Genomic DNA, 55484 nt, shown 5'->3' with positions numbered 1-55484 from the left:
TCTGGCGTGATGCCCGGTAGCGAACAGATAATCGGTGTCGCCGTCCTTGAGGATCGCAGGATCATGCACCCCGGCGACCGCGCCCTCCAGCACTAGTGGCACGGGGCGCGGCGCGCTGGCCGCCGCCCCGCCCGCCGCCGCGAGCAGGGCCAGCACGCGCGACACCGCGCGCTTCAACGCTGCCGCAACGGTCCGTTGGCGACCGGCGCGCCGAAATCGGGCGTGCCGTCGGCGCGGTAGCCGAAATACTGCATGCGCGTGTGGCGGTTGGGATCGAACAGCGGATCGCCCTGGATCTCGGCATAGTCGCGCGCGTGATAGACCAGCACGTCGCGGCCGCGCTCGTCGACGGTGAAGCTGTTGTGCCCCGGCCCGAAGATCCTGTGCGCGGCGGAGGTCTGGAACACCGGCACCGGCGACTTGGTCCAGCTGGCCGCGTCCATCAGGTCCGCATCGGCAGGCGCGGTGAGCATGCCCAGGCAGTAGCGCGCGTCGGTGGCGCTCGCCGAATAGGTCAGGAACAGCTTGCCGTTGCGGATCAGCACGGCGGGCGCCTCGTTGACCTTGAAGCCCTGCACTTCCCAGTCGAGCGTCGGCACCGACAGCCGCACCGGCTTGGCGGCGAGCGTCAGCGGCGAGGCGAGCGGCGCCAGATAGAGGTTCGAGTTGGTGTCGATCCCCGGCTCGCGCTGCGCCCAGGCGAGATAGCGGCGGCCCTTGTGGACGAAGCTGGTCGAATCGAGGTTGAAGCTGTCCCACGGCGTCTGCAGCTGGCCGAGCACCGACCAGGTGCCGGTCATCGGGTCCGGGCCGTCGCAGACCACCGCATAGGTGCGGATGCGGAACACGTCCTCGCCGCCGCCGCTGGGTCCGGCGGCGAAATACATCACCCATGTGCCGTCGATCCGATGCAGCTCGGGCGCCCAGAGGAAGCCGGACATGGGGCCGCTGGCCTGGTGCCGCCACAGCACGCGCTCGGGCGCGGTGGCGAGGCCCGCCAGCGTCTTCGAGCGGCGGAGTACGAGCCGGTCATATTCGGGCACCGACCCGGTCAGATAATAGCTGCCATCGGTGTGGCGGAAGACCTGCGCATCGGCCCGCTGGCGCACCACCGGGTTGACGATCCCCGTCGTTTCGCGCGCCCAAGCCGCCGGCGCGATCGAGAGCGCCGCCATGCCGCCGATGAGGCTGCGCCGGCCGAGGCGCAACGACGGCGCGTCGTCCACGTCCGCATCGCCGCGCCCGTGCGTGTCCCGGCCTTCGATCATGACATCCCCTCGTACCCGCAGCGGCTCGACCATCGGCACATTGTCCGCGGCTTTAGTCAGACAAATTCGATCGACCGTCAACCCGATGCGGCGGGAAGGGCACCCGGCAAGGCGGACGGCTGCCTCGCCGGCGGCTTCCGCCGCGAACCCGCAGGGGGCGGCGCGCGCGAGCGATCATCGCGTGGCGATCCGGCGCAGCACCTGCCCCTTTCCGCCAGCGTTCCGGTGGACGTGCGACAGAGGACCCGGGGGGCGTTGCTTCGGATCGTGACAGCGTTGCGCAAAGCGGGCACGATGGCATGCGATCGGGAAAGTCGGGGAGGCGGAGAAAATGGCGCGCAATCTTGTGCTGTGCTGCGACGGTACTTCGAACGAATTCTCGAAGGATCGCACCAGCGTGATCAAGCTCTTCCACGCGCTGGAAAAGGATCCGGCGCGGCAGGCGGTCTATTATCACCCCGGCATCGGCACGCGGGCGCCGACTGGAATCGGCACCCGGGTGGGCAGCACCGTGGGCAAGTGGCTGGGGCTCGCCTTCGGCTACCGGCTGCAGGACGACATCGTCGACGCCTATCGCTTCCTGATGAACGCCTATCAGCCGGGCGACCGCGTGTTCCTGTTCGGCTTCAGCCGCGGCGCCTATACCGCCCGGGTGGTGGCGGCGATGCTGTCCATGTACGGCCTCGCCGCGCCCGGCAACGACGCGCTGGTGCCGTTCGCGGTGGAGATGATGTGGGCGATCCGGCGCGCCGGGCGCAAATCCGACAAGCAAGACTATTTCCAGCTCGCCGCCGACTTCAAGAACACCATCTCCGGGCGCGACTGTCCCACCCATTTCCTCGGCGTGTGGGATACGGTCAATTCGGTCGGCTGGATCGGCGATCCGTTGGCACTGCCCTACACCCGCAAGGTCCCCGGTACCGCGATCATCCGCCACGCGATGGCGCTCGACGAACGCCGCGGCTTCTTCCGGGTCAACTGGTTCGAGGAGGAGCCCGGCCGGGACATCAGGCAGGTGTGGTTCCCCGGCTGGCACGGCGATGTCGGCGGCGGCTGGCCCGAGGCGGACAGCGGCCTGTCGAAATATCCGCTCGCCTGGATGGCGGAGGAGGCGCGGGCCGCGGGCCTGCTGCTCGACCAGGCACGGCTCGACGAAGTGCTCGGCAAGACCAGCCCGCGCTATGCCCCCGCGTCGCCCACCGCGACGCTGCATGACCGGACGATGACCTTCTTCTGGGCGCTGGCGGAATTCGTGCCCAAGAAGCGCTACAGCTTCGCCAAGCAGCGCTGGGAATGGCGGGCGAACCTGTTCCGCCGCCGCACGCTGCCGGATGCGCCGCTGGTCCACCACGTCGCCTGGGAGATACCGGGCTATGCCGGGCGGCTGCCGGCGGGCGCGATCCCGGTTTAGCAGCGGCGGAGGCGACCGAGGCGCAGCACCGCGAACCCGCCACCGGAATCTGGCCATCGTCCGCGTTGCGCAGGTCGCACCGCTCCAGGTCGCGCTGCAGTGTTACAACTCTGCGTCGTTGCTGATGGATGTCGACGCGGCCGCTGGTGTCGAAGAAATCGGGGCGCGGCGTTTGCCCCTCATCTTCTTCCTGCACGCGTTGTCGGCCGATTCCGCTACCACCGTGCGACAAGCTGTCTGAGAGAGAACTTGACACGCAAACCGGATGCTTCCACGGAGGCCCGGGCAAAGTCATCTTAGTTACTGGAATATCATGTCGGTCAAAGCAGTTATCCTAGCCGGGGGGCTGGGAACCCGCCTAGGCGAAGAGACGTCCGTGCGTCCCAAGCCGATGGTGGAAGTGGGCGGGATGCCGATTCTGTGGCATATCATGAAGATTTATTCCAGCCATGGAATCAATGATTTCGTGATCTGCCTCGGGTACAAGGGGTATATGATCAAGGAGTATTTCGCCAATTACTTCTTGCATACTGCCGACGTGACGCTGGACCTCTCCAAGAACAGCATGGAGGTTCACCAGAACTGGAGCGAGCCGTGGCGCATCACGCTCGTCGAGACCGGCATGGACGCGATGACCGGCGGTCGCCTGCGCGCCGTTCGCCAGTATCTGGAGCCGGGCACGCCCTTCTGCTTCACTTATGGCGACGGAGTCGCCGATATCGACGTGACGGCGCAGCTCGCCTTCCACCGTGCGCATGGCCGCAAGGCGACGATCACCGCGGTCGCACCTCCAGGGCGCTTCGGTGCGCTTGAGTTCGAGGGTGACAGCGTACGCAGCTTCGTCGAGAAGCCGGCCGGCGACGGCGGGCTGATCAACGGCGGCTTCTTCGTGCTCGATCCCTCGGTGGTCGACCTCATCGACGCGCCCGAGACGATCTGGGAGCGCGAGCCGCTGGAGCGCCTGGCATCGTCGGGCGAGCTGATGGGCTATCGCCATGACGGCTTCTGGCAGCCGATGGACACGCTGCGCGACAAGCAGCACCTCGAAGCGCTTTGGGCGCAGGGAGCTCCCTGGAAATCATGGTAAACGAAGATTTCTGGCGTGGCCGCAGGGTATTCCTGACCGGCCACACCGGGTTCAAGGGCAGCTGGCTGGCCTTGTGGTTGACCCGCATGGGCGCCGAGGTCACCGGCCTCTCGCTGCCGGCGGAGCCGGTCAGCCTGTTCCGCCAGGCCGGGATCGCCGACATGGTCACCCATGTCGAAGGCGATATCCGCGACATGGCGGCGGTGGAGGCGGCGATGGCCGCGGCGCAACCGGAGGTGGTGTTCCACCTTGCCGCGCAGCCGCTGGTGCGCCTCTCCTACGAGACGCCGGTCGAGACCTTCGCCACCAACGTGCAGGGCACCGCGCACGTGCTCGACGCCTGCCGCCGGGTCGACGGGCTGCAGGCGATCGTCTGCGTCACCAGCGACAAATGCTACGAAAACCGTGAATGGGTCTGGCCCTATCGCGAGAGCGACCCGATGGGCGGCTACGACCCGTACAGCGCCAGCAAGGGCGCGGCGGAGCTGATCATTGCGGCCTATCGCCGCAGCTTCTTCGCGAACGGGCCGCAACTCGCCTCGGTGCGCGCGGGCAACGTCATCGGCGGCGGGGACTGGGCGGCGGACCGGCTGATCCCGGACATCATCCGCGCGCTGATCGCGGGCGAGGCGCCGTTCATCCGCTCGCCGGGTTCGATCCGGCCGTGGCAGCACGTGCTCGAGGCGCTGGGCGGCTATCTGATGATCGCGCAGCACCTCGCCGCGGGCGAGGCCTGGGCGGCGACCGGCTGGAACTTCGGCCCGGCCGACGACGATACCCAGCCGGTGCGCTGGATCGCCGATCGCATGTGCGCCGCCTGGGGTGGCGCCAGCTGGCGCACGGAGGAGCAGGCGCAACTGCACGAGGCGAAGATCCTCAAGCTCGATTGCTCGAAGGCGCGCACCGAACTCGGCTGGCGCCCGGCGCTGCGGCTGGAAGAAGCGCTGCGCTACATCGTCGACTGGCACCGTGCCGTCGCCGATGGCGGAAATGCGTTTGAAACATCGAGTGCCCAATTGGACGCATATCGCCAGCAGCTGGACCGCGTGCTGGCGGGGAGAAAGTAGGATCATGACTGTTCAGGAACTGGCTGCCAACCCGGCTGCGCTGGCCGAAGATTGCGACGAGGGCCAGCTTCGCTCGCTGATCCTCAACCTGACCGAGGAATATGCCCGGCGCTTCCACGCGCCCAAGACCTTCATCCCCGGCGAGAGCCTGGTGCCGGTCTCGGGCAAGGTCTATGATTCGAGCGACATGCGGAATCTCGTCGATTCCTCGCTCGACTTCTGGCTGACCACCGGCCGCTTCAACGAGGAATTCGAGGCCAAGCTGGCCAAGCGTCTGGGCGTCGCGCACGCGCTGACCACCAACAGCGGTTCGTCGGCGAACCTGCTGGCGCTGTCGACGCTGACCTCGCATTATTTCCGCGGGGACGCGCTGAAGGCGGGCGACGAGGTCATCACCGTCGCCACCGGATTCCCGACCACGGTCAACCCGTCGCTGCAGTACGGCCTGACCCCGGTGTTCGTCGACGTCGACATCCCGACCTACAACATCAAGCCCGAGATGATCGAGGCGGCGGTCAGCGACAAGACCCGCGCGATCATGATCGCGCACACGCTGGGCAACCCGTTCGACCTCGCCGAGGTGATGCGCGTCGCCGAGAAGTATAATCTCTGGGTCGTCGAGGATTGCTGCGACGCGCTGGGCGCCACCTATAACGGCCAGGGCGTCGGCACCTTCGGCCATATCGGCACGCTCAGCTTCTACCCGGCGCACCACATCACCATGGGTGAAGGCGGCGCGGTGTTCACCGACAAGCCGCGCCTGAAGCGCGTGATCGAATCGATGCGCGACTGGGGCCGCGACTGCTGGTGCCAGCCGGGCCAGGACAATACCTGCGGCAAGCGCTTCGCCCGCAAGCTCGGCACGCTGCCGATGGGCTATGACCACAAGTACACCTATGGTCACGCCGGCTACAACCTGAAGATCACCGACATGCAGGCGGCCGTCGGCCTCTCGCAGCTCGGCCATCTCGACGGGTTCATCGCCGCGCGCGCCCGCAACTTCGCCGGTCTCACCGAGCGGCTGCGTGCGCACGAGGACGTGTTCATCCTGCCGGAGGCGACGCCCAACAGCGAGCCGTCCTGGTTCGGCTTCCCGATCACGATCCGTCCGGAAAGCGGCATCGATCGCGAGGCGCTGGTCCAGTATCTCAACGAGAAGAAGATCGGCACGCGCCTGCTGTTCGGCGGCAACCTGCTGCGCCAGCCCTATATGAAGGGCCGCAACTACCGCGTGGTCGGCGATCTCACCAATGCGGATCTGGTTACCACCAACACCTTCTGGATCGGCGTCTATCCGGGGCTGACCGCCGATCATCTCGACTATATCGTCGAGCAGATCGCGCTCTTCCTGCGTCAGGGCGCCTGACGCACGCGTGACAGGGCCGGGTGGCGCAGGCGGGCGCCCCCGGCAGACAGGTACCAGCAAAGGGCCGGTACGTTCGGTCAAATCCCGTAGACAAACATCAACGATATCGGGCCGGTTAAGGAACTCGCATCTACAATGATGAGGATCTTCACGGCAAAAAGTGAGCTGGTTCGAATAGCATGGCAAAAACGCGCGTAGCCGATCTCATCGCCCGGATGCTCGTGGAGCACGGGATCACCGACTGCTTCATGCTCACGGGCGGCGGTGCGATGCACCTGAACGATGCCTTCGGCCGAGAGAAGGGCCTGAAGAAGGTCTTCACCCATCACGAGCAAGCCGCCGCGATCGCGGCCGAGGCCTATTGTCGTCTTTCCGGTACGCCCGCAGTCGTTAACGTGACCACCGGTCCGGGCGGCGTCAATGCGCTCAATGGTGTATATGGCGCGTATGTCGATTCGATCGGCATGATCGTCGTGTCGGGGCAGGTGAAGCGCGAGACCTATGCCGGCAACTATCCGGCGATCCCGCTGCGCCAGCTGGGCGACCAGGAAGTCGACATCGTCTCCATGGTGCGCGGCATCACCAAATATGCCGTGGTGCTCAACGATCCGCTCGACACCCGCAAGGTCGTCGAAAAGGCGATCCACCTGGCGCGCCGGGGGCGGCCGGGTCCGGTATGGATCGACGTGCCGATCGACGTGCAGGCGGCCCCGGTCGATTTCGACGCGCTTGAGCCGTTCGATCCCGCCAGCCTGGACGAAGCGGGCGAAGTGCCGAACAACCGCGCCGAACTCGGCCTGCTCGAAGGTGCAGCGCTCGAGGCGGAAGTCGCAGCGACGCTGGCTGAGCTTTGCGCCGCCGAGCGGCCGGTCGTGCTGGTCGGTGCGGGCGTCCGGATCTCGGGCCAGCATGCCGAGTTCCTGCGCTTCGTCGAGCGCCTCGGCGTGCCGGTGGTGACCGGCTGGAACGCGCACGACACGCTGCCCAACGCCCACTCGCTCTATGTCGGCCGGCCCGGTACCGTGGGCGATCGCGGCGGCAATTTCGCGGTGCAGACCGCGGACTATGTCCTCGTGCTCGGCTCGCGCCTCAATATCCGCCAGATCAGCTACAACTGGCAGAGCTTCGCCCGCAACGCGCGCGTCGCGATGGTCGAGATCGACGGGGCCGAGCTGGCCAAGCCGACGCTCAATCTCCACCGTCCGATCCATGCCGATCTCCGCGCCTTCTTCGCGGTCGCCGCGGCGCTGCCGCTGCCGGAAGACGACAAGGCCGAGGCACGCGCCGCCTTTCTGGCGCGCAGCCGCGAGCGCGCGGCGCGCTATCCGGTGGTCCTCCCCGAATATTGGGAGACCGACGGGCTGATCAATCCGTATGTCTTCGGCGAGCTGCTGTTCCGCGAGCTGGAGGAAGGCGACATCATCGTCTCCGGCGACGGCACGGCGTGCGTCACCATGTTCCAGGCGGCGAACCTCAAGGAAGGCCAGCGCCTGTTCACCAACTCGGGCTGCGCGTCGATGGGCTATGACCTGCCGGCGGCGATCGGCGCCTATCAGGCGGGCGGCGGCCGGCGGATCATCTGCCTTGCCGGCGACGGCAGCATCATGATGAACCTGCAGGAGCTGCAGACCATCGTCGGCCAGCAGCTGCCGGTGAAGATCTTCGTGCTGAACAACGACGGCTATCACTCGATTCGCCAGTCGCAGCAGAACCACTTCCCCGACAACATCGTCGGCTGCGGCCCCGACAGCGGCCTGTCCTTCCCCAATTTCGCCAAGCTGGCGGCGGGCTTCGGCCTGCCTTCGTCCAACGTCGCGACGCATGCCGATCTTTCGGCGGCGATCCGCGCCACGCTGGACGGCGAGGGCGCGCAGCTGTGCGAAGTGATGATCGACAAGCGGCAGGAATTCGCGCCTAAGCTCAGTTCGCGGCGCCTGGAGGACGGCACGATGGTGTCGCCGACGCTCGAGGATCTTTCGCCCTTCCTCCCGCGGGAGGAACTGGCCGAGGCGATGCGCCCGTGATCCGGCACGTCATCTTCGACCTCGACGGCACGCTGGTCGACAGCTGTGAGGTCTGCGTCTCGATCCTCACCGGCATGATCGGTGATCGTGGCATCATGCACGTGATCGATCCCGTCGAGGCGCGGCTGCACATGAGCAGCGGCGGCGCGGAGATGGTTTCGGCGCTGCTGGGGCCCGCGCGTCGGCATTTTGCGGACGACCTTGCCGACTTCCGCGCGCGCTACGCCCGTCACGTCACCAAGCGCGAAAGCCTGTTCCCCGGGGTCGCCGCCGGGATCGAGCGACTTCACCGGGCCGGGCTGCGCCTGTCGATATGCTCGAACAAGCCGCAAAATCTGGTCGACAAGGTGCTCGAGGATACCGGGCTCGCGCCCTATTTCGACGTCGTGGTCGGTGGCCAGCCGGGCCTGCGCCCCAAGCCCGAGCCCGATCTGCTGCGCGCGGTGACCGATCGCCTCGGCTGCGCGCCGCAGGAAGCGGTGTTCGTGGGCGATAGCGAGCTCGACCATGCGGTCGCGCGGGACGCTGGCATGGGCTTCTACCTGATGACCTATGGCTATGCCGATCCCGAATGGGACCCCGGCGAGTCCGACTGTTTCGATTGCTTTTCCACCTTCACCAACGCGTTGTCGGAACGGATAGGCTCGGTCCATGCTTGAACCTGCCGTCGCCCGGCTTCTGGCGGAGGGCGAGCAGCACATCGTTCTCGCTGGCGCGGGGGGATGGTTGGGGCTGGCCACGCTGGATCTGCTGGAAAAGGCATTGGGCGACCGGCTCGATGCGCGCGTCTCCTGCTATGGCAGCGCGGCCCGTACGCTGACGCTGCAGAGCGGACGCCAGGTGGTGCAGGCGCCGCTGACGGAGCTGCCGAAGCTGCAGGCGCAGCGCATCTGGCTGTTCCACTTCGCCTTCCTCACCAAGGACCGCGCGGAGACGCTGAGCGAGGAGGCGTATCGCGCCGCCAACGACGCGATCAGCGCGACCGTGCTGACGGCAGCGCGAGCCTTGCCGGTGGAGGCGCTGTTCGTTGCCTCCTCGGGCGCGGTGACCAAGATCGACGATCCCCAGGCAAGCCCGGCGATGCGGCTGTATGGCGAAATGAAGCTGGCGGACGAACGCCGCTTCGCCGCCTGGGCCGAGGAGTCCGGCCGGCGTGCCGTGATCGGCCGAATCTTCAACATCACCGGGCCATACATCAACAAGCATGCTGCCTATGCGATCGCCAATTTCATCCTTGATGCGCTGGCGCAGCGGCCGATCGCGGTCCGGGCGCCGCGCGAGGTGTTCCGGGCGTATGTCGCCATCCGCGAACTTGTCTCCTTGATTTTGTCGCTGATGGGGGAGAGTACGTCGGGCGTCGTCCAATTTGATTCCGGGGGGGAAGTAATGGAATTGGGTGCCGTTGCCGCGAAGGTGTTGGAGACCTTGGGAGGCGCGGGGGTCGAACGAGCGTTGATCACCGAGCAATCGACAGATCGCTATGTCGGCGATGGCGCGACCTATGCCGCGCTGCTCGCGCAGCATCGCATCGCAGCCGTTCCGCTGGGTCGGCAAGTTCTTGAAACGGCAAGATTTTTGCGCGATGTGCAGGCCGTGGCGCCGGTGCTGGCATCCCCGCCAGTCGCATGATATTGGCGCGGGCGGCGGTTGCAGACGACGAATGAAGGAATTGAGATTTTCATGACGGTGACCATCAAGTCCAGCGCGAAGACGGCGGTGCTTCGCCTGTCTGGATCGGTATCGGTGGGTGCGTTGATGCTGGCGCCGGTTCCTGCCTTCGCGCAGCTTGTCGATCCCACGGCGCTGGCACAGGCTGCGCAGGCGCGGCAGGGCGACCAATCGCAGTCTTCGCCTCCGATGAGCGATTCCTCGATTTCGAGCGACCGCCGTTCGTCCGACGGCCAGGCCACTACCCGTCCCTACGAACCGGTGTCGGTCAGCGGTAACGACGCAAACAGCATTGACGCAGAAAACGGCTATCGCGCCGGTCCGCGCCGCGGCGAGAACGGCCTGCTCGATCTCACCAGCGTCAATCTCAAGAAGCCCGCTGCCCCGGGTGAATTCGAACAATGGGCGCAGAGCGTTACGGGGCGCACGCTGCGGAGATACGGCACCGACTTGCTGATCGCCAGCGCGCGCGACTTCACCGTACCAGCGACGACGACGATCCCGCCGGATTATGCCCTCAACGTAGGCGACGTGGTATCCATCTCCATGACGGGTTCGGTCGACGGTAGTGTCGACCGCGAGATCGACCGTGACGGCAAGATCTTTCTCCCGAATATCGGTTCCGTCAGCTTGATCGGTGTTCGCTACCGCGACCTGAAGGACCGCATCTCGACCGCCATCGGCCGCCAGTTCCGCGGCTATGAAGTGTCGGTCAGCATTCGTGCGTTGCGCGGCGTACGCGTGTATGTTACGGGCTTCGCGAACAACCCCGGTGCCTATTCGGTAACGAGCCTGTCGACGTTGGTGAACGCCGTGCTGGCGGCCGGAGGACCTGCGGCTGGCGGCAGCTTCCGATCGGTAAAGCTGTATCGCAATGGTCGTGAAGTCGCCGATTTCGATTTGTATCAGCTGCTTCGCAAGGGCGATCGGTCGCACGACCCATTGCTCCAGAACGAGGACGTGCTGTTCATTCCCGCCGTCGGCAAGCAGGTTGCCGTCATCGGTAGCGTCAACGACGAGGCAATCTATGAAATGAAGGATGGCGAAAGCGTCGCCGACGTGCTGGCTCTCGCGGGCGGCCCTTCGGTTCTCGCCGACCCGTCGCGCCTCGTCCTGTATCGGCAGACCGATCAGGACACCGTCGGCAGCCGCATGATTGATCGCGCCCTCGCAGGCGCGGAACGCGCCGAAGCCGGCGACATCATCCAGCTGCTGCCGCAAGGCTCGATCGTGCGGCCGCTGGAACGGCAGCAGGCGGTGGTCCGGATCGAAGGCGAAGTGAATCGGCCGGGCAATTATTACGTGCCGCCAAATACCCCGCTTTCGAAGGTCCTCGAGATGGCCGGCGGGCTGACTTCGCGCGCTTATGTGTATGGCACCCGCTTCTTCCGTGAGTCGGTGCGATCGCAGCAGCGTCGCAGCTTCCAGGAAGCGCTGGAGCAGATGGAAGTCTCATTGGCAGCGGCACCGCTCGCCGGCGATACGCTGCAGGATGCGGGCCAGCGTCAGGCGCAGCTCACGGCGGCGCGCAGCTTCCTCGACCAGCTGAAGGCGAAGCAGCCCGATGGGCGGCTGGTCCTGAACATCGGCAATGTGGGGGGCACCCTGCCGAGCGATCTGCCACTGGAGAACAACGACCACATCATCGTGCCGCCGCGCGTTGAGACCATCGGTGTGTTCGGTGCCGTGTATCGACCGGCATCGTTCTTGCTCGATCCGACGAACAAGAACTCCGTGCGCGAATATCTGGAACGCGCTGGCGGGCCAATTCGCGGTGCCGACAAGGGCCGAATCTTCGTCGTTCGTGCGAACGGCTCGGTGCTGACGGAACGCCGCGGTGCGCTGAAGGCGAAGGTTCTGCCGGGTGACACGGTCTTCGTTCCGCTGAAGACCCAGTCGTCCTCGGTCTGGGCAAAGATCCGCGACATTTCCGCCATCATCTTTCAGTTCGGCCTTTCCGCGGCCGCAGTTGCGGCGGTCAGCCGATGACACCTCCTCGCTCTCTCGTCGGAACGCTCGCGACCGCTCCGCTGGTGCGCAACCCGCTATGGCGGCGCATCGCGCTCCTCATCCTGATCGCGATTTTCCTCGTCCTTGCGTTCTTTCCTGAACGCTATCGCGCGGCTATGACGCTGACCCCCACCGATCCGAGCAGCCTGGGCCTCAGCGGGACGCTGAGCCAGTTGGGCGCTGCAGGCAGCGTGTTCGGTAACCAGGCTGCTGTCGAAATCAGCATGCGGGTGGCGCGCAGCGAGTTCGTTCGCGAAACCGTGTCTAAAGAGGTGAACCTGCCGGCGCTGCTGAAGCGCAACCGGATAGAAACGCATCGTTGGCTCGATCGCCATGTCGATATCCGATCGCTGAAGGGTGGCATTGTCCAGTTCGAGCTGAAGGATCGCGACGCAGATTTCGCGCGCAAGGTCATCGCCGCCTATGGCGAGGCTGTCCGCAAGGAACTGGCCCGCATCGCGCGCGAGCAGACCGCCTACAAGCGTCAGGTTCTGATGGATCTGGTCGAAAGCGCGAGTGACCGCCTCGCCAAGGCGCAGAACGACTACGACCAGTTCCGCCTCAAGACGCGCTATTCGAGCCCGCAAGCGGCCATCTATGCGGCGGGTGATCGCATTCCTGAGATGGAAGGGGCAATCCGCGGCAAGGAGGTTCAACTGGCACAGATGCGCCAGTTTGCCACCGACGACAATATGCGCATTCGGCAAGTCGTGGCTGAGATTGCCGCTCTTCGGAGCCAACTCGCCGAAGCGCGCTCGCTGAAGCCGGACGAGCATAGTTCTGTCGGGCAAGTTGTCGTCCAATCGACGGAGGTCGATCGGCTGCGGCGTGAACTTTCCCTCGCGCAGACATTGTACGACAATTACAAGCGGTTCCTGCAGGGAACCTCGGTGGAGGATCTGATCTCTGGTGCGAACGTGCGGGTGCTCGAGCCGCCTTATATCGATACCGCGCGCCAGGTGAACTTGATCCCGCTCGGGTTGGCAGCGGTCCTGCTGCTGCTTGGTCTGGCAGTCGAGTTCTACACGCTGCGCCCGCCGCTCCTAGAGCGGGGGCTTGCCTGACCATGTCGGGAGGCATTCTCGTGCATCCGGACGTTTCCGTCGTTATCCCTTGCTATAACGAGGAGGATAACGCGGCCGCCATTTGTGCCGCGACGATCGCGGAGCTGGAGCCGCTAGGGCACAGCTTCGAAATCATCTTCATCGACAATGATTCGACCGACCGCACGGTGGAAATTCTTCGCGAGATCTGCAGCCGCGATCCGCGGGTGCGACTGATCATCAACAGCCGCAACTACGGCCAGATGCGGTCGCCGACCTATGGGATCTATCAAGCGCGGGGCCGGGCCGTGATCGGCATGTGCGCCGACTTCCAGGACCCGCCAACGCTGATCCCGCATTTTGTGCGGCGCTGGCAGGCGGGGGTCGACATCGTTCTGGGCGTGCGCGAAACCGAGAAGACGGGGCCGATCCTGACGGTGATGCGCCGGCTCTCCTATTGGCTGGCGCGCAACTTCGGCGACTATCCGGTCGTTCCCAACGCGACCGGGTTCGGCCTCTATACGAAGCGGGTAGTGGACGCGACCAAGCGCTTGGCCGAGCCCGAGCCCTTTTTTCGGGCGATGCTGGTCGAGACCGGGTATCGGCTCGAGACGATCAGCTATCCGCGCGCGCCCCGCGCGGCGGGCAAGTCGAAGAACAATTTCTTCGCCTTGTTCGATTTTGCGATGTCGGCCCTCGCGGGATCGTCGAAGCGGCTGCTGCGCATGCCGCTCTACATCGGCGCGATCGGCGCGCTCCTGACGCTCGGGATGCTCGTCGGCGGCCTTGTTGCATTTCTGCTCGGCAAGCCGATCGCCGGATGGTTCATCGCGTCCGTCGTCCAGGCGGAATTCGCGTTGTTGTTCGGTTTCATCGGGTTGCTCGGCGACAATGTTCGCATCATCTCTGAACGTACTCGGCGCACGCCGCTGGTGCTCGAGCGGGAGCGTATCAACTTCCCGCCGGACTATTGATCATGGCGCTTTCTCGCGCTCGCTTGTTGGAGTTGTGGCGCTACTATCAGATGGGTGTGCTTAATACGGCCTTCGGGCTCGGCATGTATTCCCTGCTGGTATGGCTGGGTATGAACATGTTTTTGGCGCAGCTGACGGCGCATCTGCTTGGTATGGCTTTCAATTACTTTACCTATAGCCGTCACGTATTTCGTGATGCAGGACCCGCGAAGGTGCGATTTGCCCTGTCTTATGGGGTGAATTACGTGATCGGTCTCGCCATGTTGGCGGCGGTTTCGAGAGTGGTGGCGTCTCCTTATATTGCGGGTTTGGCGGCTGCAGTTCTTGTATCCATCATTAACTACTTCCTTCTCTCGCGCATGGTTTTCAAAAAGGCTGCGGCATGAATGCGTCGTCTGGCCGATATCGCTCGCTTTGGGTGGAGTACCTGATGGGGCTCTTTGTCCTGCTGCTTATCGGCAGGGCAATGCTCAGTTTGTATTTCAATGGCTACATGCCTCAGCCTTTCTTCTATGAGGTTCACGACACCTACATGGATTGGTTCAATACGGCGTATTGGGCTCATGATCCCGGAATGTATGACAATTGGGCAACGATTTATCCGCCGTTGTCATTCGTTGTTCTGCGCATTGTAGGTATTGGAAAGTGCTATACGAGCGGCGTTGATTCCCCCGACCTTCGCCTTTGTGATTGGGTTGGTATAGCCGCCATCCATGGTCTGTTCATTCTCAACATAATCCTTACGGCGCTGGTTTTCAAAAAAATTGACAGACGTACGGCGATGCCTCGCGCCATCGCAGTCTCCGCCGGCATGCCGATGCTATATGCGGTAGATCGCGGCAACATCATCTTGTTGTGTTATACGGTTTTTCTTCTCGCGTTTGGTCCATTGGTTCGATCTGCGCGCATTCGCTGGTTTTGCGCAGGCCTGGCCGTTAACTTTAAAGTATATCTAATAGCTGCAATTCTTGCCCAATTGCTGCGTCGCCGCTGGCTATGGGTCGAAGGTGCGCTCATTGCGGTAATTTTAATCTACGTGGCGACGTTCGCTATCATTGGCGCAGGCACGCCTGGCGAAATCATATTCAATATAACGAGTTACGCGACCAACTTTGTTTCCGGTAATATTTTGGATGTTTGGTATTCGGTTACCTATCAGCCGCTTATTAATCTCTTTCAGGGGATGGGTTTTCCGATAAACATCTTTCTTGGGTCCAGGGTGGCAGATGTAGGACTTGTCGTTTTTCCTGCTGTCACTCGATTGGGGCAGCTCTCCATCGCCTTGGCAGCCGTAGCGACATGGCTCCGGCCTGAAGTTGTACCTGTTCATCGTACGGTGTTTCTCGGTACGGCGTTGGCGCTGATCAGCTCGGAAGCGGGCGGTTACACGCAGATCATGATCCTTTTGCTAGTCATGATGGAGCCATGGCGCGGAGTCGCCCGCCCCGTCGCGATCATCACGTGCTATGTTCTCGCCCTCCCAGGCGACATCATTGTCAGCTACGTACCCCCCATGGTGCGCGAAAGCTTCCTTGCCGGTGGTGCTCGGGTGGAAGTCAACCTTGGTGTTGGTCTGGGGATGTTTCTGCGCCCGGCTCTTCTGGTCCTTGTAAGCGTCAGCCTTTCAGCGGCAACGATCGCCGACGTGTGGCGTGATATCAAGGCGCAAGGTTGGAAGAACCGCTGGCGCTACCGTCGTGATTGGCCGCTGCTGCCCGGAGTGACGCGGCCCGAGCGCCCCTATCCCGAGCAAGTCACGAAGTCGTGACGGGGGCATTCTCGCGCCGGACTTTCCTGCCGATACCGGCATTGATGGCCGGCGGCTTGGTCGAGGCGAAGGGCGCGCCGGTACAAGCGGAGGCGGGCGCAGCACGGCGCATCCTTCCCGCCGGAGTCCACCGCGTCGTCGCCGACCAGACGATCGACGGCGACCTCCAGCTTCAGCCGGGTGCGGTGCTCGACATCGCTGCCGGCGCGACGCTGCGCGTGCTGGGGGAATTCGCCGCGCCGGTCGCGCGGGTGTTCACGGGCGGCGGGCGCGTCGACCTGAACCAGAGCCGGACGCCGCATGCGCATCCCGAATGGTGGGGGGCAGCGCCCGGCAACGGCGCGGTCGACAGCCTGCCCGCGCTCGCCGCGTGCCTTGCGGCGCATCCGGTCCTGCACCTGCTCGCCGCCGATTATTTCCTGTCCGACACCTGGGTGATCGAGCGGCCGTTCGTGCGCGTGTCGGGCGCGGGATTCCGCGGGACCGTGGCGGGGGCCGGCACCCGGCTGGTGATGACCAACGGCACGGCCGACGTGCTGCGTGTCGGACCCGCCAGGCGCCCGCGCATGGTCAACGACTATCCGCAGAACATCGTGGTGACGGGCATCGCGCTCTGCCGCTCGGCGCCGGTGGCCGGCAATCCCGCGAACCCGCCCGCCGGGATGCGGGCGCAGTTCCTGCTGTTCGCGCGCTTCGAGGAAATCAGCGCCGCCGAGCACGGCATCGGCTTCGTCGCCCGCGGGCTGGTACGGTCGCAGATGAGCAACTGCGTCGCGTTCCGCTCGATCCCTGGCACGCAGCGCGGCGCGCCGTGGCGCGGCTTCTTCCTCGACGGCACGCAGGCGATCGGGCTGGCGGGCGGCAATGCCTCGCTGTTCCTCACCGATTGCAACGCCACCATTGGCGGCGATCCGGCGCTGGGCGACAATGTCGGGCTGCTGCTCGAAGGCGCCTTCGCCGACAGCTTCATCACCAATTTCGAGACAGCGGGCCCAGCGACCGGCATCCGTGTCGACGGCCAGACCGCGGAGATCGGCGGGCGCGCCCGCGACGGCCACGTCAATCTGCACCTGCACATGCCCGTCATCGACCAGTGCGGCGCGATCGGCATCGACATCCGTGATACCAGTCCGCAGGCGCTGATCGACATCAGCGATCCCTATGTCGCCGCCGCGCCCTCGGCCCAGGCAGCGATCCAGTGCGTCGCGCAACGGGGGGCGATCAGCATTCAGGGCGGGCAACTGGTCGGCGGCACCAACAGCCGCAGCGGCGGCCATGCGGCGGGCCTGCTCGCCCGTGACAGTGCAGGCGTGCAGGTGAACGGCCTGAAGATCCTGGAGCATGTCGCGCCCGTGGTGCTCGATCGCTGCCAGGGTTTTGCGGTGCAGGCGTGGGTAGGTGCGTCGCGCGACATGCGGGCGCCCGCCGCCTCGCTGCGCCAGTGCGGCCGCGGATCGGTGGCGCTGCTGCTGGGCTACGGACGGCCTGCCTATTCGGCGGGGGTGGAGCTCGATACGGAAAGCCGCCGCATCCGCATCGACGCCAGCGGCCTCGACGATGCCGCGCTTCTCGGCGGGGCCGACAGCCGGGTGCGGATCGGCAACCGCCCGGCCGCGCAGGCGCGCACCGCCGACATCGTGATCGAGGGCGCGTGAGCGCACCTTGGGGTTGGAAGCCGGGCTGGACGCTGACGCTCCTGTTGGTCGTCGCACTCTGGCTGCGGTTGTCTTCGATCGGGTTCGGCTTGCCCGCGCTCAACGACCCTGACGAACTGATGTTCGAGCTGGGGGCGATCCGTATGCTGCGCGGGCACACGCTCAATCCCGGCTGGTTCGGCCACCCGGCGACGACGACGATGTACGTGCTCGCGGTAGTGAACGTGCTGGTGTTCCTCGGCGGTTGGCTCTGCGGCCGCTTCGCCTCGGTCGAGGCGTTCGGCACTGCAGTCTATGGCGATCCGAGCTGGATCATCCTGCCGGGACGGCTGGTGATGACGGTCTTTGCGATCGGCACGATCGTGCTGACCTATCGCCTCGCCAAGAGGCTGGCCGGCACGGAGGTCGGTTTGCTCAGCGCCGCCATCCTGGTGCTCAGCCCGGTGCACATCACCTATTCGCAGATCATCCGATCGGACATGATGGCGTGCTTCTTCATGCTGCTGGCAATGCTCGCGGCCTTGAACATTGCGGAGCGCGGGCGATGGCGCGACCATGTGCTGGCGGCGTTCTGGCTTGGCTGCGCCATCATCACCAAATGGCCGTTCGCGCTGAGCTTTCTCGCCATCGCCGGCGGGATCTGGCTGTATCGCCGTTCGGGCGCCATTTCCACGCGCGCGAGCCTGGTGCGGCTGGTCGCCACTGGGCTGCTCGGACTCTGCTTCTGCGCGCTGCTCTCGCCCTATCTGGTGCTCGACCATGCCACGGTGGTGCGCAACCTCACGGGCGAGAGCCAGGTGCGGCACCTGGGGTCCACCGGCGGTCCGCTCTGGTTCAACGCGGGCTGGTATCTGACGGGCCCGCTCCGTACGGGATTGAGTGTTGTCGGGCTGCTGCTGTTGCTTCCCGGCATCGCGGCGGCGGTGCGCCGGCCGCCGATTGCCATGCTGATACTGCCGCTGCTGTGCAGCTTCTTCATCGTGCTGTGCGCGCAGACCATGGTATGGGAGCGCTGGGCGATGCCCGTTCTGCCGCTGTGTGCGATCCTCATCGCGTTCGGATTGTGCAGCCTTGCCGCCTGGGTCGGTCCGCGTTGGCGGGTTGCGGTGGGCGTGGTTGCCGCCGGCGCCGTCGCGGTGCCGCTTTTCCTGACGTCGTTGGCGCAGGCGCGCGAGCGAATGCACGACACGCGGCAACAGGCGTCGGCTTGGGCGGTCGCGCACATTCCGGCAGGCAGCACGGTACTGGTCGAGCATTTCGCCTTCGATCTGCTGCCGCAGCCCTGGCACTTCCTGTTCCCGATGGCGGAGGCAGGCTGCGTCGACGCGGCGGCGAAACTCCGCGGCAAGATCGGCTACGGACCGATCGACCAGGCACGGGGTGCGCGCGCCAATGTCGATTACGGCACCGTTGCTCCGGGCAAGCGCGACACGTGCCGCGCTGATTTCGCGATCCTGACCCAATATGAGCGTTACAAAGCCGAACGTAGCGCGTTTCCAGAGGAATATGCCGCCTATCGCGACTATGTTGCACGGGGTCACGTCGTGACGCGCTTCGTTCCGCGCCCGGGCGAGATCGGCGGGCGGATCGTGACGATCGTGGACTTTCACGGGCCCCAGCCGCCGCCGCGCTGAGCTTGGCGGCCGCACCTTGGTGAGATCCACCCTGTCCGCGATGGACAAGGAAAAGGCCGCAACCTCGCGTCGGAGGTTGCGGCCTTTCTTGTAGCTCCGGCCCACCGTTGCCGGCGGGCAGGGCCGGTATCAGGCGGCGGCGGCGGTGTCCGCGTTAACCGCGATGCGGCGCTCCATCATTTCGATGCGCGCAGCGTCTTCTGCCGCGATCTTGGTGTAATAGTCGCGCTTGTTCTTGAGCCAGAGCAGCTCGAACTCGACCGCATTCGCGATGCCTTCGGCGAGCGACTTGCTGGTCGCGGCTTCACCGTCGAAGATCACCTTGCGGGTCTCGAACCGGTCGAGGCGAACCGCGCGGAACTCGCGCAGTGCGTCGATCGCGTCCATCGACACCGAACCGCCGACGACCAGCTCCAGATCGTTGTTGACGCATGCCTGGGCGACCTGCAGCACCGCCTCGGTGATGCTCTGCTCGTTCACCGCGGTGCGGGCCATGCCGCGCGACAGGGTGAAGTCAACCCGGCCGAACACGATGCCGTCGACATTGCCCTTCGCCAGCGGTACGATGTCGTCGAGATTGTCGAGCGTGGTCTGGGTTTCCAGGTTGAACAGGAACTCGGTACGCTCCTCGTTCGGGCCGTGGGTCTTGTTCTTCGCATCGATGAACTTCGACAGCGCGTAGCGCGTCTCGACCATCGGTGCGATGACATAGTCGATGCCGTAGATCTTGGTCGAGAGCAGATCGGAAACCGCTTCGCAACCACCGATCTTCAGCGCGACCTTGAGGTCCGCGCGCTGCGCCAGTTCGAGGAGCCGGAGGAACTCGTCCGGCCGCGTGCCCTCCGCTTCGAACTCTGCCTTCACGGCAACGACACCGTAATGGTCGCGCCCCTTCTTGAGGCAATCAAGCATCTTACGCTCATTCGGAGTCACAAGGATTTTCCTTTAGCAGTCAACAAACGAAAGCCGGGGCGAACCCGGGGGTATCGGATCGATCGTGGTGGAACATGGTTAACAAACCCCCTAGCCGCGCTTCGCACGCACCGACCAGGCCGTGCCCTGCGGCCGATCAACCCAAACCCAAATGCCGTTGCACGTGCTGTGGCTTCACATTGCAACATTATTTGGCGATATTCGTTGGACCCCGTTTCGCCGTTGGTCAATGCAGAAAACAGCGGGCGCTTTCGAATTTGCGGCAATCGGTGGCGGTACCGGAGTAGTTCTCGCGGCGCGGCACGGTTCCGTTTCGCTCGTGCATCACGTCCACCTGTCCGTCATCGGCGCGACGGAGAAGATGCCGCAATGTGGCATAGTTACAATGGCAATAAAGGCCGGCGCGTCCGTCATCTGTTGCTGCCCCCGTCGACCATGTGCCGCTACGGCAAGGACCTGCCGTAGAAGAGTTGGCGGCGCTTCATGCTCGCCTCATGCGGGTTTCGTGAGGATCCCCGATATCGACGATCCCGACCTACGCGAACGTGCGATGGAGAAGCTGGCGGCGCTGACCCTGGCGGCGGCCTGCACCCGCATTGACAAACCGCCCCGCACATGTGTCTATTGGATCCAATAGCGTGCTCGACACGAGGAGAGGAAATGAGTCGATCCCCCCAGATGCAGGATATCGCGTCACCCTGGCCCCTCCACGCGTGGTATGTCGCGGCGGCAGCCGACGAGCTTGCCGATCGCCCGCTCGGGCGTACCATCTGCGGCCAGCCCATGGTGTTCTTCCGCGGTGCCGAAGGGCAGGTGGTCGCGCTCGAGGATTTCTGCCCGCATCGCGGTGCGCCGCTCTCGCTCGGCTTCGTGCGCGACGGTGAGCTGGTCTGCGGCTATCACGGGCTGGTGATGGGCTGCGCCGGGCGCGCCACGGCGATGCCGGGCCAGCGGGTCGAGAAGTTCGCCGGCATCCGTCGCTTCGCGGTGATCGAGCGTTACGGCTTTCTCTGGGTTTGGCCGGGCGATGCGGAAACCGCCGATCCTGCCAGGCTCCATCACCTCGCCTGGGCCGAAAGCCCCGATTGGGCCTATGGCGGCGGCTATTACCACATCGCCTGCGACTATCGGCTGATGGTCGACAATCTGATGGACCTCACCCACGAAACCTATGTCCACAGCACCAGCATCGGCCAGAAGGAGATCGACGAGGCACCGGTCGAGACGCTGATCGAGGGCGAGCAGGTGGTCACCCGCCGCTTCATGGACGGGATCGAGGCGCCGCCCTTCTGGAAGATGGCGCTGCGCGGCGCCGGGCTGCCCGACGACCAGCCGGTCGATCGCTGGCAGATCTGCCGCTTTACCTTGCCGAGCCATGTGCTGATCGAAGTGGGCGTCGCGCTTGCCGGCAAGGGCGGCTATCATGCCGAGGATCGCTGGAAGGCGGCGAGCACCGTCGTCGACTTCATTACCCCCGAGACCGAGACCTCGCACCATTATTTCTGGGGCATGGCGCGGCGCTTCGCGGTGGCGGACAGCGCGCTGACCGACACGATCCGCGCGGGCCAGGGCAAGATCTTCGGCGAGGATCTCGAGATGCTCGAGCGCCAGCAGGCCAATCTGCTGCGCTATCCCGAGCGCCGGCTGATGAAGCTCAACATCGATGCGGGCGGGGTACGCTCGCGGCTGATGATCGAACGCGCGATCGCCGCCGAGCAGGCAACGCCGGTCGACGCAGCCGCCTAGGCCCTTGGCGGGGCGCCGCGTCGATGCTTTAAGCGCCGGCGATGGACAAGCCTGCCAAGCCGGGCCAGCAGGTGCTGGCCGCGCTCCGCCGCATGATTGCCGACGGCACGATCAAGCCGGGCGCACGCATCGCCGAGATCCCCACCGCCGCCGCGCTGGGTGTCTCGCGCATGCCGGTGCGCACTGCGCTGCGCGCACTGGAGCATGAGGGGCTGGTCGAGAAGCTCGGCGCGCGCGGCTATACCCCCCGTGCGGTGGACGCCGCCGCGATCACCGGCGCGATCGAGGTGCGCGGCGTGCTCGAAGGGCTGGCGGCGCGTCGGGTCGCGGAGCGCGGGCTGACGGAGGCGGAGGCGGCGCAGCTGGAGGCCATCCTGGCGGAGGGCGACGCGCTGTTCGCCAAGGGCCATTTGGCCGAAGGCGATCTCGACGGCTTCTACCGCTACAATCTCGCCTTTCACGACCTGCTGATCGCGGCGAGCGGCAATCCCTCGATCGCGCTGGCGCTCGGCCGCAACAACCATCTGCCCTTCGCCTCGGCCGCGGCGCTGGCGCTCGACTGGGACGACCTCGAAGGCGAGTACCGCCACCTACGCGCGGCGCATCAGGAGCATCGCGCGGTGTTCGAGGCGCTCCGCACCGGCGACGCCGAGCGCGCCGAGCGGCTGATGCGCGGCCACGCGGCGGTGGCGGTCGCCAACCGCCGGGCGTTCCGCATGCTGGCGGGATAGGACAGCCTCAGGCCAGCTGCTCGTCCGGCCAGACTTCGGTGTCGACCTGCGCCTGCGCCTCCCGGGCATAGCGCGGGCCGGCGGCGGCGTCGGGCGGGAACAGCGCGTCGACCTGGGCGAGCAGCTCGGGCGCCACCGGATGGGCGAAGGTGCCGAGCAGGTCGTCGAGATGGTCGATCCGGGTCGTACCGGGGATCGGCACGATGAACTCCCGGCGCGACAGCAGCCACGCCATGCACAATTGCGCCATCGAGCAGCCCGCCGCCTCGGCAATCGCGCGGAAGCGCGCGGCCATGTCGAGGTTGCGGGCGAGGTTCTCGCCCTGGAAGCGCGGCATGCCGCGACGCAGGTCACCCTCGGGCACGCCCTCGGCCGAGATTCCGCCGGCGAGCAGCCCGCGCGCGACCGGCGAAAAGGCGACGAAGCCGGTGCCGAGCTCGGTGCAGGCATCGAGCACCGCGATCTCGGGGTTGCGTGTCCAGGGCGAATATTCGGTCTGCATCGCCGCGATCGGATGCACGGCGTGCGCGCGCCGCAGCGTCGCCGCCGACATCTCCGAAAGCCCGATCGCGCCGATCTTGCCCGCCTCCACGGCGCGGGCGAGCGCGCCGACCGACTCCTCCACCGGCACCTTGGGGTCGAGCCGGTGCATGTAATAGAGGTCGATATGCTCGGTGTTCAGTCGGTGGAGCGAGTCCTCCAGCGTGCGGGTGATCGCTTCCGGGCTGCCGTCGATCCCGCGCTTGCCGTCCGATCCGCCGAGCACGCATTTGCTCGCCAGCGTGAAGTCCCCCCGGCGATGCATCACCGTGCGGCCGAGCAGTTCCTCGTTCGCGCCGAAGCCGTAGAGCGCGGCGGTGTCGAGGAAGGTCACGCCCGCATCCAGCGCATGGAGCAGCAGCCGTTCGGCATCGGCCGCGTCGGGGCGCGGCAGATAGGCGTGGCTGAGGTTCATGCAGCCAAGCCCGATCGCCGAGACGGTGAAGGGGCCGATCTTGCGGGTGGGCAGCGTCGTCATGGTCAGAGCGGCAATCCTACATAGTTTTCGGCGATCGTCGTCTGTGCCGCGCGCGACGTGGCAATATAGTCCAGGTCGGCCAGCTGCATCCGGCGATCGAACGCATCGGTCTCCGGAAAACGATGCATCAGCTTGGTCAGTTGCCACGAGAAGCGCTCGGATTTCCAGACCCGTGCGAGCGCCTTTTGCGAATAGCCGCCGATCGCGTCCTGGTCGCCGTGCCGATAGTGGCGGACCAGCGCCTCGGAGAGATAGTGCACGTCCGAGGCGGCGAGGTTGAGCCCCTTGGCGCCGGTGGGCGGCACGATGTGCGCGCTGTCGCCGGCGAGCAGCAGCCGGCCGTGGCGCATCGGCTCGAAAACGAAGGAGCGCAAGGGCGCGATCGACTTCTCGATCGCCGGGCCGCGGGTGAGGCTGGCTGCGGCCTCGGGGCCGAGGCGCACCGCCAGCTCGTCCCACAGCCGGTCGTCGGGCCAGTCGCCGAGGTCCTCGTCGAGCGGCACCTGGATGTAATAGCGGCTGCGCGTCGCCGAGCGCATCGAGGCGAGCGCGAAGCCGCGGTCGTGGTTGACGTAGATCAGCTCGTGATGGCAGGGCGGCACATCGGCAAGGATGCCGAGCCAGCCGAACGGATAGAGTTTTTCGTAGGCGGCGCCGACGCTGGCCGGCACCGCCTTGCGCGAGGGCCCGTGGAAGCCGTCGCAGCCGCAGATAAAGTCCGCATCGATCCGCTCGGCGCGGCCGTCCTGGCTGTAGGTTAGGTACGGCGCGTCGCTTTCGAGATCGTGCAGCGCTACATCGGCGGCGCCGTAGAGCACCTGGAGCCCGCGCGCTGGGGCGGCTTCCATCAGGTCGCGGGTCAGCTCGGTCTGGCCGTAGACCAGCACATGGTGACCGGTGAGCTCGGTGACGGGAATGCGGATCAGCCGGTCGCCATCGGCGAGCGCGAAGCCGTCATGCGGCAGGCCCTCGCGGTGCATGCGGCCGGCGAGACCGACCCGCTCCATCAGCATCGTCGCGGTGCGCTCCAGCACGCCGGCGCGGATGCGGCCCAGGACATAGTCCGGCGTGGCGCGCTCGACGACGACCACGTCGATGCCTTCCGCCCGCAGCAAATGGCCGAGCAGCAACCCTGCAGGGCCTGCGCCGATGATCGCAACCTGTGTCCGCATGGGAGCCTCTCCACGTTTCTTGTTGCGCAGCATGGTGCCGAGGCGCGCAACGGTGCGTGAGGGACACGTCAACCTTTTGCTTGGACGATTCGCCCGGCCGTGTAACGCTCCTTCCATGCGCGCGCGGAGCCCGGTCCCGGCCTTTTATCTCTATGGCGAGCCGCAGCGGGGCGTCGCCGAGGGGTTCGTCCATGTCGAGGATCTCGACGATCGCTCGCGGCCGAGCGAATGGACGATACGCCCGCATCTCCACCGCGATCTCCACCATGTGATCCTGATCGCCGAGGGCGGCGGCGCGATGACCGCCGAGGCCGAGACGGTGACGTTCGCGGCGCCTGCGCTGCTGCTGGTGCCGGCCGCGATCGTCCATGGCTTTGGCTGGCATCAGGAGTCGCGCGGCTGGGTCTGCACCCTCGCCGACGCCTATTTCGCCCAGCTGGCGATGCGCGATCCGGCGCTCGACGGTCTGTTCCGGATGCCGCGAGCGCTGCCGCTGACCGAAGGCGAGGGGGAGGCGATCGCCGCGGCGCTCGGCGAGGTCCAGCGCGAGCTCAGTTGGTCGGCGCCCGGCCAGCGCGCGGCGGTGGAAGCGGCGCTGCTCGCGATCCTGGTGCGCAGCCTGCGCTGCGGCGGGGCGGCGGCAGCGCGGGGGAGCGGCAGCCGGCGCGAGGCGGAGGTGGTGGCGCGGCTGCGCGCGCGGATCGAGGCGCGGTTTCGCCTGCGCGAGCCCGTCGGCGTCCATGCCCGCGCGCTGGGGGTGAGCGTCACCGCGCTGCGCCTCGCCTGCAGCCGGGTCGCGGGCAGCAGCCCCGCGGCGATGCTCGATGCGCGGGCATTGCTCGAGGCGCGGCGGCTGCTGCTCTATTCGAACCTGTCGGTCAGCGAGGTCGCCGACGCGGTGGGGTTCGAGGACCCGGCCTATTTCTCGCGCTTCTTTGCGCGGCATGTGGGTGCCCCGCCGCGCGCCTTTCGCGAGCGGGGTGGGGCCTCAGTCGCGCGCTAGGACCTCGCGATACAGCGCGATGTAGCGATCGGCCATCGCCTCCACCGAGAAGCGCGCCTCGATGGCGCACCGGCAGGCGGCGCGATCGATCGCTCCAACGCGTTCGACCGCCTCCACCGCGTCGTCGGCCGAGGCGACGAGCAGCCCGGTTTGGCCGTCGTCGATCAGCTCGGGCATCGAGCCGCGCCGCACCGCGATCACCGGGGTGCCGCAGGCCATCGCCTCGATCACCGACAGGCCGAAGGGCTCGTCGAAATTGATCAGGTGGAGCAGCGCGCGGGCGCTGCCGAGTGCGCGGATGCGGGCCTCGCCGCCGACCGGGCCGTGATAGACGATCCGGTCGTCGAGGTGCGGCTGGACCTCGCGCTCGAAATAGCCCTGGTCCTGGACGATGCCGTAGAGGTCGAGCCGGCGGCCGGTCGCCTGGGCGACGGCGATCGCTTCGGCCGCGCCCTTGTCCGGGTGCATGCGGCCGAAGAACAGCAGGTCGTCGCTGCCGTCGGCGTCGAAGGCGAATTCGTCGAGCCGGATGCCGTGGTGGATGGTCGCGGCATAGCGCAGCGCCGGGTGGCGATCGGCATCCGAGATCGCGACATAGTGCACGCGGTCCTCGAACGGCTTGTACATCGGCAGGATGCGCTCGGAGGAGAAGCCGTGGATCGTCGTCACCATCGGCGTGTCGATCAGCGAGGCATAGGCGTGGGCGGGGAAATCGGCCTGGTTGTGGATCAGGTCGAACTCGGCGGCGCGGGCGAAGAGGTGCGACTGGTGGGCATATTCCCATACCTTCGCGTCGATCGCCGGATCTTCCTCGTAGCCGCGCGGCACGACGCCGGCGAGGCGCGCGGTGGTGATGGAGTCCTGGGTGGCGAACAGGGTGACGTCGACGCCCTTGGCGACCAGCGCCTCGGTGAGCAGGCTCGTCACCAGCTCCCAGGGGCCATAATGCCGCGGCGGGGTGCGCCAGGCGATCGGCGCGAGCATCGCGATCTTCATGCGGCGGGCCCGCTTGTGCGCAAAGCGTCACCGTGCCCCTGCGAAAGCAGGGGCGCAGGGTTGGAGAGCGAATCGCGCGTGGCTCTGGGCCCCTGCTTTCGCAGGGGCACGGGTGGGTTGATCATGCGAGCAGGATGCCTTGGTTCGGGGCGAGGGGGAGGGGGGAGCCCTCCACGCGAAGGTCATGGCGGGGCGTGGTGAGGACCGGCGCCAGCGCGGCGGCCCATGCCGGCAGCGCCAGCGTCTGCGGTGCATCGGACAGGTTGAGCGCTACCAGCACGCGCGTGTCGCCATGCCGGCGTTCGTAGGCGAGCACCGCGCCGTCGCTCGACACCGCGTGCCAGCTGCCAACCGACAGCGCCGGATGCGCCCGCCGCAGCTGAAGCAGCGCGCGGGTGAAGCTCAGCATCGACCCCGCCGCGTCGCGCTGCGCCATCACGTTGCGCTCCGCCCAATCGGGATTGAGCGGCAGCCAGGGCTCGACGCTGCTGAACCCGGCATGCGCGCTGGCATCCCAGGGCATCGGCGTGCGGACCTCGTCGCGGTTGAACGCGGTGTCGGGCTCGCGCAGCGCCTGCGGGTCGCGTACCCGGTCGGGCGGGATGGCGACGTTGGACATGCCGAGCTCGTCGCCCTGGTACAAGGTCGGCGTACCGCGCAGCGTGAGCAGCAGCATCATCGCCACCGCTGCCTGGTCCGGCCCTACGCGCGAGGCGACGCGCGGCTTGTCGTGGTTGCCGAGCACCCAGTTGGGCCAGCCATTGGCCGGCAGCGCGCCCTCATAGTCCGTAATCAGCCCGGCCAGCGCCGCGGCATCCCAGCGTGCGTCGAGCAGATGGAAGTTGAAGGGCAGGTGCACGCCGTTGCCGCCCTCGCCATAATAGGCGACGAGGCGCGGGATCGGCAGGTAGATCTCGCCGATCAGTACGCGCTCGGGATAGGCCTCCGCCACCTCGCGCATCGCGGCGATGATCTCCATCATCTCGGGCTGGTCGGCGGAATGGACCGGCAGCAGCCGCTCGATGTCCTGCATGCCTTCGCGCCAGTCCGGATTGGCGGGGTTGTCGGGGAAGTCCGGGTGCTTGATCGCGAGCCACAGCACGTCGATGCGGAAGCCGTCGACGCCGCGATCGAACCAGAAACGCATCGCATCGAGCATTGCCGCGCGCAGATCGGGGTTGCGCCAGTTGAGCTCGGGCTGCTCCTTGAGGAACTGGTGGAGATAATATTGGCCCGTGTCCGCGTCCCATTCCCAGGCGCTGCCGCCGAAATAGCTCTGCCAGTTGTTCGGCGGCCCGCCATCTGCGGCAGGGTCGCGCCAGATATACCAGTCGCGCTTGGGGTTCTCGCGCGAGGACCGGCTTTCGCGGAACCAGGGATGTTCGCTCGAGCTGTGGTTGGGCACGAAATCGAGCAGCAGCTTCAGGCCGCGGGCATGGGCTGCGTCACGCAGGGCATCGAAGTCGGCGAGCGTGCCGAAGCGCGGATCGATCCCGCAATAATCCGCCACGTCGTAGCCGAAATCGGCCATCGGCGAGGGGAAGATCGGCGACAGCCACACCGCGTCGACGCCGAGATCGACCAGATAGTCGAGCCGCGCGGTCACGCCCGCCAGGTCGCCGATGCCGTCGCCGTTCGAGTCGTTGAACGAGCGCGGATAGACCTGGTAGATCACGCCCGTCTGCCACCAGCGTGGTTCGGTCATTGGGGGTTCCTCGTGAAAATTCCTCCCCGGAACGGGGAGGGGGACCATGCGCAGCATGGTGGAGGGGCCGTCGCGGCACGCGGCGGTGGTCCGGCGCGCGTCCTCCGCACCGCGCCTGCGGCGCGGCCCCTCCACCACCGCCTTCGGCGGCGGTCCCCCTCCCCGTGCCGGGGAGGAATTGCAGGGCCATTCACCGGAAACGCGCCTTGGGAATATGCGTGATCCGGCAGGCCAGATCCGCCTCGCCGCTCGCGACGATGTAGCGCTCGCCCGCATCCACCAGCCCGGTGGTGAACACCACCGGGGTCGGCAGATACAGCTGGTGCGCGATGTCCGCGGTGAGCGCCGGATTGGCCTCCAGCAGCGGCACCGCATCCTCCTGCCGCAGGATGACGCTGGGATCGTCGCGGTCGAGCAGTGCCCAGAAGCTGCGATAGATGCCGACCGCGTCGCGCTTCTCCACCCCGTGATAGATCAGCAGCCAGCCCGCCTCGGTCAGCACCGGCTGGCTGCCGCCGCCGATCCGCTGGTTCGAGGTCGAGCCCTTGCGCGTGCGGAGGCCGGGCTGGTCCAGTGGCTTCCAATGCAGCCCGTCGGGCGAGCGGGCGAGATTGATCGAGGGGCCACCCAGCCAGGGCGAGTCGTCCGGATAGGCGAAATAGACCTCGCCCAGCGGCCGGGTGAGTGCGTGGAAGAAGCCGTCGATGCGGCCCTCGAACAGCAGCATGTCCTTGTTCTGGTGGTCGAGCACCACCCCGAGCAGCTCCCAGTCGAGGCCGTTCGAAGAGCGGTACATCGCGGTGCAGTGCCGCTCGGCCGAGACGCCGCATACCGTCATCCAATAGGTGCCGTCGATCAACGTGATCCGCGCATCCTCGACACCGTAATCGAGATAGCTGGCCGAGGGCGCGATCGCCTTGTCGTAATGCACCGCCACCACCGTGCGGGCATCGGCATCCAGCTCCACCGGCAACAGCCAGGAGAGCGAGGTAAGCCCGAGCAGCCGCGGATTGCGGTCCTTGAGCGCGAACTGGCGCGGATCGGCCATGTCGAGCCCCGCGACGGCATGCGCGTCGAGCACATAGCCCGAAGGCGTCCAGCGAATGGCGCGGGCATGCCCGTCCACCACCGGATCGCGCAGCGCCTCGGCCACGCGCACCATCAGCAGCAGATTGCCGTTCGGCAGCCGCGCGAAGCCGGGGTTGAAGGCGCCAAGGACATAGGTCGCCTCGTCCACCCCGGCGCGCAGCGGCGAGCGGGTCAGGTCGACATCGTCGGGCCGGAAGATCAGATAATCGTCGCTCAAGCGCTTGCCCCCTCGGGTTTCACGCCCAGCAACGGGGTCAGGCCCCGGGGGTTCCGGCTTCAGCGCCGGCTTCCTGGGCCTGGCGGTGGTGCCGGATCACCTCGTCGATGATGAAGCGCAGGAATTTCTCGGAAAATTCGGGGTCGAGATCGGCATCCTGCGCCAGCGCGCGCAGCCGGGCGATCTGCGCCTCCTCGCGGCCGGGATCGGCGGGCGGCAGCCCGGATTCGGCCTTGTAGCGCCCCACCGCCTGGGTCACCTTGAACCGCTCGGCGAGCATGAAGACGAGCGCCGCATCGATATTGTCGATGCTCTGGCGATAGCGGGTCAGCGTCGCGTCGGTCATGCGAATCTCCTTTGCCGCTGCGGCACGGCCATGCAAGCACCTCTTGCCTTTGCAATGCACAAAGGCCAGAGGCTCGTTGCATATGAGCGCAACCGTCCACCGCCTGGGCTCGCGAACCCAGCCTTCGCTCGATCCGATCATGGCGCTGGTCGCCCAGGACATGAACCTGGTGAACGCGGTGATCCTCGATCGCATGCAGTCCGAGATCCCGCTGATCCCCGAACTCGCCGGCCATCTGATCGCCGGCGGCGGCAAGCGGATGCGGCCGATGCTGACGCTCGCCAGCGCTCGGCTGCTCGGCTATTCGGGCACGCGCCACCACAAGCTGGCGGCGGCAGTGGAGTTCATCCACACCGCGACGCTGCTGCATGACGACGTGGTCGACAGCTCGGACCTGCGCCGCGGCCGCCGCACCGCCAACATCATCTGGGGCAATCCCGCCAGCGTGCTGGTCGGCGACTTCCTGTTCAGCCGCTCGTTCGAGCTGATGGTCGAGGCCGAAAGCCTCAAGGCGCTGCACATCCTGTCGAACGCCAGCGCGGTGATCGCCGAGGGCGAAGTCAACCAGCTCACCGCGGTGCGCCGGATCGACCTGTCCGAGGATCGCTATCTCGATATCATCGGCGCCAAGACCGCCGCGCTGTTCGCCGCCGCCTGCCGGGTGGCGGGCGTGGTCGCCGAGCGTCCGGAGGCCGAAGAGCTCGCGCTCGACGCCTATGGCCGCAACCTGGGCATCGCCTTCCAGCTGGTCGACGACGCGATCGACTATGTCTCGGACGCGTCGACGATGGGCAAGGATGCCGGCGACGACTTCCGCGAAGGCAAGATGACGCTGCCGGTGATCCTCGCCTATGCGCGTGGCACCGAGGCGGAACGCGGCTTCTGGAAGGAAGCGATCTCCGGCCGCCGCATCGCGGACGAGGATTTCGCCGAGGCGATCCGGCTGGTGCAGAGCTGCCGTGCGGTGGACGACACGCTCGCCCGTGCTCGCCATTACGGCCAGCGCGCGATCGATGCGCTGGGCGGCTTCCGCGCCTGCGAGGCGAAGGACGCGATGGTCGAGGCGGTCGAATTCGCGGTGGCGCGCGCCTACTGACGCGCGCCGACCGGAGCATTTCCGAGTGGATCGCTTGCGATCCAAGGCTCGGGAAATGCGACCATCAAAAAGCTTCCGGGGATTACGCCTCGGTCGACTTTTCTTCGCCCTCGTCCTCGTCGACTTCGAGCGCGTCTTCCTCGTCCATGTCGAGCACTTCCTCGATGCCCTCGACGATCAGGTCGAGCTGCTCGTAGCTCGCCGTCATCTCGATCGTCTCACCGTCCTCGTCCTCGAGGTGGAGGGTGTAATCGCCGTCGCTGTCCGGGGTGATGGTGAACTGGGAAAGGATTCGTGCCATGTCGCGCTCCTCTGGCGGTGAGTCCGCCTAACCACGCTTGTCCCGAATGGTTGCAGCCGAATGACGTCACCCCTGCCGATCCACGCTGTTTTGCCGGCGCTGCTCGATGCGCTGCGGGTGGCGAGCAATGCGGTGCTGGTCGCGCCGCCGGGGGCAGGCAAGACCACGGCGGTGGCCCCGGCGCTGCTCGGCGAGGCCTGGTGCACCGGCGAAATCCTGCTGCTCTCCCCGCGCAGGCTCGCGGCGCGCGCGGCGGCGGAGCGGATGGCGGCGCTGGCGGGCGAAAGCGTCGGCAAGACCTTCGGCTATGCCACGCGGATGGACAGCAAGCGCTCGGCCGCGACGCGGGTGACGGTGGTCACCGAGGGCATTTTCGTCAACCGCATCCAGGCCGATCCCGAGCTGGCGGGCGTCTCCGCCGTACTGTTCGACGAGGTGCATGAACGCAGCCTCGACAGCGATTTCGGCCTTGCGTTGGCGCTCGATGCGCAGGGTGCGCTGCGGCCGGACCTGCGGCTGGTCGCGATGTCGGCGACGCTCGACGGCACCCGCTTCTCCGGGCTGATGGGCGATGCGCCGGTGGTGGAGAGCGAAGGCCGCAGCTTCCCGCTGACGCTGCGCCATCTCGGCCGCGCGGCCGAGGCGCGGATCGAGGATTCGGTCGCGGGCGCGGTGCGGCAGGCGTTGCGCGAGGAGGAGGGGGGCATCCTCGCCTTTTTGCCGGGCGTGGCCGAGATCGAGCGGACTGCGGAGCGGCTGGGCGACATCGGCGGCGCGATGCTCCACCGGCTGCACGGCAGCCTGGAGCCCGCCGCGCAGCGCGCCGCGATCGCGCCCGATCCCGAGGGGCGGCGCAAGATCGTGCTGGCGACCTCGATCGCCGAGACCTCGCTGACGCTCGACGGCATCCGGGTGGTGGTCGATTCGGGGCTGGCGCGCCGCCCGCGCTACGATCGCGCGGCGGGGATGACGCGGCTGGTTACCGAGCGGGCGAGCCAGGCGGCGGTGACCCAGCGCGCCGGGCGTGCCGCGCGGCAGGGGCCGGGTACGGCGTATCGGCTGTGGGAGGAGGCGGCGACCGCGGGGCTGCCGCGCTTCGATCCGCCGGAGATTTTGGAAGCCGATCTGTCGGCGCTGATGCTCGATTGCGCGCTTTGGGGCGTGACCGATCCCCGCCAGCTCGCCTGGCTCGATCCGCCGCCCGAGGCTGCGATCGCCGAGGCGCGGGCGCGGCTGGGGGCGCTGGAAGCGATCGACCCCGACGGCCGCCCGACCGAACATGGCAAGGCGATCGCCCGCCTGCCGCTGCCGCCACGCCTCGGCCACATGCTGGTGCGCGCCAGCGAGCGGGGCATGGCACGGACGGCGGCGGCGGTGGCGGTGCTGCTCGGCGAGCGCGGGCTGGGGGGCAGTGATGCCGACCTCGAACTGCGGTTGCGCCGGTGGAAGGGCGAGCGCGGCCAGAGGGCCGAGAATGCGCGGCGGCTGGCCGAACGCTGGAGCAAGCTGGTCCCCGCTGCTGCAAGTGGGAGGGGGCTAGGGGGTGGGCCCCCGCGCTTCCCAAGCGATTCCGGTGCCGATGCCGGGGGCCCACCCCCCGGCCCCCTCCCGCGCGCAGGAGGGGGAGCGCAGGGAGAAGAGGTCGCCCTCTGCGTGGCGCTCGCCTTCCCCGATCGCGTCGCCAGGCGCCGCGACGGCTCGGGAGAAACCTGGGCGTCGGTCGGCGGGCGCGGGTTCAAGCTCGATTCGACCTCGCCGCTCGCCCGCGCCGACTGGCTCGCGGTGGCCGAGACGCAGGGCATGGCCGCGGGCGCGCGCATTCTCTCCGCCGCGCCGATGGACGCCGCCACGGTCGAATCGCTGTTCGCCGACCGCATCGGGACCCGCCGCACCGTCAGATTCGATCCCGCCACCGGCCGCATCGAGGCGCTGCGCGAACGGCGGCTCGGCGCCGTCCGCCTCTCCGGCGGCAGCGACTCGGGCGCGACGCCCGCCGAAATCGAATCGGCGCTGCTGGAGGGCGTGCGCACCCATGGCCTCCACCTGCTCCCCTGGTCCGCCACCGCGCAGGCGCTACGCACCCGCGGCGCCTATGCCGGGATCGCGGCGCTGACCGACGAAGCGCTGATCGCCACGCTCGACGACTGGCTGCCCGCCGCGCTGGAGGGCAAGCGCCGGCTCGATGCGGTGAGCCCCGAATCGCTCACCCAGGCGCTGCAGAACCTGCTCGGCTGGGACGGGCAGAAGACGCTCGACCGCCTCGCGCCCGCACGCTTCGAGACGCCTGCCGGCTCGTCCCACGCGATCGACTATGCCGCCGAAGCCGGTCCCACGGTGGAAGTACGCGTCCAGGCGCTGTTCGGCCTCGCCGAGCATCCGATGATCGGCGGCAATGTGCCCTTGGTGCTCAGCCTCACCTCGCCCGCAGGGCGCCCGATCCAGACGACGCGCGACCTGCCGGGCTTCTGGAAGGGCAGCTGGGCGGCGGTCGCCAAGGAAATGCGCGGCCGTTATCCCCGCCATCCCTGGCCCGAGGATCCGGCGGCGGCCTCCGCAACGCTACGGACGAAAAACGCTGATGCAAGGGCGCGCGGGGCGCGCTAAAGGATGGCCCCATGAAGTCCGCTCGCATCTATCAGCGCGTCAAGAACGCGATGCAGTCCGGCCGCGCCCGGACCGACAACTGGGTCCTCGAGTTCGAGCCGCACACGCCGCAGCGGCCCGATCCGCTGACCGGCTGGGCCGGCGGCGGCGAGACCGCGAACCAGGTCCGCATTTCCTTCCCGACGCTGGAGGCGGCCAAGGACTATGCCGAGCGCGAAGGCTATGCCTATCACGTCGTGCCGGCACCGCAGCGCAAGCTCAAGCTGCAGGCCTACGCCGACAATTTCCGCTGATCGCCGCTGCTTCCCTCGCCCGGCGGGGGAAGCGACCGTTGACGATGCAGGGCAGGGGGGCGGCGCTTACGCCAGCCCCTCGACCATTTCCGCCAGCTCCAGCCAGCGCATTTCGGCCGCGTCCTTCTCCTCGCGGAGCTTGGCGATTCCCTCGCTCAGCTTGGCGAACTTCGCCGGATCCTTGGTGTAGAGCGCCGGATCGGCCAGCAGCGCCTCGTCGCGGGCGATCGTCTGGTCGATCTCCTCGATGCGCTTGGGCAGCAGCTCGTAGTCGCGCTGGTCCTTGTAGCTGAGCTTGGTGCGTGCCTTGGGCGCCTCGGGAGCCGGTGCAGCAGCCGCCGGCTTGCTCGTCTTCTTCGGCTCGATCCTCGGGCGCCGCTTGGCTTCCCAATCGGCATAGCCGCCGACCACCACGTCGACCGTGCCGCTGCCGTCTAGGCCCAGCGTCACCGTGACGGTGCGGTCGAGAAAGTCGCGGTCGTGGCTGACGATCAGCACCGTGCCGGCATAATCGGCGATTACTTCCTGCAAAAGGTCGAGCGTCTCGAGATCGAGATCGTTGGTCGGCTCGTCGAGCACCAGCAGGTTGGACGGCCGCGCGAACTCGCGCGCGAGCAGCAGGCGCGAGCGCTCGCCGCCCGACAGCGTGCCGATCCGTGCCTCGGCGATGCTGGGGTCGAACAGGAATTCCTTGAGATAGCCATGGACGTGCTTGCGCGCGCCCTGCACGTCGATCCAGTCGCCGCCGTCGGCCAGCACCTCGCGCACCCGCTTGTCGGGCGCCATCAGGCTGCGCTGCTGGTCGATGATGATCGCATCGAGCGTCTGGGAGAGCTTGACCGTGCCCTCGTCGGGCTGGAGCTCGCCGGTGAGCATCTTGAGCAACGTGGACTTGCCCGCGCCGTTCGACCCGACGATGCCGATCCGGTCGCCCTTGGTGACGCGGAAGGTCAGGTCCTTGATGATCGTCCGCTCGCCGAAGCGCTTGGTGACGTGCTTGGCGTCGATCACCACCTTGGTCTGGTTGCCGTCCGAGGCGGTGGCGAGTGCGGCGGTGCCCTGCGGGCCCACCATGCCGGCGCGCTCGGCCCGCATTTCCTTCAGCTTGGCGAGGCGGCCCTGGTTGCGGCGACGGCGGCCGGTGACGCCGCGCTGGAGCCAATGCTCCTCGATCTTGAGCTTGGCGTCGAGCCGCTGGGCGTTGCGCTCCTCCTCGGCATAGACCTGCTCGGTCCATGCCTCGAACCCGCCAAAGCCGATCTCGGCGCGGCGGATGGAACCGCGATCGAGCCACAGCGTCTGGCGCGTGAGGCGGGTGAGGAAGGTACGATCGTGGCTGATGACGACGAAGGCGCCCTTGTAGCGCGTCAGCCAGTCTTCCAGCCATTCGATCGCGCCGAGATCGAGATGGTTGGTCGGCTCGTCGAGCAGCAGCACGTCGGGGTCCTGCGCCAGCGCGCGGGCGATGGCGGCGCGGCGACGCTCGCCGCCCGAGGCGGTGGCCGCCTCGCGCGACAGGTCGATGCCCAGCTGGTCGGCGATCGCCTCGGCCTCGTGCCGGGCGGGAGCGTCGTCGCCGGAGAGGACATAGTCCATCAGCGTGGTGCAGCCGGCCATGCGCGGTTCCTGCTCCAGCAGGATGACGCGGGTGCCGGGCACGATGGTGCGGCGGCCCTCATCGCTGTCGATCGCGCCGGCGATCAGCTTGAGCAAGGTCGTCTTGCCCGCGCCGTTGCGGCCGATCAGCGCGAGCCGATCGCGTTCGCCGACATGCAGGTCGAGATTGCGGAAAAGCCAGCCGGATCCCTGAACGAGACCCAGCCCTTCATAGGAAAGCACCGGAGCAGCCATGGTGCAGCACCTAGGAGGCGGCGGGCCTCCCCGCAAGCGGCCAGGCATGGCGGACCGCGATGCACCCATGCCACAATTGCCGAACCGCGACTGACGTTCATGTTCAGGGGCTATTCAATGCCCGGACCCTATGCCATTCCGATGCCGATGTTGGTCAAACCCGTTCTGATCGCGTGTCTTGCGAGCCTCGCGCTCACGAGCCCGGTCCTCGCGCGCCCGATCGGCGCGGAGCAGGATGACGGCCAGCGTGCGGCGCGCGAGCGGCGGCTTCGCGGCCAGAATCTGCCCGCGCGCGAGATCGAGCGGCGGGTGATCCCGAAGATGCCGGGCGCGCAATATCTCGGGTTCGACTATGATCCCGAGCACGACGTTTACACGCTCAAGTTCCTGCGCAATGGATCGGTGATCTGGGTGGAGGTGGACGGCCATACCGGCCAGGTCCTCCGCCGCATGGGCAGCTAGAGCAGACAGAATTAGAGCACACAGAAAAGGACGGGACAGCGAATGCGACTTCTGATCGTCGAGGACGAACCCAATCTCGGGATCCAGCTGCGCACCGCGCTCGAGGGCGCGGGCTATGCCGTCGACCTCGCGACCGACGGCGAGGAAGGCCATTTCCTCGGCTCGACCGAGCAATATGACGCGATCATCCTCGACCTCGGCCTGCCCGAGATCGACGGGCTGACCGTGCTCGATCGCTGGCGCAAGGAAGGCCGCACCATGCCGGTGCTGGTGCTCACCGCGCGCGACAGCTGGTCGGACAAGGTGGCGGGGCTCGATGCCGGCGCCGACGACTATGTCGCCAAGCCGTTCCAGACCGAGGAGCTGATCGCCCGGCTGCGCGCGCTGATCCGCCGCGCCTCGGGCAACGCCTCGGCCGAGCTGACCGCGGGCGACATCCGGCTCGACACGCGTTCGGGCAAGGTCACCAAGGCGGGCGAGCCGGTGAAGCTGACCGCGCAGGAATACAAGCTGCTCAGCTACCTGCTCCACCACAAGGGCAAGGTGGTGAGCCGCACCGAACTGATCGAGCATATCTACGACCAGGATTTCGACCGCGATTCGAACACCATCGAAGTGTTCGTCACGCGCATCCGCAAGAAGCTGGGCGCCGACGTGATCACCACCATCCGCGGCCTGGGCTACAGCCTCGACGAAGCCAGCTTTACCTGAGGCCGGGTGGGTGGAGGCCGAGCCGATTTCCAGCGACGAGGCTTCGCCCGCGCCTGGCGAGTTCGAGCCGCGCGAACGCCGGCCGGTGCGCGTCACCGGCTCGGTCAGCCGGCGCATGCTGCTGGTCGCGACCGCGTGGATCCTGCTGCTGCTGGTCGGCGGCGGCTATGCGCTCGACCGGGTGCTGACCAGCGCGATCACCCGCAATTTCGACGACCAGCTCGACTATCTCGTCTCCTCGATGATCGTCTCGGCCGAGCTCGGCTCGAACGGCGAGGTGGTGCTCAACCGCGAGCTTGCCGACCAGCGCTTCCTCGAGCCCAATTCGGGCGCCTATTGGCAGATCAGCGGCCAGGGGTTCGAGCCCTTCTACTCGCGCTCGCTCTGGGACCGGCGTCTCAAGGTCGACCAGGTCCATAGCGACCGCGAGATCCATTTCTACGACAGCAACCAGTTCCCCGACCAGAAGCTGCGCATCGCCGAGCGCGACCTCAAACTGCCGGGCTCGCCGGTACGCTGGCGCTTCCAGGTGGCGGAGAGCCGCGATGTGCTCGACGCGCAGATCGCCACCGTACGCCGCACGCTGGTGCGCAGCTTCGCGCTGCTCGGGCTGGGGCTCGTCGCGATGGCGGCGCTGCAGACCTGGTACGGGCTGCGGCCGCTGCGCAAGGTGCGGCGCGAGATTGCCAGGCTCCGCGCCGGCCAGACCCAGCGCGTCGGCGGGCCGATGCCGGCCGAGGTCGGCCCGATGGTCGACGAGCTCAACGCGCTGGTCGAGCATAACGATCGCCAGGCCGAGGAAGCGCGGCGCCATGCCGGCAACCTCGCGCATGCGCTCAAGACGCCGCTCAGCGTGATCATGAACGCCGCCGCCGCCGGCCAGGAAGACCTGCCGGACACCGTCATTCGCGAGGCGCGGACGATGCGGCGGCAGATCGACCACCATCTCGCCCGCGCCCGGGCGGTCGGACGCCGCGGCAGCGCGCACAGCCGCGCCGAGGTGTGGCCGTCGATCGAGGCGGTCGAGCGCGCGGTGGCGCGGCTCTACCCCAATGTCCGCATCGACGTGGACGGGGTGAAGGATGCGATCGCGCATATCGAGCGGCAGGACTTGGACGAGATCCTCGGCAACCTCGTCGAGAACGCCGCCAAATATGGCGGCGGCAGCGTGTTCGTCACCGCGCGGCTCGAATCGGGGTTCGTCGAAATCCTGGTCGAGGACGACGGCATGGGCATTCCCGAGGCCGACCGCATTCGCATCTTCGATCGCGGCGTGCGGCTCGATACCGGCAAGCCCGGCACCGGCCTGGGCATGGCGATCGTGCGGGACGTGGCCGAGATCTATGGCGGCACCGTCAGCCTGGAGGAGAGCGAGGATCTGGGCGGCCTGCTCGTCCGCCTCCGCCTGCCCGCCGCGGGCTGAGTCTCAGGCCGGCTCGACCGCGCGCATCGCCTCCGCCGCGATCTCGAGGCTGCGCTTGCGGGCCTGGTGGTCGAACATCGCGCTGGTCAGCATCAGCTCGTCGGCCTGGGTGCGTTCGATAAAGGCCTCGATCTCGCGGCGCACCTTGGCGGGGCCGCCGATCGCCGAGGCGGACAGGACATGGTCGAGCACCGCATTGCCCTGCGTGCCCAGGCTCTCGCGATAGCCGCGCACCGGCGGCGGCAGCTGGATGCCGCGCCCGGTGGTGCGGATCGCGACGAACGCCTGTTGCTGCGAGCTGGCGAGATACTCCGCCTCCTCGTCGGTATCCGCCGCGAAGACGTTGAAGCCGAGCATCACATGCGGCTTGGCCAGCGCCTCGGACGGGCGGAAGTTGCGGCGATAGACCGCGATCGCCTCGTCGAGCAGGCCCGGCGCGAAGTGCGAGGCAAAGGCATAGGGCAGCCCCAGCGCGGCGGCGAGCTGCGCACCGAAGGTGCTGGAGCCGAGGATCCACAGCTTGACGTCCGCGCCCGCGCCCGGCGTCGCGCGGATGCCGGTGCGGCCGTCATCGGCGAAATAGCTTTGCAGTTCCATCACGTCCTGCGGGAAGGCGTTACCGTCGCTCTCGAGGTTGCGGCGGATCGCGGCGGAGACCCGCTGGTCCGAGCCCGGCGCGCGGCCCAGCCCCAGGTCGATGCGGCCGGGGAAGAGCGCGTCGAGCGTGCCGAACGCCTCGGCCACCTGCAGCGGCGAATGGTTGGGGAGCATGATTCCGCCCGCGCCGATGCGGATCGTGCTGGTCGCCTGGCCGACATGGGCGATCACCACCGCGGTGGCGGCGCTGGCGATGCCCTCCATGCCGTGATGCTCGGCAACCCAATAGCGTCGGAAGCCGAGCTTCTCGGCGTGCGCGGCTAGGTCGGCGGCGTTGGCGAGCGCGTGGCCCACGGTGCCGCCTTGGACGACGGGCACCAGATCGAGCAGGGAATATGCGGTCATGGAGAGGATGTGGGGACGCTTGGGCACCGTTGCCAGAGGGTTGGCGCCCACTACCATCGCCCAACCGCTCGCTGCCTCGCCAAGCATTTCCGCCAGCCGTCATCCCGGCGGAAGCCGGGATCCATTCGCCGCTGGGCATCAGCAAGCGCCGTTACGGAGACCCCAATGGATCCCGGCTTCCGCCGGGATGACGAAGATTCGATCAAGCGACAGCGCTCTCCCCGTCGGCGAGGAGGAGGAGGAGGACGAAGCCTCACTCCGCCGGCTGCACCCCGTCGTCTCCGGGCTTGTGGTCGATCGCGCCGTGCGGACCCGCAGGCCCCAGCACGCGGCTGCCGTCGTCGCCCGGGCGATAGGTGAGCAGCCGCCGCGAAAGCCGCGGCCCCAGCCAGCCTTCCAGGCCCACCGCGAGGCTGAACAGCGCGGGCACGATCACCAGCGTGAGCAAGGTCGAGACGATCAGGCCGCCGATCACCACCACGCCCATCGGCGCGCGGAACGACGAGTCGCCGTTGAGCGACAGCGCGGTCGGCACCATGCCCGCCACCATCGCGATGGTGGTCATCACGATCGGCTGGGCGCGCTTGCGGCCGGCATCGACGATCGCCTCCATCTTGCCCACGCCCTTTTCCATCTCCTCCAGCGCGAAGTCGACGAGCAGGATCGAGTTCTTGGCGACGATGCCGAACAGCATCAGCATGCCGATATAGACCGGCAGGCTCACCGGCATCCCCAGGATCGCCAGCATGATCAGCCCGCCCAGCGGCGCGTTGAGCAGCGAGCCCATGTTGACGATCGGCGAGACGAAGCGGCGATACAGCAGCACCATCACCGCGAAGACCAGGAAGATGCCCGAGGCCAGCGCGATGATGAAGTTCTGGATCATCTCGCCCTGCCACTTGGCCTGGCCCACGGTCATCTCGGCCACGCCCACCGGCAGCTGCTTCATGATCGGAAGATTGTGGATCTCCTTCATCACGTCGCCAGAGACATAGGGCTTGCCCGTCGCCGGGTTCATCGCGAGGTCGGCCCCCACCACCAGCCGGCGCTGGAGGTTGAGCCGCTCGACCTTGGTCGGCCCGGCGGCGAAGCGGATGTCCGCCACCGCGGAGAGCGGCACCGAGCCGCCGGTCTGGGTCTGCACGCGCATGTTCTGCAGCGTATCGAGCTTGGTGCGCGAATCCTGGTCGAGCGCGACGCGGATCGGGATCTGGCGATCGGACAGCGAGAATCGGGCGCTGTTCTGCTCGATGTCGCCCAGCGTCGCGACGCGGATCGCGTTGGACAGCGCCGCCGTGGTCACGCCCAGATCGGCCGCGAGGTCGAGCCGCGGCGAGATCACGATCTCCGGCCGCTGCAGATCGCCCGAGATGCGCGGCGCGACGAGCGACTTCAGCCCCTCCATCTGCTTCATCAGGGTGAGCGCGGTCTTGTTGAGCAGTTCGGGATCCTCGCCGCCCAGCGTGATCGTGATGTCGCGCCCGGACGAGCCCCAGCCGAACTGCGAGCGGAAATTCACCCGCGCATCGGGGATGGCGAGCAGCTTGGGCGCCACCCGCTTCTCGAACTCGGTGCTGGTCTCGGTGCGGCCGCTCTTCTTCTCGACCAGATCGGCGGTCACCCGGCCGCTGCCGACCAGGGTACGGGCATAGGTATGCTCGACCCCCGGCTCGGCGCGCAGGATGCCCGCGACCTGCTGGACCACCCGGTCGGTCTGCTCCAGCGTGGTGCTCGGCACCATCTCGACCGTGGCGGTCACGCTGTCCTGGTCCTGTGCGGGCTGGAAGGTCTGCGGCATGGTGACGAGCAGGCCGATCGTGCCGCCGAGCGACAGCACATAGGCGAGGATCGCCACCCAGCGGTGCATCAGCGTCCATTCGAGCAGGCGAATGTACAGCCGCATCATCAGCCCGCCGCCATGTTCGACATGGCCGTGCGCCTTGAGGAAATAGGCCGCGATCATCGGCGTGAGCATGCGCGCCACCGCCAGCGACATCAGCACCGCCGCAACGACGGTGAGGCCGAAATTCTTGAAGAACTGGCCCGAGATGCCCGGCATCAGGCCCACCGGCAGGAACACCGCGACGATCGACATGGTGGTGGCGAGCACCGCCACGCCGATCTCGTCGGCGGCGTCGATCGAGGCCTGATAGGCCGATTTGCCCATCCGCATGTGGCGGACGATGTTCTCGATCTCCACGATCGCGTCGTCGACCAGCACGCCCGCGACCAGGCTGAGCGCGAGCAGCGTCATCTGGTTGAGCGTGAAGCCCATCATGTCCATGAACCAGAAGCTGGGGATCGCCGAGAGCGGGATCGCCAGCGCCGAGATCACCGTCGCCCGCCAGTCGCGCAGGAACAGGAACACGACGATGACGGCGAGCACCGCGCCCTCGATCATCGCCTCCATCGCGGTGTCGAACTGCTCCTTGGCGTATTTGCTGTAGTTGTCGAGCAGCTCGAAACGGACCTTGGGATTGGCCTTTTCGAGCGCCTGCAGCTTCTTCTGCGCTTCCTCGTAGATGGTGACGTCCGAGGCGCCCTTGGCGCGCTGGATGTCGAACGAGATCACCGGATGCCCGTCATAGCGCGCGAAGTTGCGGCGCTCGGCATAGCCGTCCTTCACCGTCGCGATGTTGGCGAGGCGCACGGTGCCGCCGGTGCCGGTGGCGATCTGGGTCTGGCCCAGCGAATAGGCATCCTTGGCGTTGCCGACGACGCGCAGCGACTGTTCGAAGCCCGAGATCTGCGCGCGGCCACCGGCGGCGTTGAGGTTCACCTGGCGCAGCTGCTGGTTCACCTGGCTTGCGGTAAGGCCGTAGCTGGCCAGCTTCACCGGATCGAGCACCACGCTGACTTCGCGGCTGACGCCGCCGTTGCGCTGCACCGCCGCCATCCCGCTGATCGACAAAAGCTCCTTCGACACGCTGTTGTCGATGTACCAGGAGAGCTGCTCGACGGTCATGTCGGTCGCGGTCGCCGTGAAGCTGGCGACGTCGTTGCTGCTGGCGCTGTCGACCCGGCCGACCTGCGGCTCGAGGATGCCGTCGGGCAGGTTGCCGCGGATCTGCTGGATCGCGCTGCGCACGTCCTCCACCGCGCGGTCGATCGGGGTGCCGATCGCCAGCTGCACCACCGTCTGGCTGTTGCCTTCGGAGACGGTGGAGTTGATCTCGTCGATGCCCTGCAGGCTGCGCACCGCCGACTCGACCTTCTGGGTGATCTGCGTCTCCAGCTCGCTCGGCGCGGCGCCGGGCTGGCTGATCGAGATCCACACGATCGGGAAGTCGATGTCCGGATCGTTGTTCACGTCCATCCGGCTGAAGCTTACCAGCCCCGCGACGGTGAGGAACAGGAACAGGACGATCGGCGGTACCGGGTTGCGGATGGCCCAGGCCGAGATGTTGCGAAAGCTCATCGCGCCGATCCCTTACTTCTTCTGGAGCTGGGGAATGACCTTCTGGCCCGGATTGAGGAACGCGCCTGCGGTCATCACCACGCGCTCGTTGCCGGTCAGGCCGCTGGTGATCCGCACGCCCTCGTCGGACACGTCGCCGGTCTTCACGTCGCGGCGCACCGCCTCGTTCTTGTCGTTGAGGATATAGACATAGGTGCCCTGCTGGTCGCTCTGCACCGCCGATTGCGGCAGGATCACCGAGGTGACCGCGCCCGCGACGATCCGCGCGCTGGCGAAGCCGCCGGGGCGCAGCGCCGGGTTGTAAGGCAGCGCGATGCGGGCGATACCGAGGCGGCTGGTCGGGTCGATAACCGGCGAGACCTGCCATACCTGGCCCTTGAAGCTGGTCTGGGTGCCGACCGGGGTCACTTCCGCCGGCGCGCCGACGTGCAGCTTCTGGACATCGGCTTCGGAAAGCTGGGTGCGCAGCTCGAACTGGCCGTCCATCGCCATGCGGAACAGCGTGCCCGAGCCCGAGCTGACGATCTGGCCGGGCTCGATCTGGCGGGCGAGCACCAGGCCCGCTTCCGGCGCGCGGATGTCGAGCCGGCGGTTGCGCGCCTGGGTCTCGGCGAGCTGCGCCTTGGCGACGCGGACGCGGGCGAGCGCCTGGTCGCGCGTGGCAACGCGCTGGTCGATATCGGCGCGGGAGATGAATCCGTTTCCGACCAGTTGCTGCGCGCGGTCGAGATTCGCCTGGGCGAGCTTGGCATCGGCCTCGGCGACGCGGATCTGCGCGGCGAGCGACTCGGCGGTCTGCGCCTGTACCGAGCGATCGACCACGGCGAGCACCTGGCCCTTCTTCACCCAGCTGCCGGCATCGACCAGCACGCGCGTGACCAGGCCGCCTTCGCCCGCGACGCCCACCGGCATCTCGCGCTTGGCGGCGAGGCTGCCGGTGCCGGTGACGATCGTCGACGCGGTCTGCTGCCCCGGCGCCGAGACGGTGACGGTGAGCAGCTGGCCCTGGCCCTTGGCGCCCTTGGCGGCGGGAAGCGGCTTGCTCGCCGGGGGCATCAACAGGAAGCCGGCGATCACGACCAGCACGAAGGCGCCCAGGCCGATCCACAGCCACCGCCGCCCACGCCGCGCCGGTTCCCCCTCGAACCCGAGCTGCTCCTGCCGATCCAACATCCCTGCCTCGTAATTCATGCGCCCACCTCGTTCGGGGCGCGTACACGCCCCTCGTCGCACTGTATTATAGGAATATATCACCGGCGGCAAGGCCGGTGCAGCAACGCGCGGTGACATGCCCGGTTGCATGTACTCGCGCAAGTGACCGCAAGGAATAAGCGCGTAGCTGTCGGACCTTGCAAGTAATAGCAATCGTTTGCGGTCGGGTTATTCGTTCAGCCTGCGTTCGTGTGCAGGCGTCGACAAGCCGGTGCAGGATGACGACAAACCACAGGAGGAACATCCCCATGACCCGCTCTCTGCCGCTCGCCGCGCTGCTCGCGCTCGCCGCCGCACCCCTGGCCTTCGCCCCCCAGGCACTCGCCCAGGTGCAGCCGGCCGCGCAGCCGATCCCCGCCGACGGCACCGTGCTCGACATCGTTGCCGAGGGGACCAGCACCCGCGTGCCCGATCTCGCGCTGATCCAGGCCGGGGTGGTCACCACCGCAGGCACGGCGGGCGAGGCGATGCAGCAGAATGCCGCGCGGATGGCGGCGGTGCTGGGCGCGCTGCGCAAGGCCGGCATCGGCGAGCGCGACCTGCAGACCAGTTCGGTTAACCTCGCGCCGCAATATCGCTACCAGGAAAACAAGCCGCCGGTGATCACCGGCTATCAGGCATCGAACCAGCTGACCGTGCGTTTCCGCGACATCGCCAGGAGCGGCACGATTCTCGACGCGCTGGTCGCACAGGGCGCCAACAACATCGCCGGGCCCAACCTGACGCTCGCCGACGAGGACGGTGCGCTCGACGAGGCGCGGCGCGACGCGATCGCCAGGGCCAAGGCGCGGGCCGCGCTCTACGCACAGGCGGCCGGGCTCAAGGTCGATCGCATCCTGCTGATCTCGGAGGCGGGCATGCCGCAGATGCCGCAGCCCGTACCGATGCTGATGCGCGGCAAGGCGATGATGGCCGAGGCTGATACCGCGATCGTGCCCGGCGAGCAGAAGGTCACCGCCAGCGTCTCGGTGCGCTTCCTGCTGAAATGATCCGGACATGAAAAAAAAGGGCCGCCCCGGCTGGGACGGCCCTTTTTGTTGGTCTGGTGGAAGCGGGATGCTTAACGCACCGCGCCGCGACGCACCAGGTTGACGATCGCCAGCAGGATGACCGCACCCACCAGCGAGACCAGGAAGGTCATCGGGGTGATCACGCCGCTGTTGATGTTACCACCGAACAGCAGACCGCCGACAAACGCGCCGACGATGCCGACGACGATGTTCAGGAAGATACCCTGCTGGGCATCGGTCCGCATGATGATGCTCGCAAGCCAGCCGACGACGCCGCCGATGACGAGCCAAACGATAAAGCCTACCATTCGTCCCTCCTTTACTTGCCCGGCGACCCGGGCGACGTAATGGAAAATCCGCGAATGGTCGCTTTGGTTCCGAAGCGATTTTTTGCGTTGTCAAGGGAACTTTCGGCACGCAAAACGAAAAAATCAGAACTTCTGCTGGCGTTCGTAGAGCGAGCGATAATGCTGGATGCGCGTGACCCGCAGCCCCGGCATGCCCGAGCGATCGATCGCGCGCTGCCAGCCGGCGAATTCCTCCATGGTGAGGCCGTAGCGATCGCACACCTCGTCCACGGTCAGCAGCCCGCCATTGACGGCGGCCACGACTTCGGCCTTGCGCCGCACCACCCAGCGGGTGGTGTTGGGCGGCGGCAGGCTGTCCAGGGTCAGCGGCTCGCCGAGCGGACCGATCACCTTGGCAGGACGGATCTTCTGGTTCTCAATCATCTACCAACCTCTTCGGGGCCGGCCGCCCCTGTTACGCAACCGTGAAACGACTTTTACCCGCCTGCCTTGAACATCGGCTAAAATGGCAAGGTAAACGCGCGCTTCACCCCTCTCCCCACTGGTGCAGCGCGGTTGCGGCGGCGCGATGGAAACAGCCATCGGCCGGCGCGAGCAGCGCTGCCACGGGAAGCGGCATCGAAAGCCGGGTCTGGAGTCGCGCGGTGAAGCTGGCGGCCTGCCGGCTCGTCACCATCGCCATCAGCACGGCGAGTCCCGTCGGGAGCGTCGCAGTGCCCAAGTCGCGGTTCGGATGGGCAAAACTCAAGTCCACCAATGCGTTTCCAGTCGTCCTTCGAGCGCGCAGTATAAACCGCGAGTGCTGAAAGGGCCGTAAAGGCGGCGAAAACCTCGGCTTAACTTCCGTGTCTGCGAGGTTTCCGAAGCACCCGGGTGGCATCCGGTACGGGCCTGCCCTATCTGGGCGGCCATGAACCCCGGTGATTTCCAGCTAGCCGAGCCGCTCTCCGGGCGGCGCATCGTCGTCGCCATGTCGGGCGGCGTCGATTCCTCCGTCGTCGCAGCACTCGCCGCGCGCAGCGGGGCGGAGACGATCGGCATCACGCTCCAGCTCTACGATCATGGCGAGGCGGTAGGCCGCGCCGGCAGCTGCTGCGCCGGCCGCGACATCCGCGACGCGCGCGCGGTATGCGACAAGCTGGGCATCGCGCACTACGTCTTCGACCATGCGAGCAGCTTCCAGACCCAGGTGATCGACGACTTCGCCGACGAATATATGGCGGGGCGCACCCCGATCCCCTGCGTGAAGTGCAACATGGGGCCGAAGTTCACCGATCTGTTCGCGCTCGCGCGCGACCTCGGCGCCGATTGCCTCGCCACCGGCCATTATGTCCGCCGCGTCGAGGGCGCGCAGGGTGCCGAGCTGCACCGCGCCGCCGATCCGGCGCGCGACCAGAGCTATTTCCTGTTCGCGACCACCCAGAGCCAGCTCGACTTTCTGCGCTTCCCGCTGGGCGGCCTGCCCAAGCCCGAGGTCCGCGCGCTCGCCGCCGAGCTGGGGCTGGGCGTCGCCGGCAAGCCCGACAGCCAGGACATCTGCTTCGTCCCCGACGGCGACTATGCGACCCTGGTCAAGAAGCTGCGCCCCGAGGCCGAGGCGGGCGGCGAGATCGTCGACGAGAGCGGCGCCAGGCTGGGCGAGCATCGCGGGCTGATCCACTTCACCGTCGGCCAGCGCCGAGGGCTGGAGATCGGCGGCGCACCCGAACCCTATTACGTCCTGCGGCTGGAGCCGGAGACAAAGCGCGTCGTCGTCGGCCCGCGCCGCGCGCTGGCCGTCGCGGCGGCGCGGCTGGAGAATATCAACTGGCTGGGCGGCGACCATGCAGGGCCGATGACCGCCAAGGTCCGCAGCCTCGCCAAGCCGGTGCCGGCGCGGATGGAAGGCGACCGGGTGGTGTTCGAGACGCCCGAGTACGGGGTGGCGCCGGGCCAGGCGGCGGTGCTCTATGCCGGCGACCGCGTGCTCGGCGGCGGCTGGATCGCAAAGACAGAGCGGGCGGAGGCGCTCGCCGCTTGATTCGTCCGATCGTGAAAGTAGGTCCAGGGGGTTCTGTTGCCCGGCCCCCCTGGCGGCCGCTGGAGTCCACTTCTGTTGCCCGGTGTGGCCCGACCGCGCATTTTAGAATAACCTTAGGCCGTTAGGCCTTGGGGTTACGCCGCAATAGCGAGTGCTTCGTTATCGTTGGCACTTGTGTAATGGGCCGTTGCGGTGGTCCCATTCCGAGCGAAGACAGCGCTTTTCAATACACGTCGATCCTGGTTCGGCCCCGTCAGAAACGGTGTCCAGATACACCACCGGTTATGGTGGAGCCGCCGGGTACTGCCCCCGGGTCCGCTGCATCTATTATACGCCATTGTTTATCGCCATAGCCGGGCGAACCCGGCACGAACCCATATAGGCGGTTTGCGCTTAATGAAAAGGTCAGGTTGGAAGGAATATGGCCTTTCCACCGCCCCATTCGGTTGGCATGGAGAGTGCATCATGTTGACGCAGCGTTCCCGCTACGCGCTCCGCGCAATGCTCTTCCTTGCCGAACAGCCGATCGCCGGCGCGCCCGTGCCGATGAACCGCATCGCTACGGAAGCGAACGTGCCGCGCAAATTTCTCGAGCTGATCCTCGCCGACCTGCGCGAGGCGAGCTTCCTCGTCTCCACCCGCGGCAAGATGGGCGGCTATCGCCTGGCGCGGCCAGCGCATCTGATCTCGCTCGGCGAGATCATCCGCGTGATCGAGGGGCCGCTGGCGCTCGTCCCCTGTGTCAGCCGCACCGCCTATCGCCCGTGCAACGACTGCAAGGACGAGGCCGCCTGCGCGATCCGTCGCGCCATGGCCCGGGTGCGCGATGAAACCGCCCGCATCCTCGACGGCACCAGCCTGGCCGATGCCGCGGCGGAGGAACTGGCGGCGGCCTAAGCCCCCGCGTTGCGCTTCTTCAGCTCGTCGCGAATCTCGCGCAGCAGCACGACATCGGCCGGATCGGCGGCGGGCGGCGCTTCGCCCTTGGCCTTGTCGCGCTCGGCGGCGGCGATCACCTTGTTCACCGTGCGCACCAGCAGGAAGACGATGAAGGCCAGGATCAGGAAATTGATCACCACGGTGATGAACGCGCCGAATCCGATCAGCGGCACGCCCGCGGCCTTGAGCGCGGCGTAGTTGGACGGCGAGCCGGTATAGCTGGGCGGAATCGCGCCGAGGCGGAGGAAATAGCCGGAGAAGTCCACCCCGCCGAAGATCCAGCCGACCAGCGGCATGATCATGTCGTCGGTCAGCGATTTGGTGATGTTGCCGAACGCCGCGCCGATGATCACGCCCACCGCGAGATCGAGCACGTTGCCGCGCGCGATGAACGACCGGAATTCCTTCAACATTCGCCACCTCTCCTTTTGCGAAGGCATCGACCTTGCCGAAGTCGCGCAGCCCCGCCAACCCCCGGCGACCGATTTCGCTTCCTCCCCGCGGTGTAGGCGTCGTATAAGACACTCCGTTGATGGGATTTGGAGGTTGCTTCCCCATGAAGTTTCGTACCGCACTCGTGCCGATCGCAGCCCTGTCGCTCTCGGCCTGCGGGCTCAACAGCGTCCCGACCGCCGAGGAGAATGCCAAGGCGAAGTGGGCCGACGTGCAGGCGCAGTATCAGCGCCGCGCCGATCTGGTGCCGAACCTCGTCGCGACGGTGAAGGGCGCCGCTGCTTCCGAGGGCAAGATCCTGAACGACGTGATCAGTGCCCGCGCCAAGGCGACGTCGATCCAGGTTACCGCCAACGACCTGACCGACGCGAACAAGGTCCAGCAGTTCCAGCAGGCGCAGCAGCAGCTGGGCGGCTCGCTGTCGCGCCTGCTCGCGAGCGTCGAAGCCTATCCGGACCTCAAAAGCCAGGGCAACTTCACCACGCTGATGAGCCAGCTGGAAGGCACCGAGAACCGGATCACCATCTCGATCCGCGACTATAACCAGGCGGTGCAGGACTATAACACCCGCATCCGCACCTTCCCCGACGCGGTGGGCGCCAAGATCTTCTACGGCGCCAAGCCGATGACGCCGTTCCAGGCCAAGGCCGGCGCCGACGTCGCGCCGACGGTGAACTTCGGGAACGGCAACTGATCCGTCCCGCCCCCGGAGCGTCGCTGATGCGTGTGCTGCGTTTTCTGGTGCTGCTCGTCGCCCTGCTGGCCGGGGCGACGAGTGCGCTGGCCGACCCGACCTTCCCCAAGCTGACCGGCCGCGTCGTCGACGACGCCCACCTGCTCTCGCCCGCGCAGGTCGCGCAGCTTACCCAGCTATCGGCCGAGGTGGAGCAGGCGTCGAGCCGGCAGTTCGTCGTCGCGACCCTCCCGGACCTGCAGGGCTATGACATCGCCGACTATGGCTATCAGCTCGGCCGCGCCTGGGGGATCGGGCAGAAGGAGGCGAACAACGGCATCCTGCTGATCGTCGCACCCAACGAGCGCAAGGTACGGATCGAAGTCGGCTACGGCCTCGAACCGATCATGACCGATGCGCTGTCGAGCCAGATCATCAATCAGGTCATTCTGCCCAAGTTCAAGGCCGGCGACATGGCGGGCGGCATCGTCGCCGGTGCGCAGGCGATCGCCGAGCAGATGAAGCAGCCGCTCGAGGCTGCCGAGCAGAAAGCCAAGGCGGCGCAGGACGCGGCGACCAAATCCTCCGCGCGCAAGCGGCAGGGCGGCGGGCTGCCGATCGGGCTGCTCTTCTGGTTCATCATCCTGGTCGTGATCCTGGTGCCGATGCTCGCGCGCTTCGGCGGGCGGCGGCGGCCCGGCCCTTGGGATGGCCAGGCCTATCGCGCGCGGGATAACGACAGCGGCATGCTGCCGATCGTGCTGTGGACCATCGCCAACGAGATCGGTCGCGCGGCAAGCCACCGCGACGATGACGACGACCATGGCGGCTGGGGCGGCGGCGGCTGGGGCGGCGGCGGTGGTGGCGGCGGCTTCTCCGGCGGCGGCGGGTCGTTCGGCGGCGGCGGCGCTTCGGGGAGCTGGTGAGGATGCGATTGACCGATCAGGACCGCGCCCGCGTCGCGGAAGCCGTGGCGCAGGCCGAACGGGGCACCAGCGGCGAGATCGTCACGGTGCTCGCCCGGCGCTCGGATGACTATGCCGATGTCGCGCTGCACTGGGCGGTGCTCGCCATGCTGCTGGTGCTGGCGCTGCTCGCCTGGCAGCCCGGACCGATCGAATGGCTGCACAGCCGGATGATCGATCCCTGGGCGCAGACCGTGCCGGCGCACTGGTATCTCACCGCCGCGCTGGTGGTGACCGCGCTCACCTTTCTGCTCGTCCGCGTGGTGCTCGCCAAGGATGCGCTGCGGATCGCGCTCGCGCCGGGATCGACCAAGACTCGGCGGGTGCACGCCCGCGCGCTGGCGCTGTTCCGCACCGCGGCCGAGAAGCGTACCACCGGATCGACGGGCGTGCTGCTCTACCTGAGCCTCGCCGAGCACCGCGCCGAGATCCTCGCCGATTCGGCGATCCACTCGCGCGTCACCCCCGAAGTGTGGGGCGCGGCAATGGCGGCGCTGCTCGGGCATGTGAAGGAAGGCCGCGTGGCCGAGGGCATGGCGGCGGCGGTCGCGCAGATCGGCATGGTCCTCGGCGAGCATTTCCCGCGCGCCGCCGACGATGTGAACGAGCTTCCCGATCGGCTGATCGAGCTCTAAGGGGCTGCCCATGACCGACGAAGCGATCGAGACCCCCTGGGCGGGCAAGTGGATCACTGTGTTCCGCCAGGGCAAATGGGAATATGTCGGGCGCACCGGCGGCATCCGCGCCGTGGTGATCGTCGCGATCGACGCGGAAGACCGGGTGATCCTGGTCGAGCAGTATCGCGTGCCGCTCGGTCGCCGCTGCATCGAGCTGCCGGCGGGCCTGGTCGGCGATACCGAGGAAGGCGACACGATCGAGGCCGCCGCCCGGCGCGAGCTCGAGGAAGAAGCCGGCTATGCCTGCGAGCGGGTGGAGGAACTCGGCGAGTATTTCGCCTCGCCCGGCATGGTCAGCGAAAGCTTCACGCTGGTCCGCGTCCACGGCCTGACCCGCATCGGCGCCGGCGGCGGCGTGGATGGCGAAGACATCAAGGTTCACCATGTGCCAATGGCCGAGCTGCCGATGTTCATCGCGGATTGCCGCGCGCAAGGGATGGGCGTCGACGTGAAGATGCTGCTGGTGCTCAGCGCGGCGCTGCTGGGGCGCGGCAACGGCTGACGCGACGCCGGTCGGCAGCGGCTGCCCGCACAACAACGAACCCCGCCGGATCGCTCCGGCGGGGTTCGCGCTACCAGGGAGGCTGGGAGCTCAGTTCTTGGCGAAGCGGACCTTCACCGAGCGGCGCGAGGCGCGGAGCATGCCGCCCATCATGCCGAACCCGGCGATCATCAGGCCCCAGCTCGCCGGCTCCGGCACCGCCGACAGCGCGGTTGCCGAGAAGCTGGTCAGGCCGTCCCCCTGGGTGGTCAGGGTCAGCAGGGCTGCCGTGTCGTCATAGCCCGTGATGCGGAAGGTGCCCGATGCGACCAGCTTCAGGCTGCCGCCGGCGCCGTCCGCCGTGTAGGTGACCGACTGGATCGAGCTCAGGTCGAAGAAGATCGACGACCCGATGTCGAAGAACGACGCGATCGGCCCGCCCGTGAAGGTCGGCAGGTCCTTGATCGTGCCGCACGGGCCGACGCAGGTGATGCCCGAGAACACGCCCGATGTGCCCAGCGCGGTGAAGATGGTACCCGGCGCGCCGCCGTCGCCGGCCGACGTGCCCGGTATGGCGAAGTTGTAGAAGTCGAGCCCGGTGGCAGCGCCCATGCTGGTCGCACCGACCGGGCGGACGAAGCCGTTGAAGCTGATCTGTCCCAGGATCTGCGCGGCCTGCGCGGGGACGGCCGCGCACAACAAGGCTGCCGCGGCAGCAAGCTTCGTATGAATACGCATTGGCGCACCCTTTCCTTTGATAACGGCGATGTGAGCGACTCGGTGAGCGACTCGGCTTCTGCGGCCGTTAACCCGACGTTAAGTTTATGAAACGGAACGACAATAACGTTCTCATCAATGAAGATGCGAAGATGTGCATTGTGCGGCGCCGTTCCATTCGAGTGCGGAACGTCGAATTTGCGAGCGTTGCGCGGGCATTGCAGGTGCAAACGATGGCGCTTAGTTGCTCGGGCAGGAGGGAAAACGTTGCAGCATCGTGCAAGTCGAAACGTTAGCGCAACGTTGCTGCAATCGCGATGTCACGGACCGGCGCGTCGGGCGAAATGCGGAAATCTGTGTTTTTTTGAGACAAAACCGCCGAAATTTAACTCCGTTGCGGACGGTCACAGCCGCTTGCCGTGCCGACCCGCCAGTTCGACGACATATTGCCAGGCGACGCGTCCGGAGCGGCTGCCGCGCCGCGTCGCCCACTGAATCGCATCCTGCGGATCGAAGACCAGCCCATGCGCCTCGGCATAGCCGCGCACGATCGCGACATAGGTGTCCTGGTCGACGACGTGGAAGCCGAGCGACAGGCCGAAGCGATCGGCGAGCGCGAGATCGTCGTCGATCGAGTCGCGTGGGTTGATCGCGCTGGACTGGGCCTCCAGGTCGCGGGGCAGCAAATGGCGGCGGTTGGAGGTGACGAGCAGCCTGCAATGGGCCGGACGCGCCTCGGCGCCGCCTTCGAGCAGCGAGCGCAGCGCGCGGGCATCGGCGGCGGCATCGAAGCCGAGATCGTCGAGGAAGATCGCGAAGGGCCGAGCGGTGGTGGCGAGCAGCGCGAACAGGTCGGGCAGGGTGTCCAGATGCGTCGTCGCCGCCTCGACCAGCGCCAGCCGTCCGCCCTGCGCCTGCACCTCGGCGACGGCGCCCTTGACCAGTGCCGACTTGCCGGTGCCGCGTGCGCCCCACAGCAGCACGTCCTGCGCGGCATGGCCGGCGGCGAGCCGTTCGAGATTGGCGAGCAATGCCGTCCGTTGCTTCTCGACGCCCTGGAGCAGCGCGAGCGGGGTGGGGGCGAAGGCACGCGCCGGCACGATGTCGCGCCCGCGCCAGACATAGGCGGGGTGCGCCTCCAGATCGGCGGGTGGGGCAGGGGGCGGGGCGAGCCGTTCGAGCGCCTCGGCGATGCGGATCAGCGGATCGGTCATGGCGGCGCTATAGCGCAACCAGGCGCGGGTGCGAGGGGGCTCTGCTCTGCCCCGCCCCACCTGCGGGAGGGGGATTAGAAGCGCCCCTTGTCCGTCTCCCGAAGTTCCCCACATGTTCCCACGCCGCACACCTGCCTGGCCGCTCTTTGACCCCGCTGCCAATCTTCACGCGCGTTTATCGTGCATATGCGCGAGTTTCGGTATTTTTCAGCTGACGGTCATGCCCCCGTCGTTTCCTTGTTGCGCCAGAAGTCCTGGACGATTTCCCAGCCTTCCTCGGCGGTTTCGCAGAAGCGGAACAGGTTCAGGTCGCGCGGCGAGATCACGCCCTCGTCGCACAGCGCCTCGAAGTTGACGACGCGGTTCCAGAACTCCTTGCCGTAGAACAGCACCGGGATCGGATCGACCTTGCCGGTCTGGATCAGCGTCAGCAGCTCGAAGCTCTCGTCGAAGGTGCCGAAGCCGCCCGGGAACACCGCGACGGCGCGGGCATGCAGCAGGAAGTGCATCTTGCGCAGCGCGAAATAGTGGAACTGCATGCTCAGGCCCGGCGTGACATACGGGTTCGGCGCCTGCTCGTGCGGCAGCACGATGTTGAGCCCGATCGTCTCGGCGCCCACGTCGCGTGCGCCACGGTTCGCCGCTTCCATGATCGAGGGGCCGCCGCCCGAGGTGACGACGAAGTGGCGCTTGCCGGCGGCGTCGACCGGGAAGTTGCTCGCCAGCCGGCCCAGCTCGCGGGCGACGTCGTAATATTTGGACTTGGCGACCAGGCTCTCGGCGATGCGCTTCTGCTGCTCGGTCTCGGCGAGCGCCAGCACGGCCTCGGCCTTGGCCGGCTCGGGGATGCGCGCCGAGCCGTAGATGACGAAGGTCGACGCGATGTTCGCCTCGTCGAGCAGCAGCTGGGGTTTCAGCAGCTCCAGCTGGAAGCGCACCGGCCGCAAATCCTCGCGCAGCAGGAAGTCCATGTCCTGGAAGGCGAGCCGGTAGGCGGGATGCTCGGTCTGCGGGGTGCCGGTGGCGGTGTTGGCGGCTTCGGCCTCCTGCTGGGCAGGGCGGAAGACGCGCGACGGGACTCTCGTATCGCTCATTGACCGCGGATTAGGCGCATCCGGGACGGTTGGAAAGCCTCAGGCGCAGAAGGGGCCACGCCCCATATCGAGATGGAAATGATCGCGATGGACGTAATTATAGTTCGGGCTCAATACGGTAGCGAAACGTCTGCAGGCCGATCCGTGGATGGTTTCGAGGAACTTGTGGATCGCCGGGTCGGGATTCTGCCAGTCCTTGAGGATGGTGATCCGCCGCCCGTCCTTGAGCACGAAGCCGGAGACGTCGACCGCGTTGGCGCGGCCATGTTCGGAAAGCTTGGTCGAAGCCTGCGGGCTGCCGACGATCGCGCGGCAGACATAGGTGCCGAACGTGTCCACCCGGACGAGATCGCTGCCCAGGATCTGCCGCGCCGCCGGCGCCACGGCATACTGCACCCAGCCGGTAAAGGCGCGGGCGAGCGGGCAGCGCATGCCCTTGATGCCGCCCACCGGCACGCCGATGTCGATCAGCTGCACCGCGCCCTCGACGATGCAGCCGCCGCCATAGTCGCGATCGGGCATCGCGCTGAACCGCACGCCGGCGCGCGACAGATCGGTGAAGCATTGCTGCGTCTCGCGCGGCGTCGGCCGGTTGAGCGTGATCGGCGGGCTGCCACGCGGGCGGGTGG

At 67.2% G+C, this 55484-nt stretch carries 51 protein-coding genes, 1 other RNA gene and 2 pseudogenes (2 of these 54 only partly in view); 31 read left to right on the top strand and 23 right to left on the bottom strand.

Annotated elements, in window-relative coordinates; genetic code table 11:
• Positions 1 to 14, top strand: a pseudogene (locus tag CA234_RS24785) (IS5/IS1182 family transposase) (its annotated part extends 115 nt beyond the left edge of the window); the annotation flags it as partial.
• Here CA234_RS24785 and CA234_RS06920 read toward each other — a convergent pair.
• Positions 1 to 177 carry the 5' portion of a hypothetical protein gene (locus tag CA234_RS06920; protein WP_126001224.1) on the bottom strand. The gene continues 18 nt to the left of window position 1, outside the view, so only the first 177 of its 195 coding nucleotides appear in the window; its start codon is at positions 175 to 177; its stop codon lies off the left edge, out of view. The pseudogene CA234_RS24785 and the gene CA234_RS06920 sit on opposite strands and share 32 nt — an antisense overlap.
• Positions 177 to 1175 (bottom strand): annotated as a pseudogene (locus CA234_RS06915) (glycoside hydrolase family 43 protein); the annotation flags it as partial. The gene CA234_RS06920 and the pseudogene CA234_RS06915, both read right to left, overlap by 1 nt.
• 424 nt (positions 1176 to 1599) lie before the next feature.
• On the opposite strand from CA234_RS06915, the gene CA234_RS06910 reads away from it, so the two are divergent.
• From CA234_RS06910 to CA234_RS06845, 14 genes are all read left to right on the top strand, one after another.
• Positions 1600 to 2679: a DUF2235 domain-containing protein gene (locus CA234_RS06910; RefSeq protein WP_126001223.1), complete on the top strand. Its 1080-nt coding sequence runs from the start codon at positions 1600 to 1602 to the stop codon at positions 2677 to 2679.
• A 313-nt stretch (positions 2680 to 2992) separates the two neighbouring features.
• Positions 2993 to 3766 carry a glucose-1-phosphate cytidylyltransferase gene (gene rfbF, locus CA234_RS06905; RefSeq protein ID WP_126001222.1) on the top strand — a complete coding sequence of 258 codons (774 nt, stop codon included), beginning with the start codon at positions 2993 to 2995 and terminating at the stop codon, positions 3764 to 3766.
• A complete protein-coding gene (rfbG, locus tag CA234_RS06900) occupies positions 3760 to 4833 on the top strand; it encodes a CDP-glucose 4,6-dehydratase (protein ID WP_126001221.1) in 1074 nt (357 codons plus the stop codon). The genes rfbF and rfbG overlap by 7 nt, the downstream gene beginning before the upstream one ends.
• Before the next feature lie 4 nt (positions 4834 to 4837).
• Positions 4838 to 6199, top strand: coding sequence for a lipopolysaccharide biosynthesis protein RfbH (rfbH, locus tag CA234_RS06895; RefSeq protein ID WP_126001220.1), 1362 nt, complete (start codon positions 4838 to 4840; stop codon positions 6197 to 6199).
• Positions 6200 to 6378: 179 nt separating this feature from the next.
• A complete protein-coding gene (locus CA234_RS06890; protein WP_126001219.1) occupies positions 6379 to 8223 on the top strand; it encodes a thiamine pyrophosphate-binding protein in 1845 nt (614 codons plus the stop codon).
• Positions 8220 to 8882, top strand: coding sequence for an HAD-IA family hydrolase (locus tag CA234_RS06885; protein WP_126001218.1), 663 nt, complete (start codon positions 8220 to 8222; stop codon positions 8880 to 8882). Before CA234_RS06890 ends, CA234_RS06885 begins: the two co-directional genes overlap by 4 nt.
• Entirely contained in the window at positions 8875 to 9852 is a 978-nt protein-coding gene (locus tag CA234_RS06880) for an NAD(P)-dependent oxidoreductase (protein ID WP_126001217.1), read from the top strand. The genes CA234_RS06885 and CA234_RS06880 overlap by 8 nt, the downstream gene beginning before the upstream one ends.
• Positions 9853 to 9903: 51 nt before the next feature.
• Positions 9904 to 11880, top strand: coding sequence for an SLBB domain-containing protein (locus CA234_RS06875; protein WP_126001216.1), 1977 nt, complete (start codon positions 9904 to 9906; stop codon positions 11878 to 11880).
• A gap of 44 nt (positions 11881 to 11924) precedes the next feature.
• Complete coding sequence (locus CA234_RS06870) at positions 11925 to 12965, top strand: hypothetical protein (RefSeq protein ID WP_126001215.1); 1041 nt, start codon at positions 11925 to 11927, stop codon at positions 12963 to 12965.
• Between the two features lie 2 nt (positions 12966 to 12967).
• Positions 12968 to 13918: a glycosyltransferase family 2 protein gene (locus CA234_RS06865; protein WP_126001214.1), complete on the top strand. Its 951-nt coding sequence runs from the start codon at positions 12968 to 12970 to the stop codon at positions 13916 to 13918.
• A 2-nt stretch (positions 13919 to 13920) separates the two neighbouring features.
• Positions 13921 to 14304, top strand: a complete 384-nt coding sequence (locus CA234_RS06860) for a GtrA family protein (RefSeq protein ID WP_126001213.1) — start codon at positions 13921 to 13923, stop codon at positions 14302 to 14304.
• A 44-nt stretch (positions 14305 to 14348) separates the two neighbouring features.
• Positions 14349 to 15686 carry a hypothetical protein gene (locus CA234_RS06855; RefSeq protein ID WP_126001212.1) on the top strand — a complete coding sequence of 446 codons (1338 nt, stop codon included), beginning with the start codon at positions 14349 to 14351 and terminating at the stop codon, positions 15684 to 15686.
• A gap of 44 nt (positions 15687 to 15730) precedes the next feature.
• The gene (locus CA234_RS06850) at positions 15731 to 17341 is read left to right on the top strand and encodes a hypothetical protein (protein WP_126001211.1); all 1611 of its coding nucleotides are present in this window, start codon (positions 15731 to 15733) and stop codon (positions 17339 to 17341) included.
• Positions 17338 to 18975: a glycosyltransferase family 39 protein gene (locus tag CA234_RS06845; RefSeq protein ID WP_126001210.1), complete on the top strand. Its 1638-nt coding sequence runs from the start codon at positions 17338 to 17340 to the stop codon at positions 18973 to 18975. Before CA234_RS06850 ends, CA234_RS06845 begins: the two co-directional genes overlap by 4 nt.
• 129 nt (positions 18976 to 19104) lie before the next feature.
• Here the strand turns inward: CA234_RS06845 and CA234_RS06840 are convergent, their stop codons facing one another.
• Positions 19105 to 19887, bottom strand: a complete 783-nt coding sequence (locus CA234_RS06840; RefSeq protein WP_126001209.1) for an aldolase/citrate lyase family protein — start codon at positions 19885 to 19887, stop codon at positions 19105 to 19107.
• A 681-nt stretch (positions 19888 to 20568) separates the two neighbouring features.
• Between CA234_RS06840 and CA234_RS06835 the strand changes: the two genes are divergently transcribed.
• Entirely contained in the window at positions 20569 to 21654 is a 1086-nt protein-coding gene (locus tag CA234_RS06835; protein ID WP_206431109.1) for an aromatic ring-hydroxylating dioxygenase subunit alpha, read from the top strand.
• A gap of 41 nt (positions 21655 to 21695) precedes the next feature.
• Positions 21696 to 22385, top strand: coding sequence for a GntR family transcriptional regulator (locus CA234_RS06830; RefSeq protein ID WP_126001208.1), 690 nt, complete (start codon positions 21696 to 21698; stop codon positions 22383 to 22385).
• A gap of 7 nt (positions 22386 to 22392) precedes the next feature.
• Here the strand turns inward: CA234_RS06830 and CA234_RS06825 are convergent, their stop codons facing one another.
• A complete protein-coding gene (locus CA234_RS06825; RefSeq protein ID WP_126001207.1) occupies positions 22393 to 23403 on the bottom strand; it encodes an aldo/keto reductase in 1011 nt (336 codons plus the stop codon).
• A gap of 2 nt (positions 23404 to 23405) precedes the next feature.
• On the bottom strand, positions 23406 to 24575 hold the full coding sequence (pobA, locus tag CA234_RS06820; RefSeq protein WP_126001206.1) for a 4-hydroxybenzoate 3-monooxygenase: 1170 nt from the start codon (positions 24573 to 24575) through the stop codon (positions 23406 to 23408).
• Positions 24576 to 24690: 115 nt separating this feature from the next.
• On the opposite strand from pobA, the gene CA234_RS06815 reads away from it, so the two are divergent.
• Positions 24691 to 25578, top strand: a complete 888-nt coding sequence (locus CA234_RS06815; RefSeq protein WP_126001205.1) for a helix-turn-helix domain-containing protein — start codon at positions 24691 to 24693, stop codon at positions 25576 to 25578.
• Here the strand turns inward: CA234_RS06815 and CA234_RS06810 are convergent.
• The 4 genes from CA234_RS06810 to CA234_RS06795 form a co-directional block, all read right to left on the bottom strand.
• Positions 25564 to 26574, bottom strand: coding sequence for a glycosyltransferase family 4 protein (locus CA234_RS06810; RefSeq protein ID WP_126001204.1), 1011 nt, complete (start codon positions 26572 to 26574; stop codon positions 25564 to 25566). The two genes, CA234_RS06815 and CA234_RS06810, sit on opposite strands and share 15 nt — an antisense overlap.
• Positions 26575 to 26695: 121 nt before the next feature.
• Positions 26696 to 28279, bottom strand: coding sequence for an alpha-amylase family glycosyl hydrolase (locus tag CA234_RS06805; protein WP_126001203.1), 1584 nt, complete (start codon positions 28277 to 28279; stop codon positions 26696 to 26698).
• 190 nt (positions 28280 to 28469) lie between these two features.
• Complete coding sequence (locus tag CA234_RS06800) at positions 28470 to 29585, bottom strand: glycosidase (RefSeq protein WP_126001202.1); 1116 nt, start codon at positions 29583 to 29585, stop codon at positions 28470 to 28472.
• Positions 29586 to 29622: 37 nt separating this feature from the next.
• Positions 29623 to 29931 carry a chorismate mutase gene (locus CA234_RS06795; RefSeq protein ID WP_125973852.1) on the bottom strand — a complete coding sequence of 103 codons (309 nt, stop codon included), beginning with the start codon at positions 29929 to 29931 and terminating at the stop codon, positions 29623 to 29625.
• An 82-nt stretch (positions 29932 to 30013) separates the two neighbouring features.
• On the opposite strand from CA234_RS06795, the gene CA234_RS06790 reads away from it, so the two are divergent.
• Positions 30014 to 31027 carry a polyprenyl synthetase family protein gene (locus CA234_RS06790; RefSeq protein ID WP_125973850.1) on the top strand — a complete coding sequence of 338 codons (1014 nt, stop codon included), beginning with the start codon at positions 30014 to 30016 and terminating at the stop codon, positions 31025 to 31027.
• Positions 31028 to 31109: 82 nt separating this feature from the next.
• Here the strand turns inward: CA234_RS06790 and CA234_RS06785 are convergent, their stop codons facing one another.
• Positions 31110 to 31328, bottom strand: a complete 219-nt coding sequence (locus CA234_RS06785; protein WP_125973848.1) for a hypothetical protein — start codon at positions 31326 to 31328, stop codon at positions 31110 to 31112.
• Positions 31329 to 31388: 60 nt separating this feature from the next.
• On the opposite strand from CA234_RS06785, the gene hrpB reads away from it, so the two are divergent.
• Both hrpB and CA234_RS06775 read left to right on the top strand, forming a co-directional pair.
• Complete coding sequence (gene hrpB / locus CA234_RS06780) at positions 31389 to 33932, top strand: ATP-dependent helicase HrpB (protein WP_126001201.1); 2544 nt, start codon at positions 31389 to 31391, stop codon at positions 33930 to 33932.
• An 11-nt stretch (positions 33933 to 33943) separates the two neighbouring features.
• Positions 33944 to 34225 carry an ETC complex I subunit gene (locus tag CA234_RS06775; RefSeq protein ID WP_084584007.1) on the top strand — a complete coding sequence of 94 codons (282 nt, stop codon included), beginning with the start codon at positions 33944 to 33946 and terminating at the stop codon, positions 34223 to 34225.
• Positions 34226 to 34291: 66 nt separating this feature from the next.
• On the opposite strand, the gene CA234_RS06770 is transcribed toward CA234_RS06775, so the two are convergent.
• Complete coding sequence (locus CA234_RS06770) at positions 34292 to 36076, bottom strand: ATP-binding cassette domain-containing protein (protein WP_126001200.1); 1785 nt, start codon at positions 36074 to 36076, stop codon at positions 34292 to 34294.
• Positions 36077 to 36193: 117 nt separating this feature from the next.
• Between CA234_RS06770 and CA234_RS06765 the strand changes: the two genes are divergently transcribed.
• From CA234_RS06765 to CA234_RS06755, 3 genes are all read left to right on the top strand, one after another.
• Positions 36194 to 36538, top strand: a complete 345-nt coding sequence (locus tag CA234_RS06765) for a hypothetical protein (RefSeq protein ID WP_125973842.1) — start codon at positions 36194 to 36196, stop codon at positions 36536 to 36538.
• 42 nt (positions 36539 to 36580) lie between these two features.
• Entirely contained in the window at positions 36581 to 37249 is a 669-nt protein-coding gene (locus tag CA234_RS06760; protein WP_064310484.1) for a response regulator transcription factor, read from the top strand.
• A gap of 115 nt (positions 37250 to 37364) precedes the next feature.
• On the top strand, positions 37365 to 38672 hold the full coding sequence (locus CA234_RS06755) for a HAMP domain-containing sensor histidine kinase (RefSeq protein WP_164521739.1): 1308 nt from the start codon (positions 37365 to 37367) through the stop codon (positions 38670 to 38672).
• A 3-nt stretch (positions 38673 to 38675) separates the two neighbouring features.
• Here the strand turns inward: CA234_RS06755 and CA234_RS06750 are convergent, their stop codons facing one another.
• The 3 genes from CA234_RS06750 to CA234_RS06740 all read right to left on the bottom strand — a co-directional run bounded on the left by CA234_RS06750 (position 38676) and on the right by CA234_RS06740 (position 44283).
• On the bottom strand, positions 38676 to 39674 hold the full coding sequence (locus CA234_RS06750) for an LLM class flavin-dependent oxidoreductase (RefSeq protein ID WP_126001199.1): 999 nt from the start codon (positions 39672 to 39674) through the stop codon (positions 38676 to 38678).
• A 253-nt stretch (positions 39675 to 39927) separates the two neighbouring features.
• Positions 39928 to 43092 carry an efflux RND transporter permease subunit gene (locus tag CA234_RS06745; RefSeq protein ID WP_126001198.1) on the bottom strand — a complete coding sequence of 1055 codons (3165 nt, stop codon included), beginning with the start codon at positions 43090 to 43092 and terminating at the stop codon, positions 39928 to 39930.
• A gap of 12 nt (positions 43093 to 43104) precedes the next feature.
• Positions 43105 to 44283 carry an efflux RND transporter periplasmic adaptor subunit gene (locus CA234_RS06740; RefSeq protein ID WP_126001197.1) on the bottom strand — a complete coding sequence of 393 codons (1179 nt, stop codon included), beginning with the start codon at positions 44281 to 44283 and terminating at the stop codon, positions 43105 to 43107.
• A gap of 269 nt (positions 44284 to 44552) precedes the next feature.
• Here CA234_RS06740 and CA234_RS06735 point away from each other — a divergent pair, with 269 nt between their 5' ends.
• Positions 44553 to 45293: an SIMPL domain-containing protein gene (locus CA234_RS06735; RefSeq protein ID WP_126001196.1), complete on the top strand. Its 741-nt coding sequence runs from the start codon at positions 44553 to 44555 to the stop codon at positions 45291 to 45293.
• 71 nt (positions 45294 to 45364) lie between these two features.
• Here the strand turns inward: CA234_RS06735 and CA234_RS06730 are convergent, their stop codons facing one another.
• From CA234_RS06730 to CA234_RS06720, 3 genes are all read right to left on the bottom strand, one after another.
• Positions 45365 to 45622, bottom strand: a complete 258-nt coding sequence (locus tag CA234_RS06730; RefSeq protein ID WP_064310489.1) for a GlsB/YeaQ/YmgE family stress response membrane protein — start codon at positions 45620 to 45622, stop codon at positions 45365 to 45367.
• A 123-nt stretch (positions 45623 to 45745) separates the two neighbouring features.
• Complete coding sequence (locus CA234_RS06725; protein ID WP_125973832.1) at positions 45746 to 46045, bottom strand: DUF1153 domain-containing protein; 300 nt, start codon at positions 46043 to 46045, stop codon at positions 45746 to 45748.
• Positions 46046 to 46148: 103 nt separating this feature from the next.
• Positions 46149 to 46376: a hypothetical protein gene (locus CA234_RS06720; protein WP_241213320.1), complete on the bottom strand. Its 228-nt coding sequence runs from the start codon at positions 46374 to 46376 to the stop codon at positions 46149 to 46151.
• A 156-nt stretch (positions 46377 to 46532) separates the two neighbouring features.
• On the opposite strand from CA234_RS06720, the gene mnmA reads away from it, so the two are divergent.
• Positions 46533 to 47642 carry a tRNA 2-thiouridine(34) synthase MnmA gene (gene mnmA / locus CA234_RS06715; protein WP_125973828.1) on the top strand — a complete coding sequence of 370 codons (1110 nt, stop codon included), beginning with the start codon at positions 46533 to 46535 and terminating at the stop codon, positions 47640 to 47642.
• 60 nt (positions 47643 to 47702) lie between these two features.
• On the opposite strand, the gene ssrA is transcribed toward mnmA, so the two are convergent.
• Positions 47703 to 48049: a transfer-messenger RNA gene (gene ssrA / locus CA234_RS06710) on the bottom strand.
• A 58-nt stretch (positions 48050 to 48107) separates the two neighbouring features.
• Between ssrA and CA234_RS06705 the strand changes: the two genes are divergently transcribed.
• On the top strand, positions 48108 to 48539 hold the full coding sequence (locus tag CA234_RS06705; RefSeq protein ID WP_126001195.1) for an Rrf2 family transcriptional regulator: 432 nt from the start codon (positions 48108 to 48110) through the stop codon (positions 48537 to 48539).
• On the opposite strand, the gene mscL is transcribed toward CA234_RS06705, so the two are convergent.
• The gene (gene mscL / locus CA234_RS06700) at positions 48536 to 48994 is read right to left on the bottom strand and encodes a large conductance mechanosensitive channel protein MscL (RefSeq protein ID WP_125973826.1); all 459 of its coding nucleotides are present in this window, start codon (positions 48992 to 48994) and stop codon (positions 48536 to 48538) included. The two genes, CA234_RS06705 and mscL, sit on opposite strands and share 4 nt — an antisense overlap.
• Positions 48995 to 49137: 143 nt before the next feature.
• On the opposite strand from mscL, the gene CA234_RS06695 reads away from it, so the two are divergent.
• From CA234_RS06695 to CA234_RS06680, 4 genes are read left to right on the top strand one after another with little or no spacing between them, the layout of a single operon-like run.
• Positions 49138 to 49728, top strand: coding sequence for a LemA family protein (locus CA234_RS06695; RefSeq protein ID WP_125973824.1), 591 nt, complete (start codon positions 49138 to 49140; stop codon positions 49726 to 49728).
• A 26-nt stretch (positions 49729 to 49754) separates the two neighbouring features.
• Entirely contained in the window at positions 49755 to 50633 is an 879-nt protein-coding gene (locus tag CA234_RS06690; protein ID WP_126001194.1) for a TPM domain-containing protein, read from the top strand.
• Positions 50634 to 50635: 2 nt separating this feature from the next.
• A complete protein-coding gene (locus CA234_RS06685; RefSeq protein WP_126001193.1) occupies positions 50636 to 51307 on the top strand; it encodes a hypothetical protein in 672 nt (223 codons plus the stop codon).
• Between the two features lie 10 nt (positions 51308 to 51317).
• Entirely contained in the window at positions 51318 to 51851 is a 534-nt protein-coding gene (locus CA234_RS06680; protein ID WP_126001192.1) for an NUDIX hydrolase, read from the top strand.
• A 90-nt stretch (positions 51852 to 51941) separates the two neighbouring features.
• Here the strand turns inward: CA234_RS06680 and CA234_RS06675 are convergent, their stop codons facing one another.
• From CA234_RS06675 to CA234_RS06660, 4 genes are all read right to left on the bottom strand, one after another.
• Positions 51942 to 52568: a PEPxxWA-CTERM sorting domain-containing protein gene (locus CA234_RS06675; protein ID WP_241213319.1), complete on the bottom strand. Its 627-nt coding sequence runs from the start codon at positions 52566 to 52568 to the stop codon at positions 51942 to 51944.
• Between the two features lie 383 nt (positions 52569 to 52951).
• The gene (locus CA234_RS06670; RefSeq protein ID WP_125973814.1) at positions 52952 to 53761 is read right to left on the bottom strand and encodes an ATP-binding protein; all 810 of its coding nucleotides are present in this window, start codon (positions 53759 to 53761) and stop codon (positions 52952 to 52954) included.
• 218 nt (positions 53762 to 53979) lie between these two features.
• Positions 53980 to 54855, bottom strand: a complete 876-nt coding sequence (locus tag CA234_RS06665) for an LOG family protein (RefSeq protein ID WP_125973812.1) — start codon at positions 54853 to 54855, stop codon at positions 53980 to 53982.
• A 39-nt stretch (positions 54856 to 54894) separates the two neighbouring features.
• A partial coding sequence (locus CA234_RS06660) for an extensin family protein (RefSeq protein ID WP_164521737.1) occupies positions 54895 to 55484 on the bottom strand: 590 nt, incomplete at its 5' end.

This window comes from Sphingomonas sp. ABOLE (assembly GCF_003950455.1).
GTDB lineage: Bacteria > Pseudomonadota > Alphaproteobacteria > Sphingomonadales > Sphingomonadaceae > Sphingomonas > Sphingomonas trueperi.
The sequence above is the reverse complement of the archived record's forward strand: the minus strand, read 5'-3'. Positions and strand labels throughout refer to the sequence as shown.

What these genes read in the sequence shown, in the direction of transcription:
- CA234_RS06910 (WP_126001223.1), top strand. Translation starts at nt 1,600, where the DNA reads ATGGCGCGCAATCTTGTGCTGTGCTGCGACGGTACTTCGAACGAATTC.
- rfbF (WP_126001222.1), top strand. Translation starts at nt 2,993, where the DNA reads ATGTCGGTCAAAGCAGTTATCCTAGCCGGGGGGCTGGGAACCCGCCTA.
- rfbG (WP_126001221.1), top strand. Translation starts at nt 3,760, where the DNA reads ATGGTAAACGAAGATTTCTGGCGTGGCCGCAGGGTATTCCTGACCGGC.
- rfbH (WP_126001220.1), top strand. Translation starts at nt 4,838, where the DNA reads ATGACTGTTCAGGAACTGGCTGCCAACCCGGCTGCGCTGGCCGAAGAT.
- CA234_RS06890 (WP_126001219.1), top strand. Translation starts at nt 6,379, where the DNA reads ATGGCAAAAACGCGCGTAGCCGATCTCATCGCCCGGATGCTCGTGGAG.
- CA234_RS06880 (WP_126001217.1), top strand. Translation starts at nt 8,875, where the DNA reads ATGCTTGAACCTGCCGTCGCCCGGCTTCTGGCGGAGGGCGAGCAGCAC.
- CA234_RS06875 (WP_126001216.1), top strand. Translation starts at nt 9,904, where the DNA reads ATGACGGTGACCATCAAGTCCAGCGCGAAGACGGCGGTGCTTCGCCTG.
- CA234_RS06865 (WP_126001214.1), top strand. Translation starts at nt 12,968, where the DNA reads ATGTCGGGAGGCATTCTCGTGCATCCGGACGTTTCCGTCGTTATCCCT.
- CA234_RS06860 (WP_126001213.1), top strand. Translation starts at nt 13,921, where the DNA reads ATGGCGCTTTCTCGCGCTCGCTTGTTGGAGTTGTGGCGCTACTATCAG.
- CA234_RS06855 (WP_126001212.1), top strand. Translation starts at nt 14,349, where the DNA reads ATGGGGCTCTTTGTCCTGCTGCTTATCGGCAGGGCAATGCTCAGTTTG.
- CA234_RS06850 (WP_126001211.1), top strand. Translation starts at nt 15,731, where the DNA reads ATGGCCGGCGGCTTGGTCGAGGCGAAGGGCGCGCCGGTACAAGCGGAG.
- CA234_RS06840 (WP_126001209.1), bottom strand. Translation starts at nt 19,887, where the DNA reads ATGCTTGATTGCCTCAAGAAGGGGCGCGACCATTACGGTGTCGTTGCC.
- CA234_RS06835 (WP_206431109.1), top strand. Translation starts at nt 20,569, where the DNA reads ATGAGTCGATCCCCCCAGATGCAGGATATCGCGTCACCCTGGCCCCTC.
- CA234_RS06830 (WP_126001208.1), top strand. Translation starts at nt 21,696, where the DNA reads ATGGACAAGCCTGCCAAGCCGGGCCAGCAGGTGCTGGCCGCGCTCCGC.
- CA234_RS06825 (WP_126001207.1), bottom strand. Translation starts at nt 23,403, where the DNA reads ATGACGACGCTGCCCACCCGCAAGATCGGCCCCTTCACCGTCTCGGCG.
- pobA (WP_126001206.1), bottom strand. Translation starts at nt 24,575, where the DNA reads ATGCGGACACAGGTTGCGATCATCGGCGCAGGCCCTGCAGGGTTGCTG.
- CA234_RS06815 (WP_126001205.1), top strand. Translation starts at nt 24,691, where the DNA reads ATGCGCGCGCGGAGCCCGGTCCCGGCCTTTTATCTCTATGGCGAGCCG.
- CA234_RS06810 (WP_126001204.1), bottom strand. Translation starts at nt 26,574, where the DNA reads ATGAAGATCGCGATGCTCGCGCCGATCGCCTGGCGCACCCCGCCGCGG.
- CA234_RS06805 (WP_126001203.1), bottom strand. Translation starts at nt 28,279, where the DNA reads ATGACCGAACCACGCTGGTGGCAGACGGGCGTGATCTACCAGGTCTAT.
- CA234_RS06795 (WP_125973852.1), bottom strand. Translation starts at nt 29,931, where the DNA reads ATGACCGACGCGACGCTGACCCGCTATCGCCAGAGCATCGACAATATC.
- CA234_RS06790 (WP_125973850.1), top strand. Translation starts at nt 30,014, where the DNA reads ATGAGCGCAACCGTCCACCGCCTGGGCTCGCGAACCCAGCCTTCGCTC.
- CA234_RS06785 (WP_125973848.1), bottom strand. Translation starts at nt 31,328, where the DNA reads ATGGCACGAATCCTTTCCCAGTTCACCATCACCCCGGACAGCGACGGC.
- hrpB (WP_126001201.1), top strand. Translation starts at nt 31,389, where the DNA reads ATGACGTCACCCCTGCCGATCCACGCTGTTTTGCCGGCGCTGCTCGAT.
- CA234_RS06775 (WP_084584007.1), top strand. Translation starts at nt 33,944, where the DNA reads ATGAAGTCCGCTCGCATCTATCAGCGCGTCAAGAACGCGATGCAGTCC.
- CA234_RS06770 (WP_126001200.1), bottom strand. Translation starts at nt 36,076, where the DNA reads ATGGCTGCTCCGGTGCTTTCCTATGAAGGGCTGGGTCTCGTTCAGGGA.
- CA234_RS06765 (WP_125973842.1), top strand. Translation starts at nt 36,194, where the DNA reads ATGCCCGGACCCTATGCCATTCCGATGCCGATGTTGGTCAAACCCGTT.
- CA234_RS06760 (WP_064310484.1), top strand. Translation starts at nt 36,581, where the DNA reads ATGCGACTTCTGATCGTCGAGGACGAACCCAATCTCGGGATCCAGCTG.
- CA234_RS06755 (WP_164521739.1), top strand. Translation starts at nt 37,365, where the DNA reads ATGCTGCTGGTCGCGACCGCGTGGATCCTGCTGCTGCTGGTCGGCGGC.
- CA234_RS06750 (WP_126001199.1), bottom strand. Translation starts at nt 39,674, where the DNA reads ATGACCGCATATTCCCTGCTCGATCTGGTGCCCGTCGTCCAAGGCGGC.
- CA234_RS06745 (WP_126001198.1), bottom strand. Translation starts at nt 43,092, where the DNA reads ATGAGCTTTCGCAACATCTCGGCCTGGGCCATCCGCAACCCGGTACCG.
- CA234_RS06740 (WP_126001197.1), bottom strand. Translation starts at nt 44,283, where the DNA reads ATGAATTACGAGGCAGGGATGTTGGATCGGCAGGAGCAGCTCGGGTTC.
- CA234_RS06735 (WP_126001196.1), top strand. Translation starts at nt 44,553, where the DNA reads ATGACCCGCTCTCTGCCGCTCGCCGCGCTGCTCGCGCTCGCCGCCGCA.
- CA234_RS06730 (WP_064310489.1), bottom strand. Translation starts at nt 45,622, where the DNA reads ATGGTAGGCTTTATCGTTTGGCTCGTCATCGGCGGCGTCGTCGGCTGG.
- CA234_RS06725 (WP_125973832.1), bottom strand. Translation starts at nt 46,045, where the DNA reads ATGATTGAGAACCAGAAGATCCGTCCTGCCAAGGTGATCGGTCCGCTC.
- mnmA (WP_125973828.1), top strand. Translation starts at nt 46,533, where the DNA reads ATGAACCCCGGTGATTTCCAGCTAGCCGAGCCGCTCTCCGGGCGGCGC.
- CA234_RS06705 (WP_126001195.1), top strand. Translation starts at nt 48,108, where the DNA reads ATGTTGACGCAGCGTTCCCGCTACGCGCTCCGCGCAATGCTCTTCCTT.
- mscL (WP_125973826.1), bottom strand. Translation starts at nt 48,994, where the DNA reads ATGTTGAAGGAATTCCGGTCGTTCATCGCGCGCGGCAACGTGCTCGAT.
- CA234_RS06695 (WP_125973824.1), top strand. Translation starts at nt 49,138, where the DNA reads ATGAAGTTTCGTACCGCACTCGTGCCGATCGCAGCCCTGTCGCTCTCG.
- CA234_RS06690 (WP_126001194.1), top strand. Translation starts at nt 49,755, where the DNA reads ATGCGTGTGCTGCGTTTTCTGGTGCTGCTCGTCGCCCTGCTGGCCGGG.
- CA234_RS06685 (WP_126001193.1), top strand. Translation starts at nt 50,636, where the DNA reads ATGCGATTGACCGATCAGGACCGCGCCCGCGTCGCGGAAGCCGTGGCG.
- CA234_RS06680 (WP_126001192.1), top strand. Translation starts at nt 51,318, where the DNA reads ATGACCGACGAAGCGATCGAGACCCCCTGGGCGGGCAAGTGGATCACT.
- CA234_RS06675 (WP_241213319.1), bottom strand. Translation starts at nt 52,568, where the DNA reads ATGCGTATTCATACGAAGCTTGCTGCCGCGGCAGCCTTGTTGTGCGCG.
- CA234_RS06670 (WP_125973814.1), bottom strand. Translation starts at nt 53,761, where the DNA reads ATGACCGATCCGCTGATCCGCATCGCCGAGGCGCTCGAACGGCTCGCC.
- CA234_RS06665 (WP_125973812.1), bottom strand. Translation starts at nt 54,855, where the DNA reads ATGAGCGATACGAGAGTCCCGTCGCGCGTCTTCCGCCCTGCCCAGCAG.